52 protein-coding genes, 1 pseudogene and 1 other annotated feature (2 of these 54 running past the window's edge) are annotated in these 57,671 nt (G+C 36.9%); of the genes and pseudogenes, 48 read left to right on the forward strand and 5 right to left on the reverse strand.

Annotation, left to right across the window (positions count from 1 at the left end; genetic code table 11):
- From panE to pyrE, 39 genes are all read left to right on the forward strand, one after another.
- Positions 1–188, forward strand: partial view of a 2-dehydropantoate 2-reductase gene (panE, locus tag AC1Q8L_RS12955; RefSeq protein WP_002094123.1) — the 3' end only. The gene continues 697 nt to the left of window position 1, outside the view; 188 of the gene's 885 nt are visible here — the last part of the coding sequence; its start codon lies beyond the left edge, outside the window; it ends in the stop codon at positions 186–188.
- A 79-nt stretch (positions 189–267) separates the two neighbouring features.
- On the forward strand, positions 268–1,884 hold the full coding sequence (bshC, locus tag AC1Q8L_RS12960; protein WP_000403041.1) for a bacillithiol biosynthesis cysteine-adding enzyme BshC: 1,617 nt from the start codon (positions 268–270) through the stop codon (positions 1,882–1,884).
- A 370-nt stretch (positions 1,885–2,254) separates the two neighbouring features.
- Complete coding sequence (gene rsmH / locus AC1Q8L_RS12965) at positions 2,255–3,187, forward strand: 16S rRNA (cytosine(1402)-N(4))-methyltransferase RsmH (protein ID WP_000472508.1); 933 nt, start codon at positions 2,255–2,257, stop codon at positions 3,185–3,187.
- 15 nt (positions 3,188–3,202) lie between these two features.
- Positions 3,203–3,565, forward strand: a complete 363-nt coding sequence (gene ftsL, locus AC1Q8L_RS12970; protein WP_000182804.1) for a cell division protein FtsL — start codon at positions 3,203–3,205, stop codon at positions 3,563–3,565.
- Between the two features lie 21 nt (positions 3,566–3,586).
- Positions 3,587–5,737: a penicillin-binding protein gene (locus tag AC1Q8L_RS12975; RefSeq protein ID WP_000739955.1), complete on the forward strand. Its 2,151-nt coding sequence runs from the start codon at positions 3,587–3,589 to the stop codon at positions 5,735–5,737.
- Positions 5,738–5,818: 81 nt separating this feature from the next.
- Positions 5,819–7,735 (forward strand): stage V sporulation protein D, encoded by a 1,917-nt coding sequence (locus AC1Q8L_RS12980; protein WP_001266235.1) that lies wholly within the window; start codon positions 5,819–5,821, stop codon positions 7,733–7,735.
- Positions 7,736–7,920: 185 nt separating this feature from the next.
- On the forward strand, positions 7,921–9,396 hold the full coding sequence (gene murE, locus AC1Q8L_RS12985) for a UDP-N-acetylmuramoyl-L-alanyl-D-glutamate--2,6-diaminopimelate ligase (protein ID WP_000766289.1): 1,476 nt from the start codon (positions 7,921–7,923) through the stop codon (positions 9,394–9,396).
- Between the two features lie 22 nt (positions 9,397–9,418).
- Positions 9,419–10,393: a phospho-N-acetylmuramoyl-pentapeptide-transferase gene (gene mraY / locus AC1Q8L_RS12990; RefSeq protein WP_000893060.1), complete on the forward strand. Its 975-nt coding sequence runs from the start codon at positions 9,419–9,421 to the stop codon at positions 10,391–10,393.
- On the forward strand, positions 10,394–11,746 hold the full coding sequence (gene murD / locus AC1Q8L_RS12995; RefSeq protein WP_000860103.1) for a UDP-N-acetylmuramoyl-L-alanine--D-glutamate ligase: 1,353 nt from the start codon (positions 10,394–10,396) through the stop codon (positions 11,744–11,746).
- Positions 11,747–11,836: 90 nt separating this feature from the next.
- Positions 11,837–12,928, forward strand: coding sequence for a stage V sporulation protein E (gene spoVE / locus AC1Q8L_RS13000; protein WP_000753524.1), 1,092 nt, complete (start codon positions 11,837–11,839; stop codon positions 12,926–12,928).
- Positions 12,929–13,031: 103 nt separating this feature from the next.
- Positions 13,032–14,126 carry an undecaprenyldiphospho-muramoylpentapeptide beta-N-acetylglucosaminyltransferase gene (murG, locus tag AC1Q8L_RS13005; protein WP_024927913.1) on the forward strand — a complete coding sequence of 365 codons (1,095 nt, stop codon included), beginning with the start codon at positions 13,032–13,034 and terminating at the stop codon, positions 14,124–14,126.
- Positions 14,127–14,339: 213 nt separating this feature from the next.
- Positions 14,340–15,245 (forward strand): UDP-N-acetylmuramate dehydrogenase, encoded by a 906-nt coding sequence (murB, locus tag AC1Q8L_RS13010; protein ID WP_025117949.1) that lies wholly within the window; start codon positions 14,340–14,342, stop codon positions 15,243–15,245.
- A gap of 98 nt (positions 15,246–15,343) precedes the next feature.
- A complete protein-coding gene (gene divIB / locus AC1Q8L_RS13015) occupies positions 15,344–16,114 on the forward strand; it encodes a cell division protein DivIB (protein WP_001065789.1) in 771 nt (256 codons plus the stop codon).
- A gap of 399 nt (positions 16,115–16,513) precedes the next feature.
- Positions 16,514–17,821, forward strand: coding sequence for a cell division protein FtsA (gene ftsA, locus AC1Q8L_RS13020; RefSeq protein ID WP_001087557.1), 1,308 nt, complete (start codon positions 16,514–16,516; stop codon positions 17,819–17,821).
- A 39-nt stretch (positions 17,822–17,860) separates the two neighbouring features.
- Positions 17,861–19,015 (forward strand): cell division protein FtsZ, encoded by a 1,155-nt coding sequence (gene ftsZ / locus AC1Q8L_RS13025; protein WP_000888984.1) that lies wholly within the window; start codon positions 17,861–17,863, stop codon positions 19,013–19,015.
- 260 nt (positions 19,016–19,275) lie between these two features.
- Positions 19,276–20,193 (forward strand): sigma-E processing peptidase SpoIIGA, encoded by a 918-nt coding sequence (gene spoIIGA / locus AC1Q8L_RS13030; RefSeq protein WP_025117948.1) that lies wholly within the window; start codon positions 19,276–19,278, stop codon positions 20,191–20,193.
- Between the two features lie 19 nt (positions 20,194–20,212).
- Positions 20,213–20,932 carry an RNA polymerase sporulation sigma factor SigE gene (sigE, locus tag AC1Q8L_RS13035; protein WP_000976948.1) on the forward strand — a complete coding sequence of 240 codons (720 nt, stop codon included), beginning with the start codon at positions 20,213–20,215 and terminating at the stop codon, positions 20,930–20,932.
- A 157-nt stretch (positions 20,933–21,089) separates the two neighbouring features.
- The gene (sigG, locus tag AC1Q8L_RS13040; RefSeq protein WP_000197755.1) at positions 21,090–21,869 is read left to right on the forward strand and encodes an RNA polymerase sporulation sigma factor SigG; all 780 of its coding nucleotides are present in this window, start codon (positions 21,090–21,092) and stop codon (positions 21,867–21,869) included.
- Positions 21,870–22,034: 165 nt separating this feature from the next.
- Positions 22,035–22,316, forward strand: a complete 282-nt coding sequence (locus tag AC1Q8L_RS13045; protein WP_000236749.1) for a YlmC/YmxH family sporulation protein — start codon at positions 22,035–22,037, stop codon at positions 22,314–22,316.
- Positions 22,317–22,436: 120 nt separating this feature from the next.
- Positions 22,437–23,255, forward strand: coding sequence for a peptidoglycan editing factor PgeF (gene pgeF / locus AC1Q8L_RS13050; RefSeq protein WP_001209012.1), 819 nt, complete (start codon positions 22,437–22,439; stop codon positions 23,253–23,255).
- Positions 23,252–23,926 (forward strand): YggS family pyridoxal phosphate-dependent enzyme, encoded by a 675-nt coding sequence (locus AC1Q8L_RS13055; protein ID WP_000218011.1) that lies wholly within the window; start codon positions 23,252–23,254, stop codon positions 23,924–23,926. The genes pgeF and AC1Q8L_RS13055 overlap by 4 nt, the downstream gene beginning before the upstream one ends.
- 19 nt (positions 23,927–23,945) lie before the next feature.
- Positions 23,946–24,416: a cell division protein SepF gene (locus AC1Q8L_RS13060; protein WP_000119129.1), complete on the forward strand. Its 471-nt coding sequence runs from the start codon at positions 23,946–23,948 to the stop codon at positions 24,414–24,416.
- Between the two features lie 6 nt (positions 24,417–24,422).
- Positions 24,423–24,686 carry a YggT family protein gene (locus tag AC1Q8L_RS13065; RefSeq protein WP_000214324.1) on the forward strand — a complete coding sequence of 88 codons (264 nt, stop codon included), beginning with the start codon at positions 24,423–24,425 and terminating at the stop codon, positions 24,684–24,686.
- A gap of 15 nt (positions 24,687–24,701) precedes the next feature.
- A complete protein-coding gene (locus tag AC1Q8L_RS13070; protein WP_098311693.1) occupies positions 24,702–25,469 on the forward strand; it encodes a YlmH family RNA-binding protein in 768 nt (255 codons plus the stop codon).
- Positions 25,470–25,558: 89 nt separating this feature from the next.
- Positions 25,559–26,065: a septum site-determining protein DivIVA gene (divIVA, locus tag AC1Q8L_RS13075; RefSeq protein WP_001131611.1), complete on the forward strand. Its 507-nt coding sequence runs from the start codon at positions 25,559–25,561 to the stop codon at positions 26,063–26,065.
- 51 nt (positions 26,066–26,116) lie between these two features.
- Positions 26,117–26,340 (forward strand) — a binding site (T-box leader).
- Between the two features lie 71 nt (positions 26,341–26,411).
- On the forward strand, positions 26,412–29,177 hold the full coding sequence (ileS2, locus tag AC1Q8L_RS13080) for an isoleucine--tRNA ligase (protein ID WP_492339440.1): 2,766 nt from the start codon (positions 26,412–26,414) through the stop codon (positions 29,175–29,177).
- Between the two features lie 157 nt (positions 29,178–29,334).
- Complete coding sequence (locus AC1Q8L_RS13085) at positions 29,335–29,664, forward strand: TraR/DksA C4-type zinc finger protein (protein ID WP_001002956.1); 330 nt, start codon at positions 29,335–29,337, stop codon at positions 29,662–29,664.
- A 124-nt stretch (positions 29,665–29,788) separates the two neighbouring features.
- Complete coding sequence (gene lspA / locus AC1Q8L_RS13090; protein ID WP_000642180.1) at positions 29,789–30,247, forward strand: lipoprotein signal peptidase LspA; 459 nt, start codon at positions 29,789–29,791, stop codon at positions 30,245–30,247.
- Between the two features lie 4 nt (positions 30,248–30,251).
- Positions 30,252–31,160 carry an RluA family pseudouridine synthase gene (locus AC1Q8L_RS13095; RefSeq protein WP_000005832.1) on the forward strand — a complete coding sequence of 303 codons (909 nt, stop codon included), beginning with the start codon at positions 30,252–30,254 and terminating at the stop codon, positions 31,158–31,160.
- 204 nt (positions 31,161–31,364) lie between these two features.
- Complete coding sequence (pyrR, locus tag AC1Q8L_RS13100) at positions 31,365–31,907, forward strand: bifunctional pyrimidine operon transcriptional regulator/uracil phosphoribosyltransferase (protein ID WP_001156491.1); 543 nt, start codon at positions 31,365–31,367, stop codon at positions 31,905–31,907.
- Between the two features lie 146 nt (positions 31,908–32,053).
- Entirely contained in the window at positions 32,054–33,346 is a 1,293-nt protein-coding gene (gene uraA / locus AC1Q8L_RS13105) for a uracil permease (RefSeq protein WP_000435927.1), read from the forward strand.
- Positions 33,347–33,494: 148 nt separating this feature from the next.
- A complete protein-coding gene (gene pyrB / locus AC1Q8L_RS13110; RefSeq protein ID WP_000018860.1) occupies positions 33,495–34,409 on the forward strand; it encodes an aspartate carbamoyltransferase in 915 nt (304 codons plus the stop codon).
- Positions 34,393–35,679 (forward strand): dihydroorotase, encoded by a 1,287-nt coding sequence (pyrC, locus tag AC1Q8L_RS13115; RefSeq protein WP_001108371.1) that lies wholly within the window; start codon positions 34,393–34,395, stop codon positions 35,677–35,679. The genes pyrB and pyrC overlap by 17 nt, the downstream gene beginning before the upstream one ends.
- Complete coding sequence (locus AC1Q8L_RS13120) at positions 35,676–36,773, forward strand: carbamoyl phosphate synthase small subunit (RefSeq protein ID WP_000828670.1); 1,098 nt, start codon at positions 35,676–35,678, stop codon at positions 36,771–36,773. The genes pyrC and AC1Q8L_RS13120 overlap by 4 nt, the downstream gene beginning before the upstream one ends.
- The gene (gene carB / locus AC1Q8L_RS13125; protein WP_001126128.1) at positions 36,758–39,976 is read left to right on the forward strand and encodes a carbamoyl-phosphate synthase large subunit; all 3,219 of its coding nucleotides are present in this window, start codon (positions 36,758–36,760) and stop codon (positions 39,974–39,976) included. Before AC1Q8L_RS13120 ends, carB begins: the two co-directional genes overlap by 16 nt.
- Positions 39,973–40,752, forward strand: coding sequence for a dihydroorotate oxidase B electron transfer subunit (pyrK, locus tag AC1Q8L_RS13130; RefSeq protein ID WP_000983359.1), 780 nt, complete (start codon positions 39,973–39,975; stop codon positions 40,750–40,752). The genes carB and pyrK overlap by 4 nt, the downstream gene beginning before the upstream one ends.
- Positions 40,749–41,678 carry a dihydroorotate oxidase B catalytic subunit gene (pyrD, locus tag AC1Q8L_RS13135; protein WP_001081049.1) on the forward strand — a complete coding sequence of 310 codons (930 nt, stop codon included), beginning with the start codon at positions 40,749–40,751 and terminating at the stop codon, positions 41,676–41,678. The genes pyrK and pyrD overlap by 4 nt, the downstream gene beginning before the upstream one ends.
- Positions 41,663–42,379 carry an orotidine-5'-phosphate decarboxylase gene (pyrF, locus tag AC1Q8L_RS13140; RefSeq protein WP_000083496.1) on the forward strand — a complete coding sequence of 239 codons (717 nt, stop codon included), beginning with the start codon at positions 41,663–41,665 and terminating at the stop codon, positions 42,377–42,379. The genes pyrD and pyrF overlap by 16 nt, the downstream gene beginning before the upstream one ends.
- A complete protein-coding gene (pyrE, locus tag AC1Q8L_RS13145; protein WP_000711449.1) occupies positions 42,376–43,008 on the forward strand; it encodes an orotate phosphoribosyltransferase in 633 nt (210 codons plus the stop codon). The genes pyrF and pyrE overlap by 4 nt, the downstream gene beginning before the upstream one ends.
- A 108-nt stretch (positions 43,009–43,116) precedes the next feature.
- Here pyrE and AC1Q8L_RS13150 read toward each other — a convergent pair whose 3' ends face one another.
- Both AC1Q8L_RS13150 and AC1Q8L_RS13155 read right to left on the reverse strand, forming a co-directional pair.
- On the reverse strand, positions 43,117–43,371 hold the full coding sequence (locus AC1Q8L_RS13150) for a YbeF family protein (RefSeq protein ID WP_001003933.1): 255 nt from the start codon (positions 43,369–43,371) through the stop codon (positions 43,117–43,119).
- Positions 43,372–43,538: 167 nt separating this feature from the next.
- On the reverse strand, positions 43,539–44,924 hold the full coding sequence (locus AC1Q8L_RS13155; RefSeq protein WP_000537865.1) for a hypothetical protein: 1,386 nt from the start codon (positions 44,922–44,924) through the stop codon (positions 43,539–43,541).
- 38 nt (positions 44,925–44,962) lie between these two features.
- Between AC1Q8L_RS13155 and AC1Q8L_RS13160 the strand changes: the two are divergent.
- A pseudogene (locus AC1Q8L_RS13160) lies at positions 44,963–45,064 on the forward strand (YoqO family protein); the annotation flags it as partial.
- A 42-nt stretch (positions 45,065–45,106) separates the two neighbouring features.
- On the opposite strand, the gene AC1Q8L_RS13165 reads toward AC1Q8L_RS13160, so the two are convergent.
- Both AC1Q8L_RS13165 and AC1Q8L_RS13170 read right to left on the reverse strand, forming a co-directional pair.
- On the reverse strand, positions 45,107–45,631 hold the full coding sequence (locus tag AC1Q8L_RS13165) for a DinB family protein (protein ID WP_001012043.1): 525 nt from the start codon (positions 45,629–45,631) through the stop codon (positions 45,107–45,109).
- 82 nt (positions 45,632–45,713) lie between these two features.
- On the reverse strand, positions 45,714–46,784 hold the full coding sequence (locus AC1Q8L_RS13170; protein ID WP_001026209.1) for a M24 family metallopeptidase: 1,071 nt from the start codon (positions 46,782–46,784) through the stop codon (positions 45,714–45,716).
- A 304-nt stretch (positions 46,785–47,088) separates the two neighbouring features.
- On the opposite strand from AC1Q8L_RS13170, the gene AC1Q8L_RS13175 reads away from it, so the two are divergent.
- A complete protein-coding gene (locus AC1Q8L_RS13175) occupies positions 47,089–48,270 on the forward strand; it encodes a lysozyme inhibitor LprI family protein (protein WP_000736525.1) in 1,182 nt (393 codons plus the stop codon).
- A 50-nt stretch (positions 48,271–48,320) separates the two neighbouring features.
- On the opposite strand, the gene AC1Q8L_RS13180 is transcribed toward AC1Q8L_RS13175, so the two are convergent.
- Positions 48,321–50,030 carry an Rqc2 family fibronectin-binding protein gene (locus AC1Q8L_RS13180; protein WP_000863271.1) on the reverse strand — a complete coding sequence of 570 codons (1,710 nt, stop codon included), beginning with the start codon at positions 50,028–50,030 and terminating at the stop codon, positions 48,321–48,323.
- A 105-nt stretch (positions 50,031–50,135) separates the two neighbouring features.
- On the opposite strand from AC1Q8L_RS13180, the gene AC1Q8L_RS13185 reads away from it, so the two are divergent.
- From AC1Q8L_RS13185 to priA, 7 genes are all read left to right on the forward strand, one after another.
- A complete protein-coding gene (locus tag AC1Q8L_RS13185) occupies positions 50,136–52,859 on the forward strand; it encodes a calcium-translocating P-type ATPase, SERCA-type (RefSeq protein ID WP_025117946.1) in 2,724 nt (907 codons plus the stop codon).
- A 99-nt stretch (positions 52,860–52,958) separates the two neighbouring features.
- Positions 52,959–53,834 carry a YicC/YloC family endoribonuclease gene (locus AC1Q8L_RS13190; RefSeq protein WP_000625865.1) on the forward strand — a complete coding sequence of 292 codons (876 nt, stop codon included), beginning with the start codon at positions 52,959–52,961 and terminating at the stop codon, positions 53,832–53,834.
- 67 nt (positions 53,835–53,901) lie between these two features.
- Complete coding sequence (gene remA, locus AC1Q8L_RS13195; RefSeq protein ID WP_001251456.1) at positions 53,902–54,165, forward strand: extracellular matrix/biofilm regulator RemA; 264 nt, start codon at positions 53,902–53,904, stop codon at positions 54,163–54,165.
- Between the two features lie 13 nt (positions 54,166–54,178).
- A complete protein-coding gene (gene gmk, locus AC1Q8L_RS13200) occupies positions 54,179–54,796 on the forward strand; it encodes a guanylate kinase (protein WP_001257742.1) in 618 nt (205 codons plus the stop codon).
- Positions 54,797–54,798: 2 nt separating this feature from the next.
- On the forward strand, positions 54,799–55,011 hold the full coding sequence (rpoZ, locus tag AC1Q8L_RS13205; protein ID WP_000933961.1) for a DNA-directed RNA polymerase subunit omega: 213 nt from the start codon (positions 54,799–54,801) through the stop codon (positions 55,009–55,011).
- Between the two features lie 172 nt (positions 55,012–55,183).
- Positions 55,184–56,389 (forward strand): bifunctional phosphopantothenoylcysteine decarboxylase/phosphopantothenate--cysteine ligase CoaBC, encoded by a 1,206-nt coding sequence (gene coaBC / locus AC1Q8L_RS13210; protein WP_492339441.1) that lies wholly within the window; start codon positions 55,184–55,186, stop codon positions 56,387–56,389.
- Positions 56,386–57,671: the 5' portion of a primosomal protein N' gene (priA, locus tag AC1Q8L_RS13215; RefSeq protein ID WP_000666697.1), read on the forward strand. The gene runs 1,120 nt beyond the window's last position; the window shows 1,286 of its 2,406 coding nt (coding positions 1–1,286); the start codon lies at positions 56,386–56,388; its stop codon lies off the right edge, out of view. The genes coaBC and priA overlap by 4 nt, the downstream gene beginning before the upstream one ends.

A 57,671-nucleotide genomic window follows, 5' to 3' on the forward strand; every position in this document is an offset into this window, starting at 1 on the left:
TACGAAATGTGTGTGAAGGAACGTCTCGTAATACATCCTCTATGTTAGCGGATGTAAGAGCGAATAGACAGACGGAAATTAATGCGATTGTTGGGTATGTATTAGAAGAGGCTAAGAAACAGCAACGACCAGTTCCGATACTTCAATTTTTGTTCGATGCAATAAAGGGGTTAGAAACAAGAGTATAAGTGTTATTCTTTGCTTTTAAGTGAAACATTGACTACAATGTGGATTGGTGAGAGAACTGGATACGAAAGGAAGAATTATATGGAGATAAAAGAAATCTCTGTTCCGCAACAAGGTGTTGTAGCGGACTATATGAACGGTAAAAAAGAGATACAGTCATGTTTTGATTATATGTTAACAGAAGATGCTTTTAAACAACGTTTACATGATTTGCGTGAAAGGGAGTTTTTCCGCCAAGATTTAGTAGCGCATTTATTAGAATATAATACAAAATTACAAGCGGGAGAATCTACACTTCAAAATGTAAAAGCGCTTGGAGATGAAAATACATATGTTGTTATAGCTGGACAACAAGCGGGGTTATTAACTGGACCGCTTTATACAATTCATAAAGTTATTTCAATTTTACAGCTTGCAAAGGAAAAGGAAGAAAGTTTAGGAGTTAAAGTTGTCCCTGTCTTCTGGATTGCGGGTGAAGATCATGATATGGATGAGATTAACCATACTTTTGTAGCGAAAAATAAAAAGATGAAAAAAACTATTTTTTATGATCGTAATCCGAAAAAGGCGAGTGCTTCTGAGTCTGAACTTTCTGTTGAAGATTGTAGAAGTTGGATTGAAGAGATTTTTAAAACATACCCAGAAACAAATTTTACAAAGGATGTATTAAAATTTGTTGATGATGCTTTGAAAAAATCGAATACGTATGTAGATTTCTTTGCTCATCTTATTACGAAAATCTTTGCTAATTCTGGTTTAATCCTTGTTGATTCACATCATCCTGAATTAAGAAAGTTAGAAATTCCATTTTTTAAGCGAATTATAAGTAAGTATAAAGAGGTGCAAGAGGGGCTTCGTAATCAGCAGGAAGTAATTAAAGAACTAGGATACAAACCGATTATTGAAACGAAGTCTCATGCAGTGCATATATTCATGGAAATAGATAATGAACGAGTATTGCTTGAAGAGCATCAAGGTAAGTTTGTTGGAAAGGATGGGGCGCATTCCTTTTCATATGAAGAGTTGATTGAAGAAATGGAGAGAAATCCGGCACGTTTTAGTAATAATGTTGTAACGCGTCCTCTTATGCAAGAGTATGTATTTCCTACGCTCGCATTTATTGGAGGTCCAGGGGAATTAGCTTATTGGAGTGAATTACAACAAGTATTCCATACTGTCGGTTTTCAAATGCCACCTGTCGTTCCTCGTCTTACAATTACTTATGTGGAGAGAGATATAGCGACAGATTTATTCGATCTGCAATTGAGAGAAAGTGATCCGTTTTTAAATGATGTCGATAAACTGCGTGAAAACTGGTTGTCTAATCGAGTAGAGGAACCGATTGATGATCATTTTGAAAAGGCGAAAAAAGAAATTGCCGATATTCATATATCTTTACAGCAATTTGTAAAGAAAATAGAGCCAGGATTAGGTGCGTTTGCAGGGAAAAACGAATTGAAAATTAATGAACAAATTGAACTGCTGGAAAGAATGTTGAAAAGAAATGTTGAGAAAAAGTATGAGGTTGAGCTAAATAAATTCCGCCGTATACAATTCGCACTTCGTCCATTAGGTGCGCCGCAAGAACGTGTGTGGAATGTATGTTATTATTTAAATCAGTTTGGTTTGGATTTCGTTGATCGTGTAATGGAAAACCCTTTTTCTTGGGACGGAAAACATCATGTTATAAAACTATAAAATCTTGCTCTTTGGAGCAGGATTTTATTTTTATTCCGTTGAATTTACTGTGAAGTGATTTTTTTCTGAATTATCAATCAAAAAAAGTGTTGGATATGGTAATTGTGTTGGATACTTAAATATATGACAAAATAGCACAAAATGTAAACGTATTATTCGCTTTTTCGACAGTTTTTTATTTAAATTCCCGCAAAAGATGATAAAATTTAGTATATAATAAAAGAAAATAGCGATTTGTATAGTATGTTGCCTTTGTTGGTAAGTTAAATGAGTCGTTCTTTCGTATTATTTCATTCTCTAAGCGTGAAATATGTGCTTAGAGGAAGGGATACATTCAACATAATTAATTGGAAAAAGAGTAGGTGCAACAATGTTTAAACACGTAACAGTGCTTTTAAAGGAAACAGTAGACGGCTTAGATATAAAGCCAGATGGTACATATGTAGATTGTACACTGGGGGGAGGAGGACATAGTTCTTATTTATTATCCCAATTAACTGAAGGTGGAAAATTAATAGCGTTTGATCAAGATGAGATAGCGATTCAAAACGCGAAAGAAAAGTTCTCTTCATACGGTGAACAGTTTATAACAGTAAAGAGTAACTTCCGTTATTTAGCTGAAAAACTGCAAGAAATAGGTATAACAGAAGTAGACGGTATTTTATTTGATTTAGGTGTTTCATCCCCACAATTAGATACACCAGAGCGAGGCTTTAGTTATCATCATGATGCACCGTTAGATATGCGGATGGATCAAGATGCCCCATTAACGGCATATGATGTTGTAAATAGCTGGTCATATGAACAACTTGTAAGGATTTTCTTCCAATACGGTGAAGAGAAATTTTCAAAACAAATTGCAAGAAAAATTGAAGCTTATCGTGAGAATAAAGCTATTGAAACGACAGGAGAATTAGTAGAGCTAATTAAAGAAGGTATTCCGGCTCCTGCTCGTAGAACTGGTGGGCATCCTGCTAAGCGGGTGTTTCAGGCAATTCGTATAGCTGTAAATGATGAATTAAAAGTATTTGAAGAAGCATTGGAATCTGCTATTGAGATGGTTAAGCCAGGTGGAAGGGTTAGTGTTATAACATTCCATTCATTGGAAGATCGTATTTGTAAAACAACGTTTAAGCGAAATAGTACAACGCCACAATTGCCACCAGGATTACCGATTATTCCTGATGAATTTAAGCCGAAATTAAAGCTTATTACAAGAAAACCGATTTTACCTTCTGATATAGAGCTAGAAGAAAATAATCGTGCGCGTTCTGCGAAGTTGAGAATCGCTGAAAAACGATAAAAGGGAGAGAGAGGTATGACTAATTTAGCTGTAAAGTACAAACAACAAGCGCAAGAAGAGGTGCAAATTCAAACGCCCCCACAGCAGATGGCTAAGCCGAAGGTTAAAGCGAAAATTACAAGAATCGAAAAACTGTTGTATGTAGCGTTTATTGGCTTTTTATTGTATGCCTGTGTCGCGTTTATTGGAAATAAAGCAGGCCTTTATCAAGTTAATGTAGAAGCAGCGACGATAGAAGAAAAAATTGTACAGCAGCAAAAAGAAAATCAAGAATTACAAGCTGAAGTAGAGAAGTTAAGTCGCTATGAACGAATCGCTGAAGTTGCAAAAAAACATGGGCTAGAAATTAATGCGAATAATGTGAAAGGCCTCAAATAAGGCAATAGGTGTGAAGGAACGATGAAGAAGAATATGACTAAATTTCATACCAATAAGGGAGCAGGTTATTTTATGATATTTTTCCTCCTGCTCTTTTTGCTGTTATTAGCCCGATTTTTTTACATACAATCAACAGGAACAGTTCATAATCAGGATTTAGATGCACTTGCTAAACAAAAGCATAGTAAAAAAGGAGTTCTTGAAGCGAACCGAGGGACCATCTATGATCAAAACGGTCATGTGTTAGCACAAGACGCAAACTCTTATAAAATAGTAGCTGCGCTAAAAGGTGCTAACTCTGTTGAGAATAAAGAAGATACTGCAAAGAAAATTGCAGGAGTACTTGGAAAAGGCGAAGAGGATATTTTAGCTTCTTTAAATAAGGAAGGTAGAAGTCAAGTCGAATTTGGAACGTTAGGCAAGGATTTGACGAAAGAAAAGAAGGAACAAATAGAAGCGTTGAAATTGCCGGGAATATCTTTTATTACAGAAAATGCAAGGGTGTATCCAAACGGTGATTTTGCATCTTACGTTATAGGTCATGCAAAACCAAATGAGAATGGAACCTCGGTAGGTCAATTTGGCATAGAAAAAAGCTTGGATAAATACTTAAGTGCTTCTAATGGAGAAGTAGCGTATACAGGTGATCGTAAAGGTGTATCCCTTGATGGTGGAAAAGTTAATGTAAAGGCACCTAAAAATGGAGATAACGCTTATTTAACAATTGATCAACGTGTCCAAAGTTATTTAGAAGACGCGATGAAAGCAGCAAGTAAGCAATATGAGCCAGAAAGTTTAATAGGGATTGTTGCAGATCCAAAAACCGGAAAAATATTAGCGATGTCTACTAAACCTAGTTATGACCCTAATGATCGTCAAATTAAATATTTCTTCAATGACGCAATTGCCAATGCATTTGAACCTGGATCAACAATGAAAATTTTCACGTTAGCGGCAGCTATTAATGAAGGTGTGTACAAAGGGCAAGATTATTATCAGTCCGGGACATATCAAGTCGGAAATAGGAAAATAAAAGATCATAACGGTGGTGCTGGTTGGGGCTCTATCACGTTTGATGAAGGGGTAGAGCGTTCTTCAAACGTAGCGTTTGCAATTTTAGGAGATCAAAAACTTGGTCCAGAACGTTTCCGAAAATATATTCATAGTTTTGGATTAGATGAAAAAACGAACATTGATTTATCAGGTGAAGGATCGAATACAATTTTATTTGATCAGCAAATACAACAAGTGACAACAGCTTTTGGACAAGGTTCCACTGTAACACCAATTCAGCTTGTACAAGCTGCAACGGCCATTGCAAATGATGGGAAAATGATGAAACCTTATGCAATTGATAAAATTGTAGATCCAATAACAGACAAAGTAAAATTAGAACATAAGCCAGAAGAAGTAGGAAAACCTGTTACAAAGGAAACAGCAGCGCAAGTAAGACAGTTATTAGAACGTGTTGTTACATCTCCGAAAGGTACAGGGACAGCTTATAAAATTGATGGATATTCAGTTGGTGGTAAAACAGGGACAGCGCAAATTCCGGATGGAAAAGGCGGCTATATGACAGGAAGACAGAATTATATATTCTCATTCTTAGGTATGGCACCAATGGACGACCCACAACTTGTTGTGTATGTAGCTGTTAAACAGCCGAAATTAAAAGATGATGAGAACGGTGCACAGCCTTTAGCTGATATTTTTAAATATGTAACAAAAAATAGTTTAGAGTATTTAAAGATTAAGCCAAATGAAGTGAAAGATCCGAAAAAACATCTGAAAGAACAACAAACTACTGTTCCAGATGTAACTGGTAAAACGATGGCTGAAGCGGGGAAAGCAATTGATAAAGCAAAACTTCGTCCAATCGTACTAGGTGAAGGGAAAGTACAGCAACAAGTACCAAAAGCAACTGAACAAACATTGAAAGGCGACCGAGTCTTCTTGGTAGGAGATAAGCCTACAATGCCAAATATACAAGGATGGGCACTGCGTGATGTTATGAATTTAGCGAAGACATTACAGCTTAACTTGAAGCCTTCTGGTACAGGATACGTAACAGAGCAAAGTGTGGCGGAAGGAACATTATTACAACCTGGTACAGAATTAGGTGTCACACTCGTACCGCCACTCGAACCACAACAAGAAGCAGAAAAGCCGTAATGGTAAAAGAGAAGAAGTTCTAATTAAATAAGTACAAGCATATATTGGAACAAGCTAGGCGTAAGGGAGGCTTGTTCCGATATGCGTGTATCAAATGTAACAGTTAGAAAACGACTTATTTTTATACTTATATCAGGTATACTTATTTTCACTATTATCGATATTCGTCTTGGATATGTGCAATTTTTTCTTGGGAATATGTTAACGGATCGTGCGAAAGATTCATGGAGTCGTAATATTACTTTTGAACCCGAACGTGGGAAAATTTTAGACCGAAATGGTGTGGAACTTGCCACGAATAAAAGTGCTCCAACTGTCTTTGTTGTACCGAGGCAAATTGAAAAACCAGCAGAGACTGCAGAGAAGTTAGCTGCAGTATTAGGTGTGGAAAAAGATGAGATTTATAAAAGAATTACAAAAAAAGAATCGATTGTAAGGTTAGATAAAGGCGGAAGGAAAATATCACATGACAAAGCGAAAGAAGTACGAGGATTAAGTTTGAAGGGTGTGTATATCGCAGAGGATTCTATCCGGTACTATCCATTTGGAAACTTTTTATCACATGTATTAGGTTTTGCAGGTAGCGATAACCAAGGTCTTATGGGGCTAGAAAAATATTATGATAAAGAGCTAAATGGGGACAAAGGTCATGTTCGTTTTTTTGCAGATGCGAAAGGACAAAGGATGCCTAATGTTGGTGATGATTTCAAAAAGCCAGAAGCCGGTTTGAATTTAGGATTAACAATCGATGCGCGTATTACAAGGATTATGGAAAGAGAAATGAATATTGCGGAGTCAACTTATAATCCAGACGGTATGATTGCAATTGCAATGAATCCTAAAAATGGTGAAATTTTAGGTATGTCTAGTCGGCCGAGTTTTGATCCAGCGGATTTTCAAAGTGTCTCTCCAGAAGTGTATAACAGAAATCTACCTGTGTGGAGTACGTATGAGCCTGGTTCAACATTTAAGATCATTACACTAGCTGCAGCATTGAATGAAAATTTAGTAGACTTAGAGAAGGATACGTTTTATGATGATGGAGCAGCTGAAGTCGGTGGAGCTAGATTGAAATGCTGGAAAGCAGGAGGTCATGGCAGTCAAACGTTTTTAGAAGTCGTTCAAAACTCATGTAACCCGGGATTTATTGAACTTGGTGATCGCCTTGGTAAAGACCGATTATTTAAATACATTCGTAATTTTGGTTTTGGGCAGAAGACTGGGATTGACTTGCAAGGTGAAGGCAGTGGGATTTTATTTAATTTAGATAAAGTTGGTCCAGTAGAGCAAGCGACAACTTCATTCGGCCAAGGGGTTTCTGTTACACCAATTCAACAAGTAGCAGCTGTAGCGGCGGCTGTAAATGGTGGAACATTGTATCAGCCGTATATAGCTAAGGAGTTTATTGATCCGAAAAATAATCAAGTTGTTAGTAAAAAGACACCTGTTGAGAAAAGAAAAGTTATTTCCAAGGAAACTTCAGAAAAAGTTCGTTATGCATTAGAGAATGTTGTAGCGAAAGGTTCTGGTAAAGGTGCTTATATTGATGGATATCGTGTAGGTGGAAAAACGGGTACTGCTCAAAAGGTGAAAGATGGTAAATATTTAGAGAATAATTATATTGTATCTTTTATCGGATTTGCTCCAGCGGATGATCCAGAGATTGTTGTGTATGTTGCTGTTGATAATCCAAAAGGGGTTACACAGTTTGGTGGAGTGGTAGCAGCTCCAATTGTCGGGAATATCCTTCGAGATGCGCTTCCTGTTATGGGAGTGAAACCGAGAAAAGAACAAGTTGAAAAAGAATATAAATGGGGCGATACACCAACTGTGGAAGTTCCGAATTTAATTGGAATGAAAAAGAAAGATTTACAAACACAACTCGTCGATTTGCAGCTTGATATAAGTGGAGATGGAGAGAAAGTAATTAAGCAATCACCAGAAGCGGGAGCTAAAGTAAAAGAAGGCTCAAAAATTAGAATTTACTTCGGGAATTAAAGGTAACATAGTACGTTTTATGGTACAATTGGTGGAAGTGAGTTCTTTATAGAACAGTTACTTAACTTGAGACAATAAGTGTCTCAGTCATAAATAGGCCAGTAGCACTTACCTCCTTATATAGGAGGTAATGTGTTGCTTACTGAAAAAAAGATAAATAAACAATGTAGAGAGGGTTTAGTGAAATGAAGTTGCATACACTTTTATCATGTTTGCATGATTTTCCAGTTGTTCCAAAAGAAAATCCAGAAATCACATCTATAGAAGCTGATTCACGTAAAGTGAAAGAAGGAAGCTTATTTGTATGTATGAAAGGATATACGGTTGATAGCCATGATTTTGCTAAGCAAGCAGCGGCACAAGGAGCGGCTGCTATTGTTGCGGAAAGACCAATTGATGTTGACGTTCCAGTTGTACTTGTGAAAAATACTTTTCGTTCGTTAGCGGTTTTAGCTGATTATTTTTATGGTCAACCGACACACAAGTTACATTTAATCGGAATTACAGGTACAAATGGAAAGACAACAACATCGCATATTATGGATGAGATTATGCGAGCACATGGTCATAAAACAGGGCTAATTGGAACGATTAATATGAAAATCGGTGATGAAACATTTGAGGTGAAAAATACAACACCAGATGCACTAACACTTCAACAGACGTTTTCAAAAATGGTTGAACAAGGTGTGGACAGCACGGTAATGGAAGTTTCGTCACATGCGTTAGATCTTGGTCGTGTACACGGATGTGATTACGATGTAGCGGTGTTTACGAACTTAACACAAGATCATTTAGACTATCATAAAACGATGGAAGAATATAAACATGCAAAAGGGTTACTATTTGCACAGCTTGGCAATAGTTATAATCATAATCGTGAAAAGTACGCTGTGCTGAATAGCGATGATAATGTAACAGAAGAGTATATGAGAAGTACTGCAGCAACTGTTGTAACATATGGTATTGATACAACAAGTGACATTATGGCAAAAAATATCGTTATGACGAGTGGCGGAACTACATTTACCCTTGTCACACCGTATGAAAGTGTAAATGTTACGATGAAATTAATAGGTAAATTTAATGTATATAACGTACTTGCAGCAACAGCAGCAGGGCTTGTTTCGGGTGTGAAATTAGAAACAATCATTGCTGTTATAAAGGAACTAGCTGGGGTTCCAGGGCGTTTTGAAGTTGTTGATGGAGGACAAAATTATACAGTTATTGTTGATTACGCACATACGCCGGATAGTTTAGAAAATGTATTAAAAACTGCAAAACAATTTGCAAAAGGTGATGTGTATTGTATCGTTGGTTGTGGTGGCGATAGGGACCGAACGAAGAGACCGATAATGGCAAGTGTTGCAACAAAATATGCAACTCATGCAATTTACACATCAGATAATCCAAGAAGTGAAGATCCAGCGGCTATTTTAGATGATATGGTACATGGTGCAAGTGGAAATAATTATGAAGTGATTATTGATAGAAAAGAAGCGATACACCATGCAATCACTAAAGTGAAAGCAGATGATATCATTATTATTGCTGGTAAGGGTCATGAAACGTATCAAATTATTGGTAAAGAAGTTCATCATTTTGATGATCGAGAAGTTGCGAAAGAAGCAATTACAGGGCGTTTAAACAACGAAGAGTAACAACGTGAGAGGAGGACTACATGTGCTTGAGCAAGGTTTATTAGTAACGGCTGGGGTAGCATTCTTAATTTCTGTTGCCCTTTCGCCATTGTTTATTCCATTTTTAAGAAAATTAAAGTTCGGACAGAGTATTCGTGATGAGGGACCAAAGTCACATCAAAAAAAATCAGGGACACCGACAATGGGTGGTATCGTCATATACGTATCTATGATGGTAACTTCACTTATTATGGCGATTAAGTTTAATTATTTAGGTGCAGAGGTTTCGTTATTACTATTAGTGACGTTTGGTTACGGATTAATCGGATTTTTAGATGACTACATAAAGGTAGTTAAGAAGAGAAATCTTGGTTTAACATCAAAACAAAAATTAGTAGGGCAGCTTGTTATTGCTATTGCATTCTTTTTAATTGGAAAAGGGCAAGCGTTCCACACATACATCATGATTCCGGGAACGGATGTTAAGTTTGAATTAGGTTGGGCGTATTTTGTACTTGTACTATTTATGCTTATTGGTGGATCAAATGCAGTTAACTTAACTGACGGTTTAGATGGTTTATTATCAGGAACAGCTGCTATTGCATTTGGAGCATTTAGTATTATTGCTGTGGCACAAGAGCAATTTGGAGTAGCGATATTCTGTATGGCAGTGGTAGGAGCTGTACTTGGATTTTTAGTATTCAATGCGAATCCAGCAAAAGTGTTTATGGGAGATACAGGTTCATTAGCTTTAGGTGGAGCCATTGCAGCTGTAGCGATTTTATTAAAACAAGAATTGCTACTTGTAATTATTGGCGGAGTATTCGTCATGGAAACTTTATCGGTTATTATTCAGGTCATTTCATTTAAAACAACAGGAAAACGTGTCTTTAAAATGAGTCCATTACACCATCATTATGAATTATGTGGTTGGTCAGAGTGGCGTGTTGTTGTGACGTTTTGGTCTGCAGGATTTTTATTAGCTGTGTTAGGAATTTATATCGGGGTGTGGATGTAATTGAAAACTGTAACTGAATTTCAAAATAAGAATATTCTTGTATTAGGCATTGCAAAAAGTGGTTATGCAGCAGCTACATTGTTACAAAAGTTAGGGGCGAATGTCATTGTAAATGACGGAAAGCCTTTAGCAGACAATGTACTTGCTGCAGAATTACAAGCAAAAGGAATGGACGTTGTATGCGGTGGCCATCCTTTAGAATTATTAGAGAGAAATATTTCTCTTGTCGTTAAAAATCCAGGAATCCCGTATTCTAATCCAATATTAGTTGCTGCGAAAGAAAAGCAAATTCCAATTGTTACGGAAGTTGAATTAGCATATCGTATTTCAAAAGCGCCATTTGTTGGAATTACAGGATCTAATGGTAAAACGACGACAACAATGCTGACATTTGAAATGTTAAAAGAAGGACAAAAGCATCCTGTTATTGCAGGGAATATAGGAACTGTAGCTTGTGAAGTAGCACAGGATGCAAAAGAAAATGAAGTTGTAGTTACAGAACTTTCATCGTTCCAATTGATGGGAGTAGAATCGTTCCAACCTAAAATTGCAGCGTTCTTAAACTTATTTGAAGCCCACTTAGATTATCATGGGACGAAGAAGGAATATGGTTTAGCAAAAGCAAATGTTTTTAAAAACCAAACAGAAAACGATTATAGTGTAATAAACGCGGATGATGCAGATGTGATGGCTTTATCTGCGGATACTAAAGGTCAAAAAATCTTGTTTTCGACAACGAAAGAAATTGAAGATGGCGCGTGTATAAAAGATAACGCTCTTTATTTCAAAGGTGAAAAAGTTGTTGAAGTAAGCGATATCGTTTTACCTGGTCAACATAATCTAGAAAATATTTTAGCTGCGATGAGTATTGCGAAATTATTAGGTACTTCTAATGAAGCAATTACGGTCGTGTTAAAACGTTTTACGGGTGTAAAACATCGTTTAGAATATGTAACAACGATTAACAACCGTAAGTTTTATAATGACTCAAAAGCAACGAATATGTTAGCGACTGAGAAAGCACTATCTGCGTTTACACAACCGATTGTGTTACTAGCAGGTGGGCTTGACCGCGGAAATGAATTCGATGATTTAATTCCGTATTTCAAAAATGTAAAAGCGATTGTAACATTTGGACAAACAGCTCCCAAACTAGTAAGAGCGGCAGAAAAAGCGGGATTAGATATAATTGAAAGTGTCGATACTTTAGATGAAGCAGTGGTGAAAGCTTATGCTCATTCTAAAGAAGGTGATGTTGTTCTTCTTTCTCCAGCGTGTGCAAGCTGGGATCAATTTAAAACATTTGAAGAAAGAGGAGACATTTTTATACAAGCTGTGCATAAACTTATATAAAGTAAATCAAAACATCAGTAGGCTAACACCTACTGATGTTTTGTTACATAGGGCAAAAGGTTCTGCCTAAAGAGGTGGTGTTTGTGGGTAATGAAGAAAACGCCTGATTTTATGCTCATCATCGTAACACTTTCATTGTTGACAATCGGAATGATTATGGTTTATAGTGCGAGTGCAGTTTGGGCCTCTTATAAAATGGGGGACTCATTCTTTTTTGCAAAAAGACAATTACTGTTTGCGGGTCTTGGTGTAGTAGCTATGTTTTTTATTATGAAAATTGATTATTGGGTGTGGCGTACGTATTCAAAAGTAATTTTGCTAGTTTGCTTCATTCTTCTTATTCTCGTTCTTATTCCTGGGGTAGGTCTTGTTCGAGGAGGAGCACGAAGTTGGATTGGGATCGGAGCATTTTCGATTCAACCGTCAGAATTTATGAAGTTTGCGATGATTATTTTCTTGGCAAAGTTTTTAGCGGAACGGCAAAAATTGATTACATCTTTTAAACGTGGTTTATTACCGGCTCTTAGTTTTGTGTTTCTTGCTTTTGGGATGATTATGTTACAGCCAGACCTTGGGACAGGAACGGTAATGGTTGGGACATGTATCATTATGATATTTATTTCGGGAGCGAGGGTCTTTCACTTTGCAATGTTTGGTTTGATTGGTGTAGCAGGATTTGTAGGGTTAATTGCATCAGCACCGTATCGAATGAAACGCATTACATCATATTTAGATCCGTGGTCAGATCCGCTTGGAAGTGGATTTCAAATTATCCAATCATTACTCGCAATTGGACCTGGTGGATTATTTGGGCTTGGACTTGGACAAAGTAGACAAAAATTTCTTTATTTACCTGAACCACAAACTGACTTTATATTTGCGATCTTATCCGAGGAATTAGGTTTTATTGGTGGTTCATTTGTGTTATTATTATTTAGTCTATTATTATGGCGCGGGATTCGTATCGCATTAGGAGCGCCAGATTTATATGGTACGTTTTTAGCAGTAGGTATTGTGGCGATGATTGCGATTCAAGTAATGATTAATGTTGGTGTTGTAACAGGACTGATGCCTGTTACGGGTATTACCTTGCCGTTTTTAAGTTATGGTGGATCAAGTTTGACATTAATGTTAATGGCAGTAGGTGTATTATTAAATATAAGTCGCCATTCTCGCTACTAAACCCTGTTTATAAGACAGGGTTTTTCGTATGTGTGTAAAAATGCAATATGTATATAGAAATAAATATAATGGAAATAAGAAAAGAGAAGCGGAGGAGTTAGTAGTGCGTGTATTAGTGAGTGGTGGGGGTACTGGTGGTCATATTTATCCAGCTCTTGCTTTAATTAGAGAAATAAAAAAGTTAAATCCAGAAGCAAGATTTTTATATATTGGTACGGAAAATGGACTAGAGAGCACAATCGTTCCAAAAGCAGGTATACCATTTCAATCTATTGTTATAAGTGGATTTAAACGAAAAATATCATTAGATAATGTGAAAACAGTAATGCGTTTTCTAAAAGGTGTACAGGATAGTAAACGATATATTCGTCGTTTTAATCCGGATATCGTAATTGGAACGGGTGGATATGTATGTGGACCAGTTGTATACGCTGCAGCCAAATTAGGTATTCCAACTATTGTACATGAACAAAATAGTGTACCAGGTGTAACGAACAAATTTTTAAGTCGTTATGTTGATAAAGTTGCTGTTTGTTTTGAAGCAGCTACAGAGCATTTTCCAGAGTCAAAAGTGGTAATGACAGGTAATCCGCGAGCATCAGAGGTAATGGATCAAAATGGAATGAAAGGGAAACGTTCAGTTGGGCTTTCTCTTCCTAAAAAGTCTGTACTTATATTTGGTGGAAGTCGTGGAGCTAGACCGATTAACGATGCCTTCGTTGAAGCAATTGAACAGTTTGGGAACAAAAGCTACGAAATACTATATGTAACAGGTGAAGTACATTATGACAAAGTGATGGAAGCCGTGAAGCAAAAAGGGAACCCGAACAATGTTATTATTAAGCCGTTCATTCATAATATGCCAGAGGTACTAACTGGTGTAGACCTTGTTGTTTCAAGGGCTGGGGCAACAACACTTGCAGAATTAACAGCGTTAGGAAAACCAAGTGTGTTAATACCGAGTCCGTACGTAACAAATAATCATCAGGAAAAGAATGCACGTTCAGTTGTTGATAAAGGAGCGGCAAAAATGTTACTTGAAAAAGATTTAACAGCTGAAACGCTTATTCGTGATATTGATGAGATTTTATTGGATGCACAAACATTACAAAATATGAAGCTAGCTGCTAAGCAACTAGGTATTCCAGATGCAGCAAATAAGCTGTATGAAGTAATGAATAAGCTTGTAAAAAAATAAAGTGAGGCTTTAATCAGTGGGGAGTGATTCTTTCTCGTTGATTATTACCTTTCACTAATCGGATGTTTACTGGCATCCCGATTCTCGCCTAACTTCTTTGTTACCGCCGAATTTTGATTTAGGAGCTGTACTGCCCGTAAATAGAGGGATAACGTTAGGTGAACGCCCTGCATATTATTGTCATAAGGAGACTTAATATGGGGGAGATTGTCTATGGAACAATTAGTAAATGAGCTTATAGAAGCAGACGTTGGTCGTGTTTTAGTTAATGAGTCGTTAGCACGTTATACAACTATGAAAATAGGTGGACCAGCGGATATTTTAATTGTGCCAAAGCATGTAGCCGGTATTGAAAAAACATTACAGTTAGTAAAGCAATACAAAACGAAGTGGACTGTAATTGGGCGCGGTTCAAACCTTCTTGTATCTGATCAAGGCATAGAAGGTGTTGTTATTCGTTTAGGAGAAGGATTAGATCACTTAGAGGTCGAAAAACATAAGGTAAGAGTTGGTAGTGGATATTCTCTTATTAAATTGTCAACTTTACTTAGTCGTCAAGGGTTAGCTGGATTGGAGTTTGCAAGCGGTATTCCAGGAAGTGTCGGTGGTGCAGTATATATGAATGCAGGTGCACATAAATCGGATATATCGAGTGTATTATCGAAGGCTCTCATTCTGTTTGAAGACGGTACAATTGACTGGTTAATGAATAAAGAACTGGAGTTTTCTTATCGGGCATCTGTATTGCAAACGAAACGTCCTGGTATTGTTTTAGAGGCGGAGTTTCAATTACAGGCGGGAAAACGTGAAGAAATTGTACGTAGCATGCAAAATAATAAAGATTACCGCCGTGAAACGCAACCATGGAATCACCCGTGTGCAGGAAGTGTATTTCGGAATCCAATCCCACATTTTGCAGGAGATTTAGTAGAAAAAGCAGGGCTTCGTGGTTATAGGATTGGTGGAGCTCAAATTTCTGAAATGCATGGCAATTTTATTGTTAATACCGGGGGAGCTTCAGCGCAAGATGTATTGTCCTTAATTGAATTAATAAAACATACAATTAAGGATAAATTTGATGTAGATATGCATACAGAAGTAGAAATCATTGGAAGATAACGGTTATTCGTTCCGCTCATTATCATTTATGTTATAATAAGAAGATAAGAACGGCATGAGGAACATGCCGTTCTTTATGTTACATAGGGGGATCGTACATGAATAATAGTAAAGTGATTAAACTACAAGATCGTGTACCAAAATTGAAAAATCAAAAGAAAAAAAACAAAAAAAATGTTAATCATCGATTGATTTTATACATATCAATTTTATTTTTATTAGTGCTCTTTTTAATTTATTTTCGGTCTCCGCTTAGTAATATAAAAAAGATTAGTGTGTTTGGAAATCACTATATGACGGATGAGCAAGTAATGAAGGATTCAGGCGTGACATATGATACAAGTTATTTCCGAGTGACAGCACATAAAGCTGAAGAAAACTTAACGAAGCGAAAAGAAATTAAAGCAGTAAATGTAAAAAAACGTTTTCCAAACAAGATTGATATTCATATCGAAGAATATTTAACGATTGGTTATATAAATAAAGAGGGAAAATTACAACCGTTATTAGAAAATGGAAAAACGCTTGACGTACTACCTAATGGAAAACTTCCTGTTGCAGCACCGATTTTCGAACCTTTTAAAGAAGAGAAAATGAAGGAGTTAATCGCTGAACTAGAAAAATTAACACCAGCTATTTTAAAATCTATTTCGGAGATTCGCTATTCACCAACGAATGCGAATGAAGATCATCTTACTTTATATATGAATGAAGGTTATGAAGTGAGCACTACGATTCAAAATTTTGCAAAACGTATGGAAGCCTATCCGCTTATTTTAAAAACAATTGAGCCAGGTAAGAAGGTATTAATTGACTTAGAAGTAGGTGCATATACGAAAGAATTAGGTGCGGAAGAAAAAAAAGAATAGAATGGTAGTTTTCGTTGATTATAGCAGAAAAAACGAAACGAATGTTCTATTATATGTATACGAATTTAGAAGAATGGTTCATTTGATGAAAAATATGTAAAAATTCTTAGATTCATACTAGTATTGGTACAAGTTTCACTTTTCTATGAGTACATCTTAGTGTAGACTTATACTTGGCGGTAAACTTTACACTCGAAATAGAATTATTTCAAGATAAGCAGTTATTCATAGTTTACTGCGATATTCTTAATTGAATGCTAAATAAAAATAAGAAAAATATAGGGTTAAAAAAGGGAAACGTATAAAGACGTTGAATATTTTTCTTATAAATAGTAAAGTTGCGATTGTTGTTCCATATATTGAGTTGTATGGTATAAATAAAGAAGGAGGTGCCAAAGAATGAACAGCAATGAAATATATGTTAGTCTTGACATCGGTACATCCAATGTTAAAGTCATCATTGGTGAAATGGTTAATGACAGCTTAAACATTATTGGTGTTGGAAATGTAAAATCAAATGGTTTAAAGAAGGGATCGATAGTTGATATAGACGAGACTGTTCGATCAATTAAAAAAGCAATTGAACAAGCTGAGCGCATGGTGGGAATCCACATTGAGCAAGTTGTAGTAGGTGTCAATGCAAACCAGGTACAGCTACTTCCTTGTCACGGAGTAGTCGCTGTTTCAAATGAAGATCGTGAAATCGGGAATGAAGATGTCTTACGCGTTCTAGATGCAGCACAAGTTGTGTCAATTGCTCCAGAACGTGAGTTTATTGATGTGGTACCTCGACAGTTCATCGTAGACGGTCTTGACGAGATTAACGATCCACGCGGGATGATCGGTGTAAGATTAGAAATGGAAGGTACACTTATTACAGGCTCGAGAACTTTACTACATAACCTACTTCGTTGTGTAGAAAAAGCAGGTCTTGAAATTGTTGATATTTGTCTTCAACCTTTAGCGGCTGCAACAGTTGCTATATCTTCAGATGAAAAAAATAGAGGAGTAGCCCTTGTTGATATGGGGGGAGGATCTACAACTTTATCTATTTTTAAAGATGGAGAGTTACAAGCGACGAGCGTATTACCATTAGGTGGAGACCATATAACGAAGGATATTGCGATTGGGTTGAAAACTTCAACAGAAAATGCAGATCAAATTAAGTTGAAATATGGACATGCTTTTTATGATACAGCATCTGAAGAAGAGATGTTTACGGTTCCTATTATGGGAAGTGATCAAACAGAACAATATTCTCAGTTGGAATTATCGGATATAATAGAGGCTCGTGTAGAGGAAATTTTAATGTTTGTTCAAGATGAAGTGCGTAAGTTAGGAGTAAAGCAAGTGGCTTCTGGTTATGTACTAACTGGTGGAATTGCTTCTATGCCAGGTGTTCTTGACCTTGCATATGATATTTTACATGAAAATGTTCGTGTAGCAACTCCTGATTATATTGGTGTGCGTGAGCCCCAATATACAAGTGGAGTTGGATTAATTAAACATTCTTATCAAAAAGCTAAATTACGTGGGAAAAATGTGCAGGAAAAGCAAGAGCATTTTGAACCAGTACCAGCACCAGCACCAACGCCGGTACAACAGCAACCTGCAAAACAAAAAACTCGTAATCAAAACAATAATAATCAAAATGATGACCGCATGATGTCAAAAGTAAAACGTGTATTCCGTTATTTATGGGATTAAAATTGGACACGAAAAATGAGGTTCTAGGGGGATTTCGACATGTTAGAGTTTGATACTACTCAAGATCAATTAGCGAATATAAAAGTTATCGGTGTCGGCGGTGGCGGAAACAATGCTGTAAACCGTATGATTGAACACGGTGTACAAGGTGTAGACTTTATCGCTGTGAACACTGATGCACAAGCATTAAATCTATCAAAAGCTGAAACGAAAATGCAAATTGGTGGAAAATTAACGCGTGGACTTGGTGCAGGCGCAAACCCTGAAGTAGGGAAAAAAGCTGCAGAAGAAAGTAAAGAACAGATCCAAGAAGCACTTCGTGGTGCGGATATGGTCTTCGTAACTGCCGGTATGGGCGGTGGAACTGGAACTGGTGCAGCTCCAGTTGTTGCTCAAGTTGCAAAAGAATTAGGTGCTTTAACAGTTGGTGTTGTAACACGTCCATTTACTTTTGAAGGACGTAAGCGTGCGACGCAAGCAGCATCTGGTATTGCAGCATTTAAAGAAAATGTAGATACTCTTATTGTAATTCCAAATGATCGCTTATTAGAGATTGTTGATAAAAATACGCCAATGTTAGAAGCATTCCGTGAAGCTGATAACGTATTACGTCAAGGTGTTCAAGGTATTTCGGATTTAATTGCAACACCAGGTTTAATTAACTTAGACTTTGCAGACGTAAAGACAATTATGTCTAATAGAGGTTCTGCTTTAATGGGTATTGGTTCTGGTAACGGGGAAAATCGTGCTGCAGAAGCTGCGAAAAAAGCGATTTCTAGTCCATTACTAGAAACATCTATTGATGGAGCTCAAGGTGTTATCATGAACATTACGGGTGGCGCTAACTTAAGCTTATATGAAGTACAAGAAGCGGCAGATATCGTAGCTTCAGCTTCAGATCCAGAAGTAAATATGATCTTCGGTTCTGTTATTAACGAAGGATTAAAAGATGATATCGTTGTAACTGTAATTGCAACTGGTTTTGATGATAGCATTGCAACTCAACCACCAAAACCAATTATTCGTCCGAATGCGAACCACACGCAACAACAGCAACAACCAGTAGCTCAACCTTCAAAACAACGTGAAGTAAAACGTGAAATGAAGCGTGAAGAGCCAGTTGTACATGAGCGTCATTCAGATTCAGATGATATCGATATTCCAGCATTTTTACGTAACCGTCGTAGACGATAAAAAAAGGAGCCTTCATGCTCCTTTTTTGTTTTTTAAATGGAAAAGACCTGCTAAGCAGGTCTTTTTTTATTTCGTATATTTCAATATATTTTGTTGGTGAAAATAAGAGTATATCATTCTATGAATTTGTACTTTTATTTTTTACCGACAGATTATGTCTAGAAATCACAAAATAACAAAAAAACACCTCCGCAAATTGACACACTTTCCTATTGGATATGCATTATACTAGTCTCAACTTGAAAAAAGAGGTGAATTGTTTGGTTGTTTACGCCGACGTTGTTTGGTTGTTAAACGCCTGCATTGATTTTCTTTTGCTTTTATTAACAGCTACCGTGTTAAAAAAGAAGATCAAGAGATGGAGGCTTGTGTTAGGGGCATTTATAGGTTCAACTATTGTTATTTTTGCCTTTACTCCTTTTGCTTCTATGATGACACATCCAATTATGAAACTACTGTACTCGTTACTTATTGTGTATACAGCATTTGGGTTTACAACATTTAGAAATTATGCACAAACTGTTTTTACTTTTTACTTTGTAACCTTTATGGTTGGCGGAGGATTAATTGGAACTCATTTCTTTTTGCAAACGAATGAAATGGTAAATGGATTGGTTCAATCTCAGTCAATTTCTTACGGCGATCCAATTAGTTGGTTATTTGTTATTTTTGGTTTTCCGGTAATTTATTATTTTTCTAAAAAGCGTATTGAAAGCGTAGAGGTCACGAAAATACACTATGACCAAATTGTGAAAGTAAAAATTCAATTAGCCGAAGAAGAACTAGAACTGGCAGGTCTTATTGACAATGGGAACCAACTTTACGACCCATTAACAAAAACACCCGTTATGATTATGCATGTTTCATCATTAGAACATTGCTTACCATCTTGGTTAACAGAACAAATTTATTCCAAAACAGAAATTCCTCAAATACCAGAAAATGATTCTGGTTGGGCGACAAAATTACGTTTAATTCCTTTCCGTGCAGTAGGAGTAGAAAGTCAATTTTTGTGGGCAATTAAGCCTGACAGTGTGCAAGTTGATCATGAAGGTAGTTCTATTGTTGTAAACAAAGTATTAATTGGATTAAATACACAACAACTGTCTACTAATGGAGAGTATCAATGTATTGTGCATCCAAAAATGTTGATTTCACAAAAAATGGTGATCGCTTAATAATGAGAGGCGGGATAATATGATGAAATTAAAATTTTATTTAGTATACCTTTGGTATAAAGTATTGCTGAAATTAGGAATTAAGACCGATGAAATTTATTATATTGGTGGAAGTGAAGCGTTGCCACCACCGTTAACGAAAGAAGAAGAGGAAGTTCTTTTGAATAAATTACCAAAAGGAGATCAGGCAGCAAGGTCATTACTTATTGAACGCAACTTAAGGCTCGTTGTATATATAGCAAGAAAGTTTGAAAATACAGGGATAAATATTGAAGATTTAATTAGTATAGGAACAATCGGCCTTATTAAAGCGGTAAATACATTTAATCCAGAAAAGAAAATAAAATTAGCAACATATGCATCGCGTTGTATAGAAAATGAAATTTTAATGCATTTACGTCGGAATAACAAAAATCGTTCGGAAGTTTCTTTTGATGAACCCCTAAACATTGATTGGGATGGGAATGAACTATTGTTGTCTGACGTGTTAGGTACAGATGATGATATTATTACCAAAGATTTAGAAGCTACTGTAGATCGTCACCTTTTAATGAAAGCATTACACCAATTAAATGATCGTGAAAAACAAATTATGGAACTTCGGTTTGGGCTTGCTGGAGGAGAGGAAAAGACGCAAAAAGATGTGGCGGATATGCTTGGGATTTCACAGTCATACATTTCGCGTTTAGAAAAAAGAATTATAAAAAGATTACGAAAAGAATTTAATAAAATGGTGTGAAGAATAAGACCAGCCGTTATGTAGGCTGGTCTTATTCTATTTAGTTGTATTAGGAAAGATAATTTAAATAAAAAATCGTGAAAAAACCATATGCATAAAATCCCCTTCAAAGGAAATACTTTACACTGTACAGCAACTCCCGATAGGAGGGAACACTTTGACGAGAAACAAAGTAGAAATTTGCGGTGTTGATACAGCTAAACTTCCAGTATTAAAAAATGAAGAGATGCGTAAATTATTTCGTGAAATGCAAAGTGGAGAGATAAGCGCAAGAGAAAAATTAGTGAATGGAAACTTACGTCTTGTACTGAGCGTCATCCAAAGATTTAATAACAGAGGAGAATATGTTGACGATTTATTCCAAGTTGGTTGCATCGGACTTATGAAATCAATTGATAATTTTGATTTAGGCCAAAATGTAAAATTTTCAACGTATGCTGTGCCGATGATTATTGGGGAAATACGCAGATATTTGCGTGATAATAATCCGATTCGCGTATCGCGCTCATTGCGAGATATTGCGTATAAAGCTTTGCAAGTAAGAGAGAAGTTAATTGCAGAAAATTCAAAAGAACCAACAGCAATGGATATTGCAAAAGTGCTAGAAGTAACTCATGAAGAGATAGTATTTGCTTTAGATGCGATTCAAGATCCAGTTTCATTATTTGAACCGATTTATAATGATGGAGGAGATCCTATCTTTGTTATGGATCAGTTAAGTGATGAAAAACAAAAGGACGAGCAGTGGGTTGAAGAACTAGCATTGAAAGAAGGAATGAAGCGTTTAAATGATCGAGAGAAAATGATTATTAGAAAACGTTTCTTCCAAGGAAAGACACAGATGGAAGTTGCAGAAGAAATTGGGATTTCCCAAGCGCAAGTATCACGTTTAGAGAAGTCAGCCATTAAACAAATGAATAAAACGATTCAAGGATAAGGTCTCACCAATTATGGTGAGACCTTTTTATATGTAATATGGTTTGTGCTCATAGTAGGGGATTAGTGTTCATATAATGAAACTAGCATGGTGTTTCGTATAGGTGGCTTCCTGTAAATATGAGAAACAGCTTCCAATTCGTCATATAAGGGGGAGAGGGTAAAAATGGTGATACGAATTTCAGAGTTACAGATGAAGGATGTTATAAATATTTCAGATGGAAAAAGGATTGGGAATATTGGAGATATTGAAATTGATATGAACACAGGGCAAGTTTGTTCTGTTATTATTTCCAAACAGACACGTATGCTAGGTATTTTTGGAAAAGATGTTGAGATTGTAATTCCTTGGAAGGAAATTGTGAAAATTGGGGAGGATGTCATACTTGTAAGAGTAGATCCTGTTAATACTGTAACAGAATCAATACAAACACCGACAATTTCATAAAGAATATTACAAATTCCTCTTTTTTTTCTGTTAGGATTATGAAAAAATAAAAGTATGGTAAAATAGACAGGAAGTACCATGCTTTTTTCTGTTATTTTAATTAAAAGGAGCCGCTTTATTATGAGAGAACCATTTAAATATGTGGACGGTATACTGTATTTACAAGCGTGGAAAGAACTTGGAAACATTACTGCTGGATTTACGACAAAAGATGGTGGGATAAGTACGGGCTCCTTTCATGCGATGAATTTAGGATTACATGTGAATGATATCGTGGAGAACGTTCATGAAAACAGACGCATTTTAGCAAATAAGTTACAAAAACCATTAGAAAACTGGATTTGCTCTGAACAAGTTCATGATCATCATGTTGAAAAAGTAGGGCAACAGGAAAAAGGAAGTGGCGTTTATTCATATGAGGACGGCATTTCAAAAACAGATGGCATTTATACGAGTAATGAAGATGTTCTGTTAACGTCTTGTTACGCGGATTGTGTTCCGCTCTATTTTTATGCACCATCACATGGTATGATAGGACTTGCGCATGCTGGATGGAAAGGCACTGTACAAGAGATTGCAAAGGAAATGATTCAAAAGTGGAATGCAGAAGGTATTTCAAGTGATGAAATTCATGTTGCAATTGGACCGTCGATTGGATCTTGTTGTTATGTTGTGGATGATCGTGTATTAACAGCAGCACAGAAAGTAATTAACGGTGCTGTTCCTCATCAAAAAATTTCTGACGGGCAGTACGCAATTAATTTAAAAGAAATTAATCGTATATTATGTGTACAAGCAGGCATAAAAGAAGAGCATATTGTAATGTCATCTCTTTGTACAAGCTGTGAAGAGCAACTATTTTTCTCTCATCGTCGTGATCAAGGTAAGACAGGAAGAATGTTGAGTTTCATAGGTTTTAAGGAGGAAGGAAGCAAGTGACAGTACAAGAAAATTTAGTAATTGTAAACGAAGCTATTAAAGAATCTTGCGTTCGAGCTGGACGTTCGTTGCAAGATATTAAACTTGTTGCAGTGACAAAAACTGTAGGGATTGAAAAAACAAACGAAGTAATTGAAACTGGAATTATCGATTTAGGTGAAAATAGAAATGAAGGTTTCTTACAGAAATATGAGCATTTCGGTTCAAAAGTTAATTGGCACTTTATTGGCTCATTACAAACGAGAAAAGTAAAAGAAATCATTAATGAAATTGATTATTTACATTCGTTAGATCGTCTTTCCCTGGCGAAAGAAATTCAGAAACGTGCTGATAAGAAAGTGAAATGCTTTATTCAAGTGAAAACCTCATCTGAAGAATCGAAGCAAGGATTAGCAATAGAAGAGGTTGTTTCTTTTATTCAAAGTTTGCAAGAATTCGATAAAATTGAAGTGGTTGGACTAATGACGATGGCTCCATTTACAGAAGAAGAGGAAGAAATCAGACGCTGTTTTAAGGAATTACGTATGTTGCAAACAAAGGTGCAGGAGCTAGAGTTATTACATGCGCCATGTAAAGAATTATCAATGGGAATGTCCAACGATTACACGATTGCAATTGAAGAAGGGGCTACATATATTCGTTTGGGAACGATTTTAGTAGGAAAAGCGTAAAAGGAAGGAGAATCTTATTATGAGTTGGTCAAAAGTAAAATACTTCTTTTTTGATACACCGGAAGAAAAAGAAGCAGCTCAATATGGTTATGAAAAGGAGCAAACAGACATGAAAAAGCAGCAAGATCCACCAGAACAACAAGATGTTACGTTTCCGAAAGCGCAACCGAAGCAAAATGTTGTGAGTATTGAAACAGCAAAACAATCTTCAAAAGTTGTTTTATTAGAACCACGCACATATTCGGAAGCACAAGGGATTGCGGACCACTTAAAAGGTAGACGAGCTGTTGTAATTAATTTGCAGAGAATGTCTACTGATCAAGCGGTACGTATCGTTGACTTTTTAAGTGGTACTGTATACGCTATAGGCGGGGACATTCAAAAAATAGGACCGAAAACATTTATGTGTACACCTGAAAATGTTGATATTGTTGGTGCAATTTCAGAGTTATTCGGTGAAGAAGAAGAAACAAATATAAAGAGGTGGTAATACGCCATGACAACAGTTTTAATGGTGTTAAGTTCTGCTATCGAGATTTACTCGTGGGCACTGATTATTTACATTCTCCTATCATGGTTTCCTGGTGCAAAGGAATCATCTTTTGGAGAGTTCTTGGCGCGAATTTGTGAACCGTATTTAGAACCATTCCGCAGATTTATTCCGCCGCTTGGTATGATTGATATTTCTCCACTCGTTGCGATTTTTGCGTTAAAACTTGCTAAAAGTGGTTTGTTCAGTTTGTTCAGCTATTTCTTATAGTAAGAGGTTAAATACATGAGCATTTACGAACATTTTAGGCCTGATGAAGAGGTCTTTGTAGATAAAGTGCTGGAGTGGAAGCGAACAGCGGAGTACCATCAAGTGAAATTAACAGATTTCCTTGATCCAAGACAGCAACAAATTGTTTCTATGGCAATTGGACAAGGAGATGTTGCTGTGCAATTTGGTGGTGCAACGCCTAATGCAGAGCGTAAAAGAGCACTCATTTATCCAGACTATCTAGAATTAAATGAAGAAGAATTTCAAGTAGAAGTATTAGAAATTGACTATCCTTCCAAGTTTTATACGCTAGAACATAGGCAAATATTAGGTACATTTATGTCTCTTGGTTTAACGAGAGAAAAATGTGGTGATATTTTGCTGCAAGAAAATCGTGCCCAAATTGTAGTTGCGAAAGAAATCGTATCGTACATTGAGATGAACTTACAAGCAATAGGAAAAGTAAAAGTCTCCTTATCAGCAGTACAAGGAGAACAAATTCTACAAATACATGAAACGTGGGGGGAGAAATCTGGAACGGTTTCTTCACTTCGTTTAGATGTTATGTTAGCTGAAATGTTACATTTATCTAGACAGAAAGTACAACCTTTCATAAAAAATGGTTTAGTAAAAGTCAATTGGAAAACAGTGGAGCAAACTTCTTATGAATGTTATCCAGGAGACGTTTTTTCTGTTAGAGGATATGGCCGAAGTAAATTATTTTCTGTAGAAGGTAGAACAAAACGCGACAAATGGAGAATTTTGTATGGTATACTAAAATGATTGGTTTTTTAGAAGGAAATCCTCCTATTTTGTCGAAGAAAAGATATAATTGAAAGAGGAAATTTAGATAACTACTTGGAGGTGGCGTTGTGCCGTTAACACCATTAGATATTCATAACAAAGAATTTGGTCGCGGATTCCGTGGCTATGATGAAGATCAAGTAAATGAGTTTCTTGATCAAATTATCAAAGATTATGAATTGGTCATTCGTGAGAAAAAAGCTTTAGAAGAAAAAGTTGCGCAGTTAGAAGGGAAGTTAGATCATTTCTCTAATATTGAAGATACGTTAAACAAATCTATCGTTGTTGCGCAAGAAGCAGCGGAAGAAGTAAAACGTAATGCGCAAAAAGAAGCGAAATTAATTGTGCGTGAAGCTGAAAAGAATGCTGATCGTATTATTAACGAAGCATTAGTAAAATCAAGAAAAGTTGCTTTTGATATTGAAGAGCTAAAGAAACAAGCGAAAGTATTCCGAACTCGTTTCCGTATGTTATTAGAAACACAGCTTGAAATGTTAAACAACGATGATTGGGATAAACTAATTGAGTTAGAAGACGAAGTAGATGAACTGTTGAAAAAAGAAGAAACAGTGTAAGCTTGACGTTTTTCTCATTATTACATATAATTTTAAACAACATATTTATTAAGAAAAACGAAGATAGGGATAAGTACCTTTTCAAACCTTATATAGCGAACTGAGGATGGTGTAAGCTCAGGATAAGGAGATAGTGGGAATATCACCCTGGAGTTCCGCGCTGAATAAATAGAGTAAGCGTAGGCGTGTATTCGCGTTAAGAATATAAAGAGGATTCTATACATATGTATATGATCTACTAGGGTGGTACCGCGGGAGACTTTCTCGTCCCTTTTTGGGATGAGAAAGTCTCTTTTTTATTCCGTTTTTTAAGTATTTCTTTTATACATGTAAGGAGGAATTGAGCATGGAGTACAAAAATACATTACTGATGCCGAAAACAGAGTTCCCAATGCGTGGGAACTTACCAAAACGTGAGCCTGCAATGCAAGAAAAATGGGCTGAAATGAATATTTACGAAAAAGTACAAGAACATACAAAAGGTCGTCCTTTATTTGTATTGCATGATGGACCTCCATATGCGAATGGTGACATTCATATGGGACATGCATTAAATAAAGTATTAAAAGACTTTATTGTTCGTTATAAATCAATGACTGGTTTTAGTGCGCCATATGTTCCAGGATGGGATACGCACGGTTTACCAATTGAACAAGCTTTAACAAATAAAGGCGTAAAACGTAAAGAAATGACAGTTGCTGAGTTCCGTAAGTTATGTGCAGAGTATGCATATGAACAAGTAGAACGTCAACGTGAACAATTTAAGCGTTTAGGTGTACGTGCAGATTGGGATAATCCATATATTACTTTAGAGCCAGCTTATGAAGCACAACAAATTAAAGTGTTTGGTGACATGGCGAAAAAAGGTTATATCTATAAAGGTCAAAAACCAGTTTACTGGTCTCCAACGAGTGAATCTGCTTTAGCAGAAGCTGAAATTGAATATCAAGATAAAAAATCAGCATCTATTTACGTAGCATTCCCTGTAAAAGATGGAAAGAATGTATTAGAAGGTGATGAAAAGTACATCATTTGGACAACAACACCTTGGACATTACCTGCAAACTTAGGTATTTCTGTTCACCCAGAGCTTGAATATAGTATTGTAAAAGTAAATGATGAGAAATTTATCATTGCTTCTGAGCTGTTTGAGACAGTTGCAAAAACGTTAGAGTGGGAAAATGCTGAAGTTGTGAAAACAGTAAAAGGTAGCGAACTTGAGTACACAGTTGCAAAACATCCATTCTACAATCGTGATTCATTAGTTATGCTAGGAGATCACGTAACAACAGATGCAGGTACAGGTTGTGTTCATACAGCACCAGGACACGGGGAAGATGACTTCGTTGTTGGTAAAAAGTATGGATTAGAAGTACTTTGCCCAGTCGATGATAAAGGTGTATTAACAAATGAAGCACCTGGATTTGAAGGCTTATTCTATGATAAAGCTAACAAGCCAATTACAGAAAAATTAGAAGAAGTAGGCGCGTTACTGAAACTAACATTCATTACACATTCATACCCACATGATTGGAGAACGAAAAAACCAATTATTTTCCGTGCGACAGCACAGTGGTTTGCATCTATTGAAGCATTCCGTAAAGAATTAATAGAAGCTGTAGCGGAAACGAAATGGGTACCAGCATGGGGAGAAACTCGTCTTCATAATATGGTTCGTGACCGTGGTGACTGGTGTATTTCTCGTCAGCGTGCATGGGGTGTGCCAATTCCGGTATTCTATGCTGAGAATGGTGATCCAATTATTACGGATGAAACAATTAACCATGTAGCAGATTTATTCCGTGAACACGGTTCTAACGTATGGTTCGAGCGTGAAGCGAAAGATCTATTACCAGAAGGATTTACACATCCGGGTAGCCCAAATGGCGAATTCCGTAAAGAAACAGACATCATGGATGTATGGTTCGATTCAGGTTCTTCTCACCAAGCGGTATTAGAAGAGCGCGAAGATTTACAGCGTCCAGCTGATTTATATTTAGAAGGATCTGACCAGTATCGTGGTTGGTTTAACTCTTCATTATCAACAGCAGTTGCTGTAACAGGTAAAGCTCCATATAAAGGCGTATTAAGTCACGGTTTCGTATTAGATGGTGAAGGACGTAAAATGAGTAAGTCGATTGGAAACATCGTCGTACCGAAGAAAATTATGGATCAATTAGGCGGAGACATTTTACGCTTATGGGTATCTTCTGTTGACTATCAATCTGACGTACGTATTTCAGATGATATTTTAAAACAAGTAGCAGAAGTGTATCGTAAAATCCGTAACACATTCCGTTTCTTATTAGGAAACTTAGACGACTTTAAGCCAAGTGAAAATGCAGTAGCTGTAGCTGAACTTCGTGAAGTAGATCGTTACATGTTAGTGAAATTAAATGACTTAATTACAAAAGTTAAAGAAGCATATGAGACATACGACTTCGCTGCTGTGTATCATGCAATTCATAACTTCTGTACAATTGATTTAAGTTCATTCTACTTAGACTTTGCAAAAGACATTTTATACATTGAAGGTGCAAATCACGAAGATCGTCGTGCAATTCAAACTGTATTATATGATGTTCTTGTTGCGTTAACAAAACTTGTAACACCAATCTTACCGCATACAGCTGATGAAGTATGGCCATACATTCCAGGCGTAACAGAAGAAAGTGTACAATTAACTGATATGCCAGAAGCTGTACAATTAGATGACGCGGAAGCGTTAAAAACAAAATGGGATGTATTTATGACATTACGTGATGACGTGTTAAAAGCACTAGAAGTAGCTCGTAATGAAAAAGTAATCGGTAAGTCATTAAATGCAAGCATTACGCTATATCCAACTGCAGAAATGAAAGCTATGTTAGAGTCTATTAGCGAAGACTTAAAGCAATTATTCATCGTTTCTGAGTATAAACTTGGTGGTATGATGGATGAAGCGCCAGCAGATGCACCGAAGTATGAACATACAGCGGTTGTTGTTGCGCAAGCAACTGGTGAAACATGTGAACGTTGTTGGGTAGTTTCAGAAACAATTGGTAAAGATGCTGAACATGAAACATTATGTGAGCGTTGTGCAACAGTTGTTAAAGAAAACTATGTAAAATAATAAAAAACTGACTGCTATTCATGCAGTCAGTTTTTTTTGTTGATGGCATATCAAAAAAACTTTTCAGACTCTTTCCTGTGAAGGAAAAATGTGTGTGAGGTAAGCAAATAAATTTCGGACACACTAACTGTACATTACAGCTAGGAGGAATGTACACGTGAATGAAATTTACATGGAAATAAAAGAAGAATTGCAATTGATGAGAAAAGAGTTGCAAGAGAGACTAGCTAAAGAAGTAATGCACAAATATGATGTCGAGTTCAGCCAAGAGCTTGGATATGAAATTAAGGAAGAGATAAAGAAAAAATTGCTATTACATGATATAAAAGAGGATTTAAAGGATGTAGAACGCGCATTATTTAAAATGGAAATAGACATGTACGGTATTTGTGAAGAGACGGGGAGATTAATTTCGACAAAGCAAATGAAGACAATGCCGACTGCTCGTACGATTCATGAATTCTTCTATGAAAAGGTAAATGTATGAATACGCACAACGATATTATATTACCTTTTTTTAATTTATTTTATTCTTCTATAAAGGTTCATTGTGAAAAGGTAGCAGCTATGCTAAAATTTTGAGGTACACTGTCTTTGTGGGGGAAATGAAAATGATATATTATGTAATAGCGTTATTTGTCATTGCTATCGATCAAATATCGAAGTGGTTAATTGTAAAGAACATGGAATTGGGTACGAGTATTCCGATTATCGACAATGTATTATACATAACATCACATCGAAATAGAGGCGCTGCTTGGGGTATTTTAGAAAATAAAATGTGGTTCTTCTACATTATTACAGTTGTTTTTGTAGTGTTTATCGTATTTTATATGAAAAAGTATGCGAAAACAGACAAGCTTCTAGGTATTTCGTTAGGTCTAATTTTGGGCGGGGCAATTGGTAACTTTATTGATCGTGTATTTAGACAAGAAGTAGTGGATTTCATTCACGTGTATATTTTCTCGTACAACTATCCAGTATTCAATATAGCTGATTCAGCATTATGTATTGGTGTTGTATTAATTATTATTCAAACATTATTAGAAGGCAAGAAAGCGAAGGAGTAATTGAATGAGTGAAGTAGTACAAGTAACAGTTGCAGCAGAGCAAAAAAACGAGCGAATTGATAAATTCGTTACAGGGATAAATAACGAATGGTCACGTTCACAAGTACAGCAATGGATTAAAGATGATGTTGTGACAGTGAACGGGAAAGCAGTAAAAGTGAATTATAAAGTAAAAGAAGAAGATGAAATTACAGTAACGATTCCTGAGCCAGAAGCGCTAGATATTCAACCAGAGGATTTAAATTTAGAAATTTATTATGAAGATGCAGATGTGCTTGTTGTAAATAAGCCACGTGGCATGGTTGTACATCCAGCACCAGGGCATACAAGTGGTACACTTGTAAACGGCCTTATGCACCATTGTACAGACTTATCAGGCATTAACGGTGTAATGCGTCCAGGTATCGTGCATCGTATTGATAAAGATACATCTGGACTATTAATGGTTGCTAAAAATGATATGGCACATGAATCGCTTGTAAATCAGCTTGTAGCCAAAACAGTAACGAGACGTTACAAAGCGATTGTACACGGTGTGATTCCGCATGATAAGGGAACTATCGATGCACCAATTGGTCGTGATAAGAAAGAGCGTCAAAGTATGACAGTTGATGAAAATGGTAAGAACGCTGTTACGCACTTCCAAGTGTTAGAACGTTTTAAAGACTTTACACTTGTAGAATGTCGCTTAGAAACGGGACGTACGCACCAAATTCGTGTTCATATGAAATATATTGGCTATCCACTTGCAGGAGATCCGAAGTATGGTCCGAAGAAAACATTAGATATGAATGGACAAGCACTTCATGCGGGTATTTTAGGCTTTGATCATCCTCGTACTGGTGAATATATTCAGTTTGAGGCACCGATTCCAGAAGTGTTTGAAGACGCATTAAATATTTTACGAAAATAGTATTGACAAATCATAAGAAAACTGAGATACTGACAACAGTTAAATAATGATCCTTTAACACAGCCCCGTGAGGTTGAGAAGGTAACGGTTTGAAATACTTAGGGTATGTTGTACCCTTTTTTCAAAAGTCCTCTCGCACACGCTGAGAGGACTTTTTTTATACCATTACTCTCACGCAAGAAAAAAAGCTTGGAGGTGTAGAGCATGCAAGAGAAAGCTGTCGTTTTAGATGACCAAATGATTCGCCGCGCTTTAACACGAATTAGTCATGAAATCGTGGAACGAAATAAAGGTGTCGATAATTGTGTTCTTGTCGGAATTAAAACTCGTGGAATTTTTATTGCACAACGTTTGGCAGAACGAATTGGTCAAATTGAAGGAAAAGAAATGGAAGTTGGAGAGTTAGACATTACGTTATATCGTGATGATTTAACACTACAATCCAAAAATAAAGAACCACTTGTAAAAGGTTCTGATATCCCTGTAGATATTACGAAGAAAAAAGTTATCCTCGTTGATGACGTATTATATACAGGAAGAACAGTTCGAGCAGCAATGGATGCTCTTATGGATTTAGGTAGACCATCTCAAATTCAATTGGCGGTTCTTGTTGATAGAGGTCATCGTGAATTACCAATTCGCGCTGATTATGTAGGAAAGAACATTCCAACATCAAGTGAAGAGCGTATCGAAGTTGATTTGCAAGAGACAGATCAACAAGATCGAGTAAGCATATACGATAAGTAAAGCCCTTTTAAATGTAGTCCTGTGAGGCTGCCAAAGGGTCTTGGCTTTCATATGTCAAATTTGGCATACGAAAGTATAGGACTCTTTGTGCACAGGCACAAAGAGTTTTTTTATTGCAAAGATTTAAACTGAAGGAGGATGTAACAATGGAACAAAAGCCAGTGTTAGACGTTAATGAAGTACCGAAACCGGGAAAATGGTTATTTTTAAGTATACAACATTTGTTCGCGATGTTTGGATCAACAGTGCTTGTTCCGTTTTTAACAGGATTGAATCCATCAGTAGCATTAATATCAAGTGGATTAGGAACGCTAGCGTTTCTTCTTATAACGAAAGGTCAAGTACCAGCATATTTAGGATCATCATTCGCCTTTATCGCACCGATTATAACAGCGAAAACGGCAGGTGGGCCGGGAGCAGCAATGCTTGGTGGTTTGCTAGCAGGGCTTGTGTACATCTTAATCTCACTCGGAATTAAGAAATCAGGATCAGAGTGGATTATGAAACTACTACCACCAATCGTAGTTGGTCCAGTAGTAATGGTAATCGGTCTAGCTTTAGCACATACAGCAGTTAACATGGCGATGAACGGTGCGGATGGCAAATACAGCTTTACACATTTTTCAGTAGCATTAGTAACATTAGCAATTACAATCATTTGCTCGATATTCGGAAGAGGATTTTTCAGTATCATACCAGTGTTACTTGGCATTATCGGCGGATATATCTTCGCTTACTTCCAAGGGCTAGTAGACTTAAAGCCGGTAGCTGAGGCAAAATGGTTTGTTGTACCAGATTTCACAGTACCATTTGTAACATATACACCAGAGTTTTCATGGAAGATTGTACTCTTGATGGTACCAGTTGCACTAGTAACAATATCAGAACATATCGGACATCAAATTGTACTTGGAAATGTTATTAAAAGAGATTTAATTGAAAAACCAGGTTTACACCGTTCGATCTTCGGTGACGGAGTAGCAACATTAATTGCATCACTAATCGGTGGGCCACCGAATACAACGTATGGTGAAAACATCGGTGTGCTAGCAATTACGAGAGCATACAGTGTATACTTATTCATCGGTTCAGCAGTATTCGCAATCATGTTCGGATTTATCGGTAAGATTTCTGCACTGATTCATTCGATCCCAACACCAGTTATGGGCGGGGTATCAATCTTACTATTCGGTGTAATCGCATCAAGCGGATTACGCATGATGGTAGATGATAAAACAGATTTAAGTGACAAACGAAACTTAATGATTGCATCAGTAATACTAGTAATCGGTATTGGTGGAGCGGTACTTCACGTAGGGGATTCATTTCAAGTCGAAGGAATGGCGCTTGCAGCAATTGTAGGTGTACTGTTAAATCTACTACTACCAGAATCAAAACAAGAAAAACATACAAAACAATCTAAGCAGATTGCTTCATAAAAATAACCTTTTAATTCAGTCCTGTGAGACGGAAAAGGGTGGCTTCTTCCTTGCACCCTAGTCTTACATGACTAGGGTATTTTTATGCAAAGGTTGTTATAAAAATACAAAAGTGGTAACATAAAAATCAGAAAGATGAGGGATGACGATGAGCCATTTGTTAACGATGAGTGAATTATCGGAAGTAGAAATTTCAGAAATCCTAAAAGACGCAGAAGATTTTGCGAATGGAAAAGAGAGCAAAACGACAGAGCAAACTTTTGTTGCAAACTTGTTCTTTGAGAATAGTACGAGAACGAGATTTAGCTTTGAAGTTGCTGAGAAGAGATTAGGACTAGATGTTTTAAACTTTTCAGCTGATGCATCTAGCGTACAAAAAGGAGAAACTTTATACGATACGATAAGAACACTAGAATCAATCGGAACAAAAGCAGTGGTCATCCGCCATGAGCAAGATCGCTACTTCGATGAACTAAAAGATCAGGTGAATATCCCGATCTTAAACGCTGGAGATGGATGTGGAAACCACCCAACGCAGTGCCTACTCGACCTTCTTACAATTAAACAAGAGTTTGGAAGATTTGAAGGTTTGAAGATTGCAATAGTAGGAGATGTTCGTCATAGCCGAGTAGCACGTTCTAATGCAGAAGCATTAACGAAGCTTGGTGCAACAATTTACTTTGCAAGTCCAGAAGAGTGGAAAGGTGAAGACAACACATTTGGAACATACAAACCATTAGATGAACTTGTTCCAGAAGTGGATGTAATGATGTTACTCCGTGTACAACATGAGCGTCATGATCATTATGAAACAGACATTATGAAAGAATATCATGAGAAACACGGATTAACAGTAGAAAGAGAAAAGCGTATGAAAGAAGGAAGCATTATTATGCATCCAGCTCCCGTAAACCGTGATGTTGAAATTGCAAGTGAACTTGTTGAGTGTGAGCGTTCACGCATATTTAAACAAATGGAAAATGGAGTTTACGTAAGAATGGCTGTACTAAAACGCGCCTTACCAAATGTATTAGGAGGAATGAAACATGAATTACTTGTTTAAAAATGGTCGTTATATGAATGAAGAAGGAAAAATTGTAGCAACAGATCTTCTCGTACAAGACGGTAAAATCGCTAAGGTAGCAGAAAATATTACGGCAGATAATGCTGAAGTAATCGATGTGAACGGAAAGTTAATCGCACCTGGATTAGTAGATGTACACGTACATCTTCGTGAACCAGGTGGTGAACATAAAGAAACAATTGAAACAGGTACACTAGCAGCGGCAAAAGGTGGATTCACTACAATTTGTGCAATGCCAAATACACGTCCGGTACCAGATTGCAGAGAACATATGGAAGACTTGCAAAATCGTATTAAAGAAAAAGCACATGTCAACGTACTACCATACGGAGCAATTACAGTACGTCAAGCTGGTTCTGAAATGACAGATTTCGAAACATTAAAAGAACTTGGAGCATTTGCTTTCACAGATGACGGCGTAGGCGTACAAGATGCGAGCATGATGTTAGCGGCTATGAAACGTGCAGCAAAATTAGATATGGCAGTAGTTGCGCACTGTGAAGAGAATACGCTTATTAATAAAGGTTGTGTACATGAAGGGAAGTTTTCTGAGAAACACGGATTAAACGGTATCCCATCAGTATGTGAATCTGTACATATTGCAAGGGATATATTGCTTGCGGAAGCAGCAGATTGTCACTATCACGTATGTCACGTAAGTACGAAAGGTTCAGTACGTGTAATCCGTGATGCGAAACGCGCTGGAATTAAAGTAACAGCAGAAGTAACACCACATCACCTAGTGTTATGTGAAGATGATATCCCATCAGCTGATCCTAATTTTAAAATGAACCCACCGCTTCGTGGAAAAGAAGACCATGCAGCATTAATTGAAGGTTTATTAGATGGAACGATCGATATGATCGCAACTGACCATGCACCGCATACAGCGGAAGAGAAAGCACAAGGAATTGAAAGAGCACCATTCGGAATTACTGGTTTTGAAACAGCATTCCCGCTTCTATACACAAACCTTGTGAAAAAAGGAGTCATTACGCTAGAACAGTTAATTCAATATTTAACAGAAAAGCCAGCTGATACATTTGGCTTAGAAGCAGGTCGCCTGAAAGAAGGTAGAACAGCTGATATTACAATCATTGATTTAGAACAAGAAGAAGAGATTGATCCAACAACATTCTTATCAAAAGGAAAAAATACACCATTCGCAGGTTGGAAATGCCAAGGATGGCCGGTAATGACAATCGTTGGTGGTAAGATCGCATGGCAAAAGGAGAGTGCATTAGTATGAAAAGACAACTTATCTTAGAAGATGGAACAGTATTAATTGGAAAAGGTTTCGGAGGAGAAATCGAAAAGTCAGGTGAGGTTGTATTTACAACAGGAATGACTGGATATCAAGAAACATTATCTGATCCATCATATTGCGGTCAAATCGTAACATTCACGTACCCATTAATCGGAAACTACGGCATTAACCGTGACGATTTCGAATCGATTCACCCATCTGTAAATGGTTTAATCGTAAACGAAATTTGTGATCATCCATCAAACTTCCGTAATGAAATTTCGTTAAATGATTACTTAAAAGAAAGAAACATCCCGGGATTAGCAGGAATTGATACGAGAAAATTAACGAGAAAAATTCGTCAATACGGTACATTACGCGGACGCCTTTGTAACATGGATGCAGATGTAGAATACATCGTGAGCCAATTAAAAGCGACAGTATTTACAGATCACGTGAAACGCGTATCGACGAAAGATCCATACCCAAGTCCAGGACGCGGACACCGAGTTGTACTTGTAGACTTCGGAATGAAACATGGTATTTTACGAGAATTAAATAAGCGTGACTGTGATGTAATTGTAGTTCCTTACAACACAACAGCAGAAGAAATTTTACGCCTTAGCCCAGATGGAATTATGTTAAGTAACGGACCTGGGGATCCAAAAGATGTACCAGAAGCAATTGAAATGTTAAAAGACATTATCGGTAAAGTTCCTTTATTCGGAATTTGCCTAGGACATCAATTGTTCGCTCTAGCATCTGGTGCAAATACAAGTAAGTTGAAATTCGGTCACCGTGGTTTAAACCATCCAGTAAAAAATCTTGCAACTGGAAAAGTAGCAATTACATCTCAAAACCATGGTTACGCAGTAGAAGAAGAGTCAGTTGAAAATACAGAGCTTGAAATTACACATGTTGCTTTAAATGATGGAACAGTAGAAGGTCTTCGTCATAAGAAGTTCCCAGCATTTACAGTACAATACCATCCAGAAGCTTCAGCAGGACCTGAAGATGCAAATGATTTATTCGAAGATTTCTTAGCAATGATTGAAAACTTCAAGAAAGAAGGGGAAGAGTTATGCCAAAACGCCTAGACATTAACACAATTTTAGTAATCGGATCAGGACCAATTGTAATTGGGCAAGCAGCGGAGTTTGACTACTCTGGTACACAAGCTTGTCAATCTCTAAGAGAAGAAGGTTACAAAGTAATCCTTGTTAACTCTAACCCAGCAACAATTATGACAGATACTGCAACAGCAGATAAAGTATATATCGAACCATTAACATTAGAATTCGTAAGCCGTATTATTCGTAAAGAACGTCCAGATGCAATCTTACCAACATTAGGTGGTCAAACAGGGTTAAATATGGCTGTTGAACTTGCGAAATCAGGCATACTTGAAGAATGCGGAGTTGAAATTTTAGGAACGAAATTATCAGCTATCGAGCAAGCGGAGGATCGCGATTTATTCCGTACATTAATGCAGGATTTAAATGAACCAATTCCATCTAGTACGATCATTCATACGCTGGAAGAAGCACATGAATTTGTAAAAGAAATTGGTTATCCAGTTATTGTTCGCCCAGCATTTACAATGGGAGGAACAGGTGGCGGAATTTGTAGTAATGAAGAAGAACTAATTGAAATCGTATCCGGTGGATTAAAACATAGTCCAGTAACACAATGTTTATTAGAAAAGAGCATTGCTGGTTGTAAGGAAATTGAATATGAAGTAATGCGTGATTCGAATGATAACGCGATTGTAGTATGTAACATGGAAAACATCGATCCAGTTGGGGTTCACACAGGTGATTCTATCGTAGTAGCACCAAGCCAAACATTAAGCGACCGTGAATATCAAATGTTACGAAACACTTCATTACGAATTATTCGTGCATTAGGAATTGAAGGTGGATGTAACGTTCAGCTTGCACTAGATCCACATAGCTTCCAATACTATGTAATCGAAGTAAACCCACGTGTAAGTCGTTCATCTGCACTAGCATCTAAAGCGACTGGATATCCAATTGCAAAATTAGCAGCGAAAATTGCAGTCGGCTTAACATTAGATGAAATCATAAACCCAGTAACACAAAAAACTTACGCTTGCTTCGAGCCAGCATTAGACTATGTTGTTTCAAAAATTCCACGCTGGCCATTTGATAAGTTTGAATCAGCAAACAGAACACTTGGTACACAAATGAAGGCAACTGGTGAAGTTATGTCAATCGGACGTAACTTAGAGCAATCATTATTAAAAGCGGTTCGTTCTTTAGAGCTTGGCATTTATCACTTAGAATTAGACCACTTAAAAGAACTTGATAAAGAAACAATGAAAAAACGCATTATTAAAGCAGACGATGAGCGACTGTTTATTGTAGCAGAAGCAATTCGTCAAGGTGTAACGAAAGAAGAAATCAACGAATGGTGTGAAATGGACTTCTTCTTCTTACAAAAAATTGAAAACATCGTAAATATGGAACGCGAAGTAAAAGCGAATGTAGGAAATATGGAAGTACTACAAGCTGCGAAAGAAATGGGCTTCAGTGATCACTACATTGCAGCTGCTTGGAACAAAACGGAGCGTGAAATTTACGATATGCGTAAAGAAAGCAATATAACTCCTGTTTATAAAATGGTAGATACTTGTGCGGCAGAGTTTGAATCTGCAACACCATACTACTACAGCACATATGGTGATGAGAATGAATCGGTGATAACAGATCGTAAGAGTGTTGTTGTACTAGGGTCTGGTCCAATCCGTATCGGTCAAGGGGTTGAGTTTGACTATGCAACAGTTCACTCTGTATGGGCAATTAAAGAAGCTGGATATGAGGCAATCATTGTTAATAACAATCCAGAAACAGTTTCAACAGACTTCAGTATTTCTGACAAATTATACTTTGAACCATTAACAATCGAAGATGTAATGCACATCATTGATTTAGAAAAACCAGAAGGCGTTATTGTTCAGTTCGGTGGACAAACGGCAATTAACTTAGCGGCGAAATTAGAGGCTCACGGTGTGAAAATCTTAGGAACATCACTTGAAGACTTAGACCGTGCAGAAGATCGTGATAAATTTGAAGCTGCTTTAACAAAACTTGGTATCCCGCAACCAGTTGGTAAAACAGCAACGACTGTAGAACAAGCGGTAGCAATCGCAGAAGAAATTGGTTATCCAGTATTAGTAAGACCATCTTACGTACTAGGTGGACGTGCGATGGAAATCGTATATCGTCAAGAAGAACTGCTGCACTACATGAAAAATGCAGTTAAAGTTCATGCAGATCACCCAGTATTAATCGACCGTTACATGGTTGGTAAAGAAATTGAAGTAGATGCAATTTCAGATGGTGAGAATGTATTCATTCCAGGTATTATGGAACATATTGAACGCGCTGGAGTTCACTCTGGTGACTCAATTGGAGTATATCCACCACAAAGTTTATCTGAAAAACTAAAAGAACAAATCATTGAACATACAATTGCACTTGGAAAAGGATTAAACATTGTTGGATTACTAAATATCCAGTTTGTAGTATTCAAAGATCAAGTGTACGTAATTGAAGTAAACCCACGTGCAAGCCGTACAGTACCGTTCTTAAGTAAAATTACAGGCGTACCGATGGCGAATGTTGCAACGAAAGTTATTTTAGGGCAAGACCTAGTAGAGCAAGGATACGGAACGGGCTATCACCCAGAAGAGAAAGAAGTATATGTAAAAGCTCCGGTATTCTCATTCGCGAAACTACGTTCAGTTGATACAACATTAGGACCTGAAATGAAATCAACAGGGGAAGTAATGGGTAAAGACTTAACGCTTGAAAAAGCATTATATAAAGGATTAGTTGCTTCAGGAATTAACATCCCAACGCACGGATCAGTAATCATTACTGTAGCGGATAAAGATAAAGAAGAGGCGATGGAAATTGCAAAACGTTTCCACGAAATCGGCTATAACTTATTAGCAACAGCTGGAACAGCACAATCATTAGAAGAGCAAAATATCCCAGTACAAGTTGTAAACAAAATTGATTCTGAAGACTACAACTTACTAGATATTATCCGTCAAGGAAAAGCACAGTTTGTAATTAACACATTAACAAAAGGTAAACAACCAGCGCGTGATGGTTTCCGCATTCGCCGTGAATCAGTAGAAAATGGTGTGGCTTGCTTAACATCACTTGATACAACAAGAGCAATCTTACGAGTATTAGAATCTATGACATTCTCAGCTCATTCAATGAAAGAAATTACGCAAACAAAGCGTCACGAGGTGGTACATGCATGATGCAAAAGCAAAATATGATCGTCGTTAATCAAAAAGAAATCGCAAAAAACATTTACGAGTTAGTGCTTCAAGGAACTTTAGTACAGCAAATGAACGAACCAGGGCAGTTTGTACACATTAAGGTAGCAGAGGGCATTGCGCCCCTTCTGCGCCGCCCAATTAGTATTTGTAATGTAGATCAAGAGAAGAACGAATTTACAATGCTATATCGTGCCGAAGGACAAGGGACAAAAACATTAGCAACTAGAAAACAAGGTGAAATGGTAGATGTACTAGGACCATTAGGACACGGTTTTCCTGTAGAAGAAGCAGAAGCTGGTCAAACAGCTTTACTAGTAGGCGGGGGAATTGGTGTACCACCACTTTATGAATTATCACAGCGCCTCGTTGCAAAAGGTGTACGTGTTATTCACATCTTAGGCTTTCAAACGAAAGATGTAGTTTTCTATGAAGAAAAATTTGCAGAACTTGGTGATACGTACGTTGCAACAGTAGACGGTACACACGGTACAAAAGGATTTGTCACAGATGTAATTGATAATTACGGAATTGACTTTGATATTCTTTATTCATGTGGTCCGTTAGCGATGCTTCGTGCATTAGAAGGACGTTACAAAGAGAAAAAAGCCTATATTTCATTAGAAGAACGTATGGGCTGTGGTATTGGAGCTTGTTTCGCGTGTGTATGCCACTTACAAGAAGATCCAAGTGGACATTCTTACAAGAAGGTGTGTAGCGACGGACCAGTATTTCCAATCGGGGAGGTTGTACTATGAACAGATTGCAAGTTGAATTACCAGGATTATCATTAAAAAATCCAATTATACCGGCATCTGGATGCTTTGGGTTTGGTCGTGAATATGCACAGTTTTACGATTTAAGTGTATTAGGATCAATCATGATTAAAGCGACGACAGAACAACCACGTTATGGAAATCCGACGCCTCGTGTTGCTGAAACACCAGGCGGCATGCTAAATGCAATCGGACTTCAAAACCCGGGATTAGACAAAGTAATGAATTCGGAATTACCATGGTTAGAACAATTTGACCTTCCAATTATTGCAAACGTTGCAGGCTCACAAGCTGAGGATTACGTAGCGGTTGCGAAGGAAATTTCTAAAGCGCCTAATGTCCATGCACTAGAATTAAATATTTCTTGTCCGAACGTAAAAACAGGTGGTATCGCCTTTGGTACAAATCCTGAAATTGCTGCTGATTTAACGAAGCGAGTAAAAGAGGTTTCTGAAGTACCTGTATACGTGAAGTTGTCACCGAACGTGGCAAACATTGTGGAAATTGCAAAAGCGATTGAAAATGCAGGTGCAGATGGTTTAACGATGATTAATACATTGCTTGGTATGCGTCTAGATTTAAAAACAGCTAAACCAATTTTAGCAAACCGTACAGGTGGATTATCAGGTCCTGCGATTAAGCCAGTAGCAATTCGTATGGTACATGAAGTAAGCCAAGCGGTAAACATTCCGATTATCGGAATGGGTGGTATTGAGACAGCGGAAGATGTAATTGAATTCTTCTATGCTGGCGCAAGCGCAGTTGCAGTAGGTACAGCGAACTTTATCGATCCGTTCGTATGTCCGACAATTATTGAAGAGTTACCAGCATTACTAGATGAATTAGGATTTGATCACATTTCGGAATGTCAAGGAAGGAGCTGGAAGCAAACATGTCACAGTCGTTAATCGTTGCATTAGATTTTCCAGGGAAACAAGATGTAGAACAATTCTTGCGCCACTTTGAAGGGGAAGAGTTATTTGTCAAAGTTGGTATGGAGTTATTTTACAAAGAAGGCCCTGCGATTATTACGTACTTAAAAGAAAAAGGACATAAGATTTTTCTAGATTTAAAACTTCATGATATTCCGAATACAGTAAAAAGCGCTATGCGTAGCCTAGCTAGTCTAGATGTTGATATGGTAAATGTTCATGCTGCAGGGGGAAGCAGTATGATGAAAGCTGCGATTGAGGGATTAGAGGAAGGTAAGCAAGAAGGAAAAGAGAGACCGATTTGTATTGCAGTTACACAACTAACAAGCACTTCGGAAGCTATGATGAAAAAAGAGATTGGCATTGAGAAAACGTTAGAAGAAGCGGTTGCTCATTATGCAAAACTAACGAAAGAAAGTGGACTGGATGGCGTTGTTTGTTCAACACTTGAAGTTCCAAAATTACGTGAAGTATGCGGAAATGAATTTGTAACAGTAACACCGGGGATTCGTCTTGCAAGCGATGATGTAAATGACCAGGTGCGCGTAGCAACACCGAAACGTGCGAGGGAACTTGGCTCAAGCTACATCGTAGTTGGACGTAGTATTACAAAAGCAGAAAATCCGCTTGAAGCGTATAAAACAGTAAAACAACAGTGGGAAGGTGTAACAGTATGAAAAAAGAAATCGCATCGCATTTATTAGAAATTGGAGCAGTATTTTTACAACCGAACGATCCATTCACATGGTCTTCAGGTATGAAATCACCAATTTATTGTGATAACCGTTTAACTTTATCTTATCCAAAAGTACGTCAAGCGATTGCAGCTGGATTAGAAGAGTTGATTAAAGAGCACTTCCCAACTGTAGAAGTTATTGCAGGAACAGCAACTGCTGGTATTGCGCACGCTGCATGGGTAAGCGATCGTATGGATTTACCAATGTGCTACGTACGTAGTAAAGCAAAAGGTCACGGTAAAGGGAACCAAATCGAAGGAAAAGCTGAAAAAGGTCAAAAAGTAGTAGTAGTAGAGGACCTAATTTCAACTGGCGGTAGTGCAATTACATGTGTAGAAGCACTTCGCGAAGCTGGCTGTGAAGTATTAGGGATCGTATCAATCTTCACATACGAGCTAGAAGCAGGAAAAGAAAAGTTAGAAGCAGCGAACGTAGCATCATATTCTTTAAGTGATTACAGTGCATTAACTGAAGTTGCAGCAGAAAAAGGTATGATTGGACAAGCTGAAACGAAGAAATTACAAGAGTGGCGTAAAAATCCAGCTAACGAAGCTTGGATCACAGCGTAACACGAAAAAAGACGACCGCGGGGGAACGCGGTCGTTTTTTATATCATTGTTAAAACTTCAAGTAAAGTTCCATCAATATCAAAGAAAATCATATTACAATCTCCTTAACTACTTAGCGCTTTCTGCAAGCTCATATCCTCTTACAAACAATAAAGTCATATAAGAAACAATAAATGAGAAGATGCTGTACATGCCAACCCAAAAGAAAAATTTTGGAGTAAAGGCGATAACACCTATTATTAAAAAACTAGCAAACGTTACAATCGGCATTACGTAATACGTTTTCGTCTTGCGCGTTCCAATAACAGAAACGATAAAGATAAGTAATGGACAAATTAATAAGACGAAAATCAATTCATTCATAGGTATGTCCCCTTTTCTAATTGCAGTAATCTGTTTCTCGTAAACGTTTTGAAATAATTACTCTCCTAATATAATTTCGCTAAGTAATAACGAATCCCTCTTGAAAACTGATAATTCATGATGAATTTTACAAGCAAAAAACGTAAGCAAGAGAACACTTGCTTACGTTATAGAATAAACATCGCAACGATCGTGGTGACAATTAAACCGATAACAACCGGTAAAAAGTTTCGGCGTGCAAGTTCAAATGGATCGACTTTACAAATCGCAGCAGCAGGAATAAGTGCCCAAGGAATTAACGTCCCGCCCCCGGTCCATATAGCTGCAATTTGCCCGAGTGCTGTTAATGTAGCTGTTCCATGGCCAAGTGCTGTTCCAAAAAGATTGGCAATGGAACCAGCAAGTGATATACCTGAAAAACCTGATCCATCTAAGCCGGTAATGACACCAACGATGGTTAATGTCCCTGCCGATACATATTGATTTAAAGGAACAGTTTGAGATAAAGCGATGCCTAAGTCGTTAATGATTCCGTGTGAACCTTTCGGTAAATAGTCCCCGATAATTTTTACAAATCCACTATCTCCTAAATAAAAGAGTGCAGCGATAGGAATAACTGGTCCGAAAATTTTAAAGCCAAATTGGAGCCCTTCTATGAAATAATCGGTCGTTTTATTCAGTCCATTTCCTTTGTAGGCGATGAGGGAAATGATGATAATCATAATAACAGTCGTTCCGCCGATAAGTGCAGTTGCGTCGCTTCCTTGTAATTTAAATTGAATCATGCAAAGGATATCAATGATATATATGATAGGGATACAAATAGCGAGCCATTTTTTTATGCGAGAAGATAATGAAGTGAGCGTTTTAGAAGACTCAGTTGATGGAATAGCTTCTTGTATAGATAAGCCTGTATGAAACTCTTTTCGTAAGAAGAAAAAAGCGACAGAAGTTGTCACAATGCCCATAACGATAACGAGTGGAACACTTGCAGATACGATGCTGGAAACAGGGAGACCAGCCGCGTCTGCAGTTAATTTCGGTGCACCTTGAATAACGAAGTCTCCAGATAAGGCGATGCCGTGTCCAAATAAGTTCATAGCAATTGCAACCCCAATTGGAGGAAGGCCGACACGTACAGCAACCGGTAATAAAATAGCTCCCATTAAGGCGACAGCTGGAGAAGGCCAAAAGAAGAAAGAAATGGTCATCATTAAAAGGCCGATAATCCAGTAGGCGAGTGTAGGTGTACGAATCATTTTTGTAAATGGTGAAATCATCGTATCATTTATGCCAGTATGAACGAGTAAATTGCTCATTGATACGATAATGGAGATGATTAATATAGTTGGTAATAGCTCAGTAATGGCGTAAATGAAACTTTGAAAAATTCCGCTAATGGCAAGAGGGATAGAACTTGTTGCAGTTAATGCTAATAAAAAGATAAAAACGATACAAATGATAGTCGTATCTTTTCGGAGAATAAAAAAGGTAATAATAGTGAGTAAACAAATAATGTAGAGAGCGTGTAATAGCGTTAATTCAACTCCCATAACATTCACATCCTTTAGGCATTCGTGTAGTGTATTGTATGAAAGCAGTGAAAGTATGTGAGTATAGGAAAAAGAAAAAAATTTCATGTACTGTAATGGTGAGAACGATAAATGGATGTTACAATACAGTTAATCCTAAAAAATGAATAAAAGAAAGTGCCACCTTATATGGTGGCACTTTCTTATTTTACTGCATGAGCTTTTTGCATCTTTTTAATTAAACGAATTTGTCCACGATGATTGATTTCATCTTCAAAAACGTGAAACCACTTAAAATAGTTATTTGCTGGTTTGTCATACCAAAAGTCTGTCGTTTTAAATAACCATTCATCAGGTAACGATTGAAAAGTCTCGATTGTTTTGGAACGTACTTCTTGTAATGTATTTATGTAAAATTCTATAGCGTTTCCTTTTATTTTCTCACGTCCAAGATCGCCTAATTCAATGCCAGGTAACCAGCGTTCTAATTCAGCCTCCGTTGGTTCACGGTCTTCAAAAGTATGAATCTGGTAGTAAAATTCAATAGCGGCCATATGGTACAATAACATGCCAATTGAATTTGTGTCCTTATCATATAAATAATCAAGTTCCTCAATTGTTAAACCTTCCACCCCTTGCATTGTTGTATAGCGAGCGTAATTCATCATGGAAACAAGATTTGAAAATTCAGGCTGTAACCCATCTATCTTATCAATTACAAAATTCAATTTAAATTCCCCCTCTTAAACGATGACTCCAGAGAAAGAATTCTATGTGCAACGAAAAACTCCTTTAAAAAAGGTCGTGATTTCAACAAGGAATAACAATTAGTTCTCGATTTGATTTTGTAATAACTTCATATCCATCTTTTGTAATGACGATATCATCTTCAATTCTACAACCGCCCCAGTTCGGAATGTAAATACCAGGTTCAACTGTAACAACCATACCTTCTTCTAAAGTAGCCGTACTTTCTTGAGATAAGCGAAGAGGTTCATGTATTTCTAACCCAAGACCGTGCCCAGTAGAGTGGCCAAAGTATTGACCGTATCCATGTTCTGTAATGTAATCCCTCGTTATATCATCGATACTTTTCGCAGTTTCTCCAGGCTTAATCGCTTCAGTCCCACGTTTTAACGCTTCTCGTACAACATTGTATATTTTTTTGAATTCTTCCGATGGTTCCCCTATTGCTACAGTACGTGTTATATCGGAACAATATCCGTCGTAAAGTGCACCGAAGTCTAATGTAACGATATCCCCTCGTTCGATTATTTTATTTGATGCAACTCCATGGGGAAGTGAAGAACGAACGCCTGAGGCTACAATGATTTGGAATGAAGAAGATGTAGCCCCTTTTTTTCGCATGAAAAATTCTAATTCATCTCGTACAGCATTTTCACTTATTCCTGGTTTTAGAAACGTAAGAATGTGGTGAAATGCTTCGTCCGCGATATTAGCTGCAATTTTCATTGTTTCTATTTCAGGCGTGTCTTTAATGATACGAATATTTTCGATAATTTCGCACACTTGAATCATTTCCGCCTGTACGTATTTTTGCAAGTTTTTATATTGTTGCAATGTCATGTTGTTTTCTTCAATTCCAAGTTTTTGAATGTTTAATTTCGATACTTGATGTGCAATTTCTTTTTCTAAATTTCCTTTATGCATAATAATTTCAGCATCTTTTATTTGTGATTTCGCTTGATCTACATAGCGGAAATCAGTGATAAAAACAGCTTGATCGGCAGAGATTAAGACGACGCCAGCGCTACCTGTAAAGCCTGTTGCATATTGACGGTTTTCTTTCTTTGTAATAAGTAACCCGTCGATTCCGTAATTATGTAGTTGTTTTTGGATGTTAGTTATTCTTATATTCATTTTAATTCCTCCTTTTTACATTAATAAAGCAAGAATTGTGCCAATATATTTATTTAGAATAAAAGAGAAGAGGGTAGCTGTGTGTCAAAAAAACTAGACGGATGTAAAATAAATATATATAAAATTTTTACAGTAAGTTTTTATGTGAATGAACAATAATGTAAACTTGCAAACAAAATCTTTTTAATTTAAGTATTATATTTTTTGTATAAATAAATTAAAAAATTGGTATAATAAGGGATTGTTACGTTTTTTTGTAGGTAAAGAGATGTAACGAAAAAATTGGGTTAAGGAATGTGAATGTATGAAGAAATTAAGTAAAGTAATGTCATTTTGTTTGGCCGCTAGTATGCTTGTTATAACGGGGTGTGAAACAAGTGAAAACAAAGTTCAAGTGAATAAAATGATTGACCAGCTTGATGAAGCGCCAGAAGTGACAGAAAAAGAAGCAAAAAAGATTGTAAGAAAGAGTGTAGATGGAATAGCAAATGCGTTTAGTGAGATGGAAAAAGAAAATGGATGGAGCCGAAATAATCCTGGGGATTTAGAGACAGCTAAAAAAGGAGTTAAAGGATTGGTTTCAGAAAAGTTTGTAGAGAATCAGCTTCCTGAATTGCTTGCTAACTTTAATAGATCGAGAGAGACTGATATGTTACCATTCCCAAATTATTTTCAAACTGAAATAAGATTTTCTTCTTCACAAGATAAAGAAAATTTAACGGTACATACATTAAGTTTAGAAGATGAAATAGGTAATGCGGCCCAAGATTGGGAATTTCATTTGGTGTATAAAGAAGGGGAATGGTTAATGGATAAATGGTCATTCGTTTTTCCTGAAGATTTAAAACTTACAAAAGAAGAAGCAAATAGAATTTTACAAATGCCAGACGATAAGAATGTGTCATTTGTAAGTGAAGAAAATAGTGGCGATAAGAAATACATATTCAAAGATAGTAACGGATTAATTACTGTAAATGCGAAAACATCTCTTATTTCATACAATGTAGATAAAAATAGGTATGAAAAGGTAACGAAAGAAAGAAATATTCAAGAAACAGAACAAGTACAGAGAAAGGATTCGAGTGCGTATACAGGCTCAAAAGAAGAGAAACAATCGCAAAAAGAATCTTCTTCAAAGATAGATAGAGCAAATGTTTTAAGTGAATTAGCTGCTATAGATAAACAAGAAAAACATACGAATGCTATGTCAACCAATGATATAGTAAATGAAATAGAAGGAAATTATGAACTGTGGGATAATAAACTAAATGAAATTTACAGTACATTAAAAAGTACGATGTCACCTGATGCGTTTCAGTCGTTAAAAACGAAACAAATTGCGTGGGTTAAAGAAAAAGAAAGTAAAGTTAAAGCAATTGGTACTGATACAAATAATGGAACGATGAGGCGTATAGAAGCTTCAGAAGAGAAATATAAGATGACAAAAGCAAGATGTTATGAATTAGTAAATGGGTATATGAACTAGTGTGAACGAATATAAAAAATGCGTTGCTTATAAGCAACGCATTTTTGTATTTACGCTTTTAATTTCATTACAATATCAGCATCTGGTGTTACATATACGGTTTGCTGATTGTCGTACGTAACAAAACCAAGTTTTGCACCACTCGGTTTTTTCACATGGCGTATTTTAGTGAAATCAACAGGTACAGAGCTAGACTCTTTCGCTTTACTGTAATAAGCGGCAATTTTGGCAGCTTCTAGTAAAGTTTCTTCAGCAGGCTCTAAAGAACGAATGACAACGTGAGAGCCAGGTATGTCTTTCGTATGTAACCAAATTTCATCACGGCGGGCAAACTTCGTTGTTAAATAATCATTTTGTTTATTGTTTTTACCAACGAAAATCTCTGTGCCATCACTTGCTAAATATTTATCTAATACTGGCTTAGTAGGCTTTTTCTTTGCGTTTTTCGTTTTGCGATTGCGCACATAACCTTCTTCAGCTAATTCCTCACGAATTTCTTCAATATCTTTTGAAGAAGCAGCTTCCATTTGTTGAAGTAAGCTATCAAAATAAAGAATTTCTTCATTGGTTTTTTCGATTTGTTCTTCTACAACAACAACTGAATTTTTTGCTTTTTGATACTTTTGGAAATAGCGTTGTGCATTTTCAGACGGTGTTTTTAAAGGATCTAATGTGATTTTTACAGTTCCGCCATTTTCATCGTAATAATTAACGACCTCAATATCTTTATCGCCTTTTTTCAAAGCGTACATATTAGCTGTAAGTAGCTCTCCAAATAGTTGATATTTATCTGCTTTTCCAGCATCTTGCAGTGTTTTTTCGAGTTTAATGAGTTTTTTCTCGTTTTTATTTTTTTCATTTTGCATAAAGCGTTCTAAATCATGAGCTTGTTGTTTTACACGATCGCGCTCTGCTTTTCCGAAAAAGAAACGATCAAGCAATTCACTAACAGATGAGAACGTCTTATCTTCTCCTTGCAAGTGTGCAAGAGGGAAAAGATAAAAGAATTCTTTCCCATTTGAAGTAGTCATCGCTGGTGAATATGTATGAGTTAATAATGGTTTTTGTATGGAGAAAAATGCATCCGCTAATGCTTTTTCATTTACCATACCAGCTTTTTTCACTACTTCTTTTGCGAATAACGGGGATATTCCCGTAAAGGTGCCGACAAGCTGTTTATCCATGTTTCCAGATAGAAAGTCTAGTGGTCTAATAAATTCATCATTTGTTTCAATCTGAAGTGGGTTAATTTTATGTTGTGCTGGTGGTGCAATATATTCAGCTCCAGCGTATACAGTACGATGGCGGTTTACCGCTAAAGATATGTGTTTTAAGCTATCTAAAATAACGTTTGTTTTCGTATCTACTAAGATAATGTTACTATGTCGGCCCATTATTTCGATTACTAATGTTTTTAATGATTCGTCTCCAATTTCATTCCGACTGCGAACTGTAATTTGAATAATACGTTCTAAGTCAATTTGTTCAATTTTTTCAATAAACCCACCTTCTAAATGTTTACGAAGAAGCATACAAAACATTGGCGGTATTGCTGGTGAATCGTAGTTTTGATTCGTTAAGTGCAGACGCGCATATGTAGGGTGAGACGAAAGAATTAGTTTTTGGTTCTTTCCGTTTGCTCGAATATGTAATAAAATCTCATACTTTGAAGGTTGATATATTTTGGAAATTCTTCCTGTGTAAAGAGAATTTGCAATTTCATGTGTAATTGCTCTTGTAAATAATCCATCGAATGCCATAAATGAACACTCCTTTCTAACTAAAAGTTAATTATAGCATTTTTTTGGACGAGGCTGAATAAGCTTTCAATAGAGTATGTCTGGAATCAGGAGGTCGATGGCAGGATGAACTGGTATGGAATGCGGGCACATGAAGTGGAAGAAAGAACGAATACGAATGTAAAGGTTGGACTTACAGAGAAAGAAGCAGAAGGGCGCGTAAAGAAATTTGGTACTAATGAATTAGAAGAAGCAAAAAGGCCTTCTGCACTAATGGTATTTTTAGCACAGTTTAAAGATTTCATGGTACTCGTTTTGTTTGGAGCAACAATTGTTTCTGCGTTTTTAGGTGAATACATTGATTCTATTGCTATTGTTGCCATTGTTATTATCAATGGTATTCTCGGATTTTTTCAAGAAAGAAAAGCTGAAAAATCATTGGAAGCTTTAAAGGAACTAGCCGCTCCACAAGTTACTGTAATGCGGAATGGAAAGTGGGTAAAAGCACCATCTAAAGCACTTGTTTTAGGTGATATTATTAAGTTTTCCAGTGGTGATCGTATTGGGGCTGATGTGCGTCTTGTTGAAGCATCAAGTTTATATATTGAAGAGTCTGCTTTGACAGGGGAGTCCGTACCTGTACAAAAGAAGGTAGAAGCATTGCAAGGGCAAGATGTTGCAATTGGTGATCAAAAAAATATGGCTTTTATGGGGACAATGATTACGCGAGGATCTGGTACAGGAGTCGTTGTAGCAACTGGTATGAATACAGCGATGGGGCAAATTGCAAATATGTTACAAAATGCAGAGCAAATTGAAACACCACTGCAAAGAAGGTTAGAACAGCTCGGAAAAATATTAATTATTGTGGCTCTTATTTTGACAGCACTCGTTGTATTAGCTGGTGTGTATCAAGGGAATGAAGTATATCATATGTTTTTAGCTGGTGTGTCTCTGGCTGTTGCGGCTATTCCAGAAGGGTTGCCAGCAATTGTTACAGTAGCTTTATCACTTGGTGTACAGCGTATGATAAAAAAGAGAGCAATTGTACGAAAGTTACCAGCCGTAGAAACGTTAGGTTGTGCTTCCGTTATATGTTCTGATAAAACGGGAACAATGACGCAAAACAAAATGATGGTAACACATATGTGGTCAGGCGGAGAATTGTGGAAAGTGACAGGGCAAGGATATGAACCTAATGGCTCTTTTATGAAAGGTGAAAAAGAAGTGAATCCAGCTAAGACAAAAGCACTTTATCAGCTACTTACATTTGGTTCACTATGTAACAATGCAAATATTATTCAAAAGAAAAAGGCGTACGTATTAGATGGAGATCCAACAGAGGGAGCGCTTGTAGCTGCAGCAATGAAAGCTGGGATAACACGTGAGGCATTGAAAGGGAAATTTGAAGTTATTCGTGAATTTCCATTTGATTCAACTCGAAAAATGATGAGTGTTATTGTACGAGATCGAGAGGGGAAAAAGTTTATTGTTACGAAGGGAGCACCGGATGTTCTTTTACAAATGAGTCAAACGATTTTATGGGGGGATAAGCAACAGCCGTTAAGTGAGCTATATAGAAAAGAAGTACAGGCGGCTATTCATAGCTTAGGTAGTCAAGCGCTTCGAACAATTGCAGTTGCGTTTAAACCTTTAAAAATAACGGATTCTATTGAACATGAAAGAGACGTTGAAAAAGATTTTATGTTGGTTGGGATACAAGGTATGATTGACCCACCAAGACCAGAAGTGGCGCAGGCGGTAAAAGAGTGTAAAGAAGCTGGTATTCGAACAGTAATGATTACAGGTGATCATAAAGTGACAGCAATGGCGATTGCTGAACAATTAGGAGTTTTGCCACCAGATGGACGCGTTGTTGAAGGAGTAGAACTCGCGAATATGGATGTGGAGGAATTAGAAAATGTTGTAGAAGATACGTATGTATTCGCTCGTGTATCACCTGAACATAAATTAAAAATTGTTAAGGCACTGCAAAATCAAGGGCATATAGTAGCGATGACAGGTGATGGAGTGAACGATGCTCCAGCTATAAAAACAGCGGATATTGGGATAGCGATGGGGATTACAGGAACAGATGTTGCAAAAGAAGCCTCTTCACTTGTTTTACTAGACGATAATTTTGCTACAATTAAGTCAGCGATTAAAGAAGGAAGAAATATATACGAGAACATACGTAAGTTCATCCGATATTTATTAGCATCAAATGTTGGAGAAATTTTAGTTATGTTATTTGCGATGTTACTTGCATTACCCCTGCCGATGGTTCCTATTCAAATTTTATGGGTGAACTTAGTTACTGATGGTTTACCAGCGATGGCATTAGGTTTGGATAAGGCTGAAGGAGATGTGATGAAGAGAACGCCGCGCCACCCGAAAGAAGGGGTATTCGCTAGAGGGCTTGCGTGGAAAATAATAAGTCGAGGTTTTTTAATTGGGGCAGTGACGTTAGTAGCGTTTATTATTGCGTATAACCAACATCCAAATGAACTCAAATATGCACAAACTGTAGCGTTCGCGACGTTGGTACTTGCTCAGCTTATTCATGTATTTGATTGTCGTAGTGAGCATTCTGTTTTTCATCGTAATCCATTTGGGAACGTGTATTTAGTAGGGGCGGTTATCATTTCATTACTACTCATGCTAGTAGTGATATATTATCCACCGTTACAACCGATTTTTAGCACAATGCCGATACAAGCAAGAGATTGGTTATTAATTGGAGGTTTGTCATCAATTCCGACTTTCTTACTAGTAGGTTCTTTATTAACAGGGAAAAAGGCGAAAAAGAAAAAGCCAATGTTATATAAGAAGGGATTAAACTTGAAATAGTCAATGTTATGAAAATGTGATATAATTTACAGAAGGTAGTAGAGCCTTGTCTCTATTACCTTTTTCATTGAGTTATTTTATGGCTTGGATGTGATAAAAATGATTTCTAGTATGACAGGGTTTGGAAGATCGAAAGTAGAAAGTGATACTTTTCAAATTACAGTAGAAATGAAATCGGTGAACCACCGTTTTTTAGAGATGAGTATTCGACTTCCTAAGCAAATGATGGTATTTGAGGACAAAATTCGTAAAATAATTGCACAGCAAGTTCGACGTGGACGCATTGAAGTGTCTATTAGTATAGCAGGTGAAGGACTTGTTGAAAGAAAATTAAGTGTGAATTGGTCACTTCTTGAGCAGTACCAATCGATGATGGAAGATATAAAAGGAAAGTTTCAATTACAAGATTCTATTACACTCGAGCAATTAATGGCAATGCCAGAAGTAACAGCAATTGAAGAAATAGAAAATGTAAATGAACATTTTGAGAACAGTTTATATGAGGCTGTTCGTCAAGCTGCTCATATGTTGAAAACGATGAGAGATGACGAAGGAGAACGATTACATAAAGATATAGCGTATCGTTTACAAGAGATTAGCAATTGTGTAAATGCAATTATTCCACATGCACCAATTGTTACACAAAAATATCGTGAACGATTAGAAAATCGCTTAAAAGAATTACATAATCAAGAGTTAGATGAACAAAGATTGCTAACAGAAGTCGCAATCTTTGCAGAGCGTTGTGATATTCATGAAGAGTTAGTTCGTTTGCAAAGTCATTTAGAGCAATTTCGTGAAACATTGCAGATTGAAGAGCCTGTTGGAAGGAAAATGGATTTCATCGTGCAAGAGATGCATAGAGAAATTAATACGATTGGTTCTAAGGCAAATGACTTAACAATTTCAAAATATGTTGTAGAAATGAAAAATAACCTTGAAAAAATTCGTGAACAAGTACAAAATATTGAGTAGCTTTCAAAAAATATATAAAGTTATACGTGGTGGAGAAATCGGATAGACTTACTAGGAGGCGCAAACTATGGCCATGCGGTTTTTAAATATTGGATACGGAAATATTGTATCTGCTCATCGAATTATTGCTATTGTAAGTCCGGAGTCAGCTCCTATTAAACGAACAGTACAAGAAGCACGCGAACATAATGCTTTGCTTGATGCTACGTATGGGAGAAAAACAAGGGCGGTTATTGTTATGGATGATGGGCATGTTGTATTAAGTCCAATTCAACCAGAGACGATTGCACATCGTTTGAATAATAAAGAAGATTTAAGTGAGGAAGGGTAGGTTTTACATATTTATGAGAAGTAGAAGAGGATTGCTCATCGTTCTTTCAGGGCCTTCTGGGGTTGGAAAAGGAACGGTTCGTAAAGAGCTGTTTAGCCATGAGGATACACGTTTTCAGTACTCTATTTCAGTAACGACACGTAAGCCGCGTGAAGGTGAAGTAGATGGTGTGGATTATTTTTTTAAAGAAAGAGAAGAATTTGAGGAAATGATTCGTAATGAAAGATTACTTGAGTGGGCTGAGTTCGTAGGTAATTATTACGGAACACCAATTGACTATGTTGAAAAAACATTACAAGAAGGAAAAGATGTATTCTTAGAAATTGAAGTGCAAGGAGCAATTCAAGTTAAGAAAGCTTTCCCAGAAGGTGTATTTATTTTCTTAGCACCTCCAAGTTTATCTGAACTAAAGAGCCGTATTGTCGGACGTGGTACAGAGACTGAAGATGTTATTGAAAATCGTTTAACTGTAGCGAAAGAAGAAATCGAGATGATGGACGCTTACGACTATGTAGTAGAAAACGATCAAGTTGAATTAGCTTGTGATAGAATTAAAGCAATTGTGGTTGGCGAACATTGCCGCCGCGAAAGGGTAGCAAAATATTATAAAGAAATGACGGAGGGTCTATAATTATGTTAAATCCATCAATTGACTCATTACTACAAAAAATCGATTCTAAGTACACATTAGTAACAGTGGCTGCAAAACGCGCACGTGAAATGCAACTTGCTAATAACTGTGTTGTAGAGCAACCTGTTTCTCATAAATGTGTAGGTAAAGCATTAGAAGAAATCGATGCAGAAGCATTAAGCTACGTACCAAGTGAAGATAAAGTAGCTGAATAAGCCTTTGCCTTCGACAAAATAAAACATAGACTTTATAATTTTCTATGTAACGGTAACAACCTATTTACAAGTAGGTTGTTATTTTTTTACGAAAGGAATGAAATATTGGTACTGACGAGCTGGGAATTCTATTTCAGTATTATAAGTTTGAAAAAGAAAGAGGACGAGTCATATGCTAAAAGGGAAAAAGATACTTCTATGTGTAACAGGAGGCATTGCGGTTTTTAAAGCAGCTGCGTTAACGAGTAAATTGACACAATCTGGCGCGATTGTAAAAGTAATGATGAGTGAGTCGGCAATGAAGTTTGTTACGCCTCTTACATTCCAAGCGCTTTCTCGCCATGATGTATATACGGATACGTTTGATGAGAAAGACTCGGCTGTTATTGCTCATATTGATTTAGCAGATTGGGCGGATGTTGTACTTGTCGCACCTGCTACTGCCAATTGTATTGGAAAGTTAGCTGGTGGTATTGCAGATGATATGATTACAACTACTGTGTTAGCTACTACAGCCCCGGTATGGATTGCGCCTGCTATGAATGTGCATATGTATGAAAATAAAATTGTTCAAAAAAATATGATGACATTGAAAACGCTAGGATATACATTTATTGAGCCTGGGGAAGGCTTTTTAGCATGTGGATATGTAGCGAAGGGACGACTAGAAGAACCTGAAGCGATTATTGCACGGTTAGAGGAAGCTTTCTCAGAACACAAACCATTGCAGGGAAAAAGAATATTAATAACTGCTGGCCCAACACGTGAAAAAGTTGATCCAGTTCGTTTTATGACGAATTTTTCTTCTGGAAAAATGGGGTATGCGATTGCAGAAGTGGCGGCGAATTTAGGCGCTGATGTTATACTCGTTTCAGGACCGACAGCATTAAATCCACCGTTACATGTAACGACAGTGCAAGTGGAATCTGCACAAGATATGTTAGAAGCAGTTCTTCAACATTATCAAAACGTAGACGTTGTCATTAAAACAGCAGCAGTTGCAGATTATCGTCCGAAATATGTTCATGATAATAAAATGAAAAAGCAAAATGGTGATGCTGTCATTGAACTCGAAAGAACGGTGGATATTTTAAAAACGTTAGGTCAGAAAAAGGATAAACAGTTACTTATCGGTTTTGCTGCTGAAACGACAAATGTAGAGGAATATGCAACGAAAAAACTACGTGAGAAAAATGCAGATATGATTGTCGCGAATGATGTAAAAGCGCAAGGAGCTGGATTTGGCACGGATACGAATATTGTAACAATGTATAGAAAAGATGGAAAAGTTATTGAGTTACCACTTTTACTGAAAAAAGAGGTAGCTCGTGAAATATTAAAGCAAATTGAAATGATGTTAGAAGATGATCGTTTATGAAATTTGCAAGTGTAATTGTTGATGTACCTGCCCGTCAGACAGATCGACCATTTGATTACATTATCCCTGAAAAATGGGAAGATATTGTACAGACAGGAATGCGTGTAGTAGTTCCGTTTGGGCCAAGGAAATTACAAGGTTTTATTATTGGGATTAAAGATTCGGTGGATGTAGAAAGTAAGAAGTTAAAGACAATCCATGAAATATTAGATGTAACACCGGTTTTAAATGATGAATTATTAAAGCTTGGATATTGGCTTACAAGTGAAACGTTATGCTACATGATTTCAGCTTTTCAAGTGATGCTTCCAACTGCGATAAAAGCAACGTATAAAAAACGTCTACAAATTTGTAAGCAGGAAGAAATAGCATCTGAAATACTATATTTATTTCAGGATAAAGAAGCAATTGATTTTGAAGTAATCGAGCAGCAGCCACATTTATACCGGACTATTCAACAAGAAATTAAAAATGGTACGGTTGAAGTCGTTTATCAAGTGAAAGATAAAGTACAAAAGAAGAAGCAAAGAGTTGTTCAGCCGGAGTTGCCAGAAGATAAATTGGAATTAGCGGCATTTGAACTGAAAAGTAAAAAACAACAAGATGTACTTTATTATTTTGTGGAAAATTATAAAAGTGTACCGTTGAAAATAATTACAGAAGAGTTACAAATAACAGATGCTCCAATAAAAGCACTTGTTAAAAAGGGCTTCATTTCAGAAAATTATGTGGAAGTATACCGAAATCCGTATGACGATGATGATTTTGAACAAACGAAACCATTTCCACTTACGGAGGAACAAAAACAAGTTATTACACCGATTTTATCATCAATTACAAATGAAACTTATAATCCATTTTTACTATATGGTGTTACAGGAAGTGGAAAGACAGAAGTATATTTACAATCTATAGCAGCAGTGCTCGAGAAAGGAAAAGAAGCTATCGTTCTTGTTCCTGAAATTGCACTAACGCCCCAAATGGTGGATCGTTTTAAAGGTAGGTTTGGCTCGCAAGTTGCAGTTCTTCATAGTGCGTTGTCTGTAGGAGAAAAGTATGACGAGTGGCGTAAGATTTTAAGAAAAGAAGTGAAAGTTGTAGTTGGTGCGCGTTCAGCCGTTTTTGCGCCTTTTGAGAATTTAGGGATTATTATTATTGATGAAGAGCATGAATCAAGTTACAAACAAGAAGATAATCCGAGGTATCATGCAAGAGATGTAGCTATCTGGAGAGGGCAATATCATAAATGTCCTATCGTTCTTGGTAGTGCGACACCAACACT

Source organism: Bacillus sp. GW823-FHT06A11 (genome assembly GCF_058795355.1).

Excerpts from the sequence above, each read along its gene's own strand:
- bshC (WP_000403041.1), top strand. The coding sequence starts at position 268 with ATGGAGATAAAAGAAATCTCTGTTCCGCAACAAGGTGTTGTAGCGGAC.
- rsmH (WP_000472508.1), top strand. The coding sequence starts at position 2,255 with ATGTTTAAACACGTAACAGTGCTTTTAAAGGAAACAGTAGACGGCTTA.
- ftsL (WP_000182804.1), top strand. The coding sequence starts at position 3,203 with ATGACTAATTTAGCTGTAAAGTACAAACAACAAGCGCAAGAAGAGGTG.
- AC1Q8L_RS12975 (WP_000739955.1), top strand. The coding sequence starts at position 3,587 with ATGAAGAAGAATATGACTAAATTTCATACCAATAAGGGAGCAGGTTAT.
- AC1Q8L_RS12980 (WP_001266235.1), top strand. The coding sequence starts at position 5,819 with ATGCGTGTATCAAATGTAACAGTTAGAAAACGACTTATTTTTATACTT.
- murE (WP_000766289.1), top strand. The coding sequence starts at position 7,921 with ATGAAGTTGCATACACTTTTATCATGTTTGCATGATTTTCCAGTTGTT.
- spoVE (WP_000753524.1), top strand. The coding sequence starts at position 11,837 with ATGAAGAAAACGCCTGATTTTATGCTCATCATCGTAACACTTTCATTG.
- murB (WP_025117949.1), top strand. The coding sequence starts at position 14,340 with ATGGAACAATTAGTAAATGAGCTTATAGAAGCAGACGTTGGTCGTGTT.
- divIB (WP_001065789.1), top strand. The coding sequence starts at position 15,344 with ATGAATAATAGTAAAGTGATTAAACTACAAGATCGTGTACCAAAATTG.
- ftsA (WP_001087557.1), top strand. The coding sequence starts at position 16,514 with ATGAACAGCAATGAAATATATGTTAGTCTTGACATCGGTACATCCAAT.
- ftsZ (WP_000888984.1), top strand. The coding sequence starts at position 17,861 with ATGTTAGAGTTTGATACTACTCAAGATCAATTAGCGAATATAAAAGTT.
- sigE (WP_000976948.1), top strand. The coding sequence starts at position 20,213 with ATGATGAAATTAAAATTTTATTTAGTATACCTTTGGTATAAAGTATTG.
- AC1Q8L_RS13045 (WP_000236749.1), top strand. The coding sequence starts at position 22,035 with ATGGTGATACGAATTTCAGAGTTACAGATGAAGGATGTTATAAATATT.
- pgeF (WP_001209012.1), top strand. The coding sequence starts at position 22,437 with ATGAGAGAACCATTTAAATATGTGGACGGTATACTGTATTTACAAGCG.
- AC1Q8L_RS13060 (WP_000119129.1), top strand. The coding sequence starts at position 23,946 with ATGAGTTGGTCAAAAGTAAAATACTTCTTTTTTGATACACCGGAAGAA.
- AC1Q8L_RS13065 (WP_000214324.1), top strand. The coding sequence starts at position 24,423 with ATGACAACAGTTTTAATGGTGTTAAGTTCTGCTATCGAGATTTACTCG.
- AC1Q8L_RS13070 (WP_098311693.1), top strand. The coding sequence starts at position 24,702 with ATGAGCATTTACGAACATTTTAGGCCTGATGAAGAGGTCTTTGTAGAT.
- ileS2 (WP_492339440.1), top strand. The coding sequence starts at position 26,412 with ATGGAGTACAAAAATACATTACTGATGCCGAAAACAGAGTTCCCAATG.
- lspA (WP_000642180.1), top strand. The coding sequence starts at position 29,789 with ATGATATATTATGTAATAGCGTTATTTGTCATTGCTATCGATCAAATA.
- AC1Q8L_RS13095 (WP_000005832.1), top strand. The coding sequence starts at position 30,252 with ATGAGTGAAGTAGTACAAGTAACAGTTGCAGCAGAGCAAAAAAACGAG.
- pyrR (WP_001156491.1), top strand. The coding sequence starts at position 31,365 with ATGCAAGAGAAAGCTGTCGTTTTAGATGACCAAATGATTCGCCGCGCT.
- uraA (WP_000435927.1), top strand. The coding sequence starts at position 32,054 with ATGGAACAAAAGCCAGTGTTAGACGTTAATGAAGTACCGAAACCGGGA.
- pyrB (WP_000018860.1), top strand. The coding sequence starts at position 33,495 with ATGAGCCATTTGTTAACGATGAGTGAATTATCGGAAGTAGAAATTTCA.
- pyrC (WP_001108371.1), top strand. The coding sequence starts at position 34,393 with ATGAATTACTTGTTTAAAAATGGTCGTTATATGAATGAAGAAGGAAAA.
- AC1Q8L_RS13120 (WP_000828670.1), top strand. The coding sequence starts at position 35,676 with ATGAAAAGACAACTTATCTTAGAAGATGGAACAGTATTAATTGGAAAA.
- carB (WP_001126128.1), top strand. The coding sequence starts at position 36,758 with ATGCCAAAACGCCTAGACATTAACACAATTTTAGTAATCGGATCAGGA.
- pyrK (WP_000983359.1), top strand. The coding sequence starts at position 39,973 with ATGATGCAAAAGCAAAATATGATCGTCGTTAATCAAAAAGAAATCGCA.
- pyrD (WP_001081049.1), top strand. The coding sequence starts at position 40,749 with ATGAACAGATTGCAAGTTGAATTACCAGGATTATCATTAAAAAATCCA.
- pyrF (WP_000083496.1), top strand. The coding sequence starts at position 41,663 with ATGTCACAGTCGTTAATCGTTGCATTAGATTTTCCAGGGAAACAAGAT.
- pyrE (WP_000711449.1), top strand. The coding sequence starts at position 42,376 with ATGAAAAAAGAAATCGCATCGCATTTATTAGAAATTGGAGCAGTATTT.
- AC1Q8L_RS13150 (WP_001003933.1), bottom strand. The coding sequence starts at position 43,371 with ATGAATGAATTGATTTTCGTCTTATTAATTTGTCCATTACTTATCTTT.
- AC1Q8L_RS13155 (WP_000537865.1), bottom strand. The coding sequence starts at position 44,924 with ATGGGAGTTGAATTAACGCTATTACACGCTCTCTACATTATTTGTTTA.
- AC1Q8L_RS13170 (WP_001026209.1), bottom strand. The coding sequence starts at position 46,784 with ATGAATATAAGAATAACTAACATCCAAAAACAACTACATAATTACGGA.
- AC1Q8L_RS13175 (WP_000736525.1), top strand. The coding sequence starts at position 47,089 with ATGAAGAAATTAAGTAAAGTAATGTCATTTTGTTTGGCCGCTAGTATG.
- AC1Q8L_RS13180 (WP_000863271.1), bottom strand. The coding sequence starts at position 50,030 with ATGGCATTCGATGGATTATTTACAAGAGCAATTACACATGAAATTGCA.
- AC1Q8L_RS13185 (WP_025117946.1), top strand. The coding sequence starts at position 50,136 with ATGAACTGGTATGGAATGCGGGCACATGAAGTGGAAGAAAGAACGAAT.
- AC1Q8L_RS13190 (WP_000625865.1), top strand. The coding sequence starts at position 52,959 with ATGATTTCTAGTATGACAGGGTTTGGAAGATCGAAAGTAGAAAGTGAT.
- remA (WP_001251456.1), top strand. The coding sequence starts at position 53,902 with ATGGCCATGCGGTTTTTAAATATTGGATACGGAAATATTGTATCTGCT.
- gmk (WP_001257742.1), top strand. The coding sequence starts at position 54,179 with ATGAGAAGTAGAAGAGGATTGCTCATCGTTCTTTCAGGGCCTTCTGGG.
- rpoZ (WP_000933961.1), top strand. The coding sequence starts at position 54,799 with ATGTTAAATCCATCAATTGACTCATTACTACAAAAAATCGATTCTAAG.
- coaBC (WP_492339441.1), top strand. The coding sequence starts at position 55,184 with ATGCTAAAAGGGAAAAAGATACTTCTATGTGTAACAGGAGGCATTGCG.